59 protein-coding genes, 15 tRNA genes, 1 rRNA gene and 1 pseudogene (2 of these 76 running past the window's edge) are annotated in these 46130 nt (G+C 43.0%); 37 read left to right on the top strand and 39 right to left on the bottom strand.

The features are described from left to right. The 15 genes from BrL25_RS05870 to BrL25_RS05800 all read left to right on the top strand — a co-directional run. Positions 1 to 1277: ribosomal RNA gene (locus tag BrL25_RS05870) — 23S ribosomal RNA — on the top strand; it begins 1652 nt to the left of the window's first position. A gap of 57 nt (positions 1278 to 1334) precedes the next feature. Continuing rightward, positions 1335 to 1409 (top strand) — tRNA-Asn (locus tag BrL25_RS05865). Between the two features lies 1 nt (position 1410). Further along, a tRNA-Thr gene (locus tag BrL25_RS05860) sits at positions 1411 to 1486 on the top strand. Between the two features lie 11 nt (positions 1487 to 1497). After that, positions 1498 to 1574, top strand: a tRNA-Glu gene (locus BrL25_RS05855). 7 nt (positions 1575 to 1581) lie between these two features. After that, positions 1582 to 1657, top strand: a tRNA-Val gene (locus BrL25_RS05850). A 17-nt stretch (positions 1658 to 1674) separates the two neighbouring features. Next, positions 1675 to 1751: transfer RNA gene (locus BrL25_RS05845), tRNA-Met, on the top strand. Between the two features lie 7 nt (positions 1752 to 1758). Then, positions 1759 to 1835: transfer RNA gene (locus BrL25_RS05840), tRNA-Asp, on the top strand. A gap of 39 nt (positions 1836 to 1874) precedes the next feature. Next, positions 1875 to 1950: transfer RNA gene (locus tag BrL25_RS05835), tRNA-Thr, on the top strand. Between the two features lie 8 nt (positions 1951 to 1958). Beyond that, positions 1959 to 2043, top strand: a tRNA-Tyr gene (locus BrL25_RS05830). A gap of 5 nt (positions 2044 to 2048) precedes the next feature. Further along, positions 2049 to 2124, top strand: a tRNA-Lys gene (locus tag BrL25_RS05825). 8 nt (positions 2125 to 2132) lie between these two features. Continuing rightward, positions 2133 to 2208 (top strand) — tRNA-Gly (locus BrL25_RS05820). A 4-nt stretch (positions 2209 to 2212) separates the two neighbouring features. After that, positions 2213 to 2289, top strand: a tRNA-Arg gene (locus BrL25_RS05815). Positions 2290 to 2301: 12 nt separating this feature from the next. Next, a tRNA-Pro gene (locus BrL25_RS05810) sits at positions 2302 to 2375 on the top strand. Positions 2376 to 2387: 12 nt separating this feature from the next. Continuing rightward, a tRNA-Leu gene (locus BrL25_RS05805) sits at positions 2388 to 2474 on the top strand. A gap of 9 nt (positions 2475 to 2483) precedes the next feature. Then, positions 2484 to 2557: transfer RNA gene (locus BrL25_RS05800), tRNA-Gly, on the top strand. A 278-nt stretch (positions 2558 to 2835) separates the two neighbouring features. On the opposite strand, the gene BrL25_RS05795 is transcribed toward BrL25_RS05800, so the two are convergent. Beyond that, a complete protein-coding gene (locus tag BrL25_RS05795) occupies positions 2836 to 3978 on the bottom strand; it encodes a sensor histidine kinase (RefSeq protein ID WP_018671550.1) in 1143 nt (380 codons plus the stop codon). Between the two features lie 320 nt (positions 3979 to 4298). Between BrL25_RS05795 and BrL25_RS05790 the strand changes: the two genes are divergently transcribed. From BrL25_RS05790 to BrL25_RS05745, 10 genes and pseudogenes are all read left to right on the top strand, one after another. Next, complete coding sequence (locus BrL25_RS05790; RefSeq protein WP_018671551.1) at positions 4299 to 4955, top strand: TerC family protein; 657 nt, start codon at positions 4299 to 4301, stop codon at positions 4953 to 4955. Between the two features lie 401 nt (positions 4956 to 5356). Continuing rightward, positions 5357 to 5899: a YkoP family protein gene (locus BrL25_RS05785; RefSeq protein ID WP_018671552.1), complete on the top strand. Its 543-nt coding sequence runs from the start codon at positions 5357 to 5359 to the stop codon at positions 5897 to 5899. A gap of 477 nt (positions 5900 to 6376) precedes the next feature. Further along, on the top strand, positions 6377 to 6580 hold the full coding sequence (locus BrL25_RS05780) for an alpha/beta-type small acid-soluble spore protein (protein WP_018671553.1): 204 nt from the start codon (positions 6377 to 6379) through the stop codon (positions 6578 to 6580). A 192-nt stretch (positions 6581 to 6772) separates the two neighbouring features. After that, positions 6773 to 7912, top strand: coding sequence for a 3D domain-containing protein (locus BrL25_RS05775; RefSeq protein WP_018671554.1), 1140 nt, complete (start codon positions 6773 to 6775; stop codon positions 7910 to 7912). A gap of 59 nt (positions 7913 to 7971) precedes the next feature. Then, a complete protein-coding gene (locus BrL25_RS05770) occupies positions 7972 to 8643 on the top strand; it encodes a DUF2953 domain-containing protein (protein ID WP_018671555.1) in 672 nt (223 codons plus the stop codon). Further along, positions 8616 to 8732: pseudogene (locus BrL25_RS05765) on the top strand (sporulation protein YtfJ); the annotation flags it as partial. The gene BrL25_RS05770 and the pseudogene BrL25_RS05765, both read left to right, overlap by 28 nt. A 104-nt stretch (positions 8733 to 8836) precedes the next feature. Continuing rightward, the gene (locus BrL25_RS05760) at positions 8837 to 9562 is read left to right on the top strand and encodes a hypothetical protein (RefSeq protein ID WP_018671557.1); all 726 of its coding nucleotides are present in this window, start codon (positions 8837 to 8839) and stop codon (positions 9560 to 9562) included. 152 nt (positions 9563 to 9714) lie between these two features. Continuing rightward, positions 9715 to 10146 carry a phage holin family protein gene (locus BrL25_RS05755; RefSeq protein WP_018671558.1) on the top strand — a complete coding sequence of 144 codons (432 nt, stop codon included), beginning with the start codon at positions 9715 to 9717 and terminating at the stop codon, positions 10144 to 10146. 1 nt (position 10147) lies between these two features. After that, the gene (locus BrL25_RS05750; RefSeq protein ID WP_018671559.1) at positions 10148 to 10912 is read left to right on the top strand and encodes a peptidoglycan recognition protein family protein; all 765 of its coding nucleotides are present in this window, start codon (positions 10148 to 10150) and stop codon (positions 10910 to 10912) included. 22 nt (positions 10913 to 10934) lie between these two features. Next, a complete protein-coding gene (locus BrL25_RS05745) occupies positions 10935 to 11144 on the top strand; it encodes a hypothetical protein (protein ID WP_018671560.1) in 210 nt (69 codons plus the stop codon). A 39-nt stretch (positions 11145 to 11183) separates the two neighbouring features. On the opposite strand, the gene BrL25_RS05740 is transcribed toward BrL25_RS05745, so the two are convergent. From BrL25_RS05740 to BrL25_RS05700, 8 genes are all read right to left on the bottom strand, one after another. Continuing rightward, positions 11184 to 11768, bottom strand: a complete 585-nt coding sequence (locus tag BrL25_RS05740; protein ID WP_198405890.1) for a hypothetical protein — start codon at positions 11766 to 11768, stop codon at positions 11184 to 11186. A gap of 219 nt (positions 11769 to 11987) precedes the next feature. Continuing rightward, positions 11988 to 13478 carry a nicotinate phosphoribosyltransferase gene (locus tag BrL25_RS05735; protein WP_018671562.1) on the bottom strand — a complete coding sequence of 497 codons (1491 nt, stop codon included), beginning with the start codon at positions 13476 to 13478 and terminating at the stop codon, positions 11988 to 11990. 1 nt (position 13479) lies between these two features. Further along, positions 13480 to 13887 (bottom strand): hypothetical protein, encoded by a 408-nt coding sequence (locus BrL25_RS05730; RefSeq protein ID WP_018671563.1) that lies wholly within the window; start codon positions 13885 to 13887, stop codon positions 13480 to 13482. Beyond that, the gene (locus BrL25_RS05725) at positions 13887 to 14717 is read right to left on the bottom strand and encodes a hypothetical protein (RefSeq protein ID WP_018671564.1); all 831 of its coding nucleotides are present in this window, start codon (positions 14715 to 14717) and stop codon (positions 13887 to 13889) included. Before BrL25_RS05725 ends, BrL25_RS05730 begins: the two co-directional genes overlap by 1 nt. Before the next feature lie 23 nt (positions 14718 to 14740). Next, on the bottom strand, positions 14741 to 14968 hold the full coding sequence (locus tag BrL25_RS05720) for a hypothetical protein (protein ID WP_018671565.1): 228 nt from the start codon (positions 14966 to 14968) through the stop codon (positions 14741 to 14743). Further along, entirely contained in the window at positions 14956 to 15252 is a 297-nt protein-coding gene (locus BrL25_RS05715; protein ID WP_018671566.1) for a hypothetical protein, read from the bottom strand. The genes BrL25_RS05720 and BrL25_RS05715 overlap by 13 nt, the downstream gene beginning before the upstream one ends. Next, positions 15252 to 15677, bottom strand: a complete 426-nt coding sequence (locus BrL25_RS05710) for a hypothetical protein (protein ID WP_018671567.1) — start codon at positions 15675 to 15677, stop codon at positions 15252 to 15254. The genes BrL25_RS05715 and BrL25_RS05710 overlap by 1 nt, the downstream gene beginning before the upstream one ends. A gap of 414 nt (positions 15678 to 16091) precedes the next feature. After that, a complete protein-coding gene (locus BrL25_RS05700) occupies positions 16092 to 16562 on the bottom strand; it encodes a hypothetical protein (RefSeq protein WP_018671569.1) in 471 nt (156 codons plus the stop codon). A gap of 286 nt (positions 16563 to 16848) precedes the next feature. Between BrL25_RS05700 and BrL25_RS05695 the strand changes: the two genes are divergently transcribed. Beyond that, positions 16849 to 17046, top strand: coding sequence for a DUF5348 domain-containing protein (locus BrL25_RS05695; protein ID WP_018671570.1), 198 nt, complete (start codon positions 16849 to 16851; stop codon positions 17044 to 17046). Positions 17047 to 17061: 15 nt separating this feature from the next. Here BrL25_RS05695 and BrL25_RS05690 read toward each other — a convergent pair whose 3' ends face one another. The 25 genes from BrL25_RS05690 to BrL25_RS05570 all read right to left on the bottom strand — a co-directional run bounded on the left by BrL25_RS05690 (position 17062) and on the right by BrL25_RS05570 (position 34135). Continuing rightward, on the bottom strand, positions 17062 to 17328 hold the full coding sequence (locus tag BrL25_RS05690; protein WP_018671571.1) for a hypothetical protein: 267 nt from the start codon (positions 17326 to 17328) through the stop codon (positions 17062 to 17064). A gap of 426 nt (positions 17329 to 17754) precedes the next feature. Continuing rightward, the gene (locus BrL25_RS05675) at positions 17755 to 17934 is read right to left on the bottom strand and encodes a hypothetical protein (RefSeq protein WP_018671574.1); all 180 of its coding nucleotides are present in this window, start codon (positions 17932 to 17934) and stop codon (positions 17755 to 17757) included. After that, positions 17931 to 19790 (bottom strand): DEAD/DEAH box helicase, encoded by a 1860-nt coding sequence (locus tag BrL25_RS05670; RefSeq protein ID WP_018671575.1) that lies wholly within the window; start codon positions 19788 to 19790, stop codon positions 17931 to 17933. The genes BrL25_RS05675 and BrL25_RS05670 overlap by 4 nt, the downstream gene beginning before the upstream one ends. Before the next feature lie 72 nt (positions 19791 to 19862). Then, positions 19863 to 20351, bottom strand: a complete 489-nt coding sequence (locus BrL25_RS05665; RefSeq protein WP_018671576.1) for a hypothetical protein — start codon at positions 20349 to 20351, stop codon at positions 19863 to 19865. A 6-nt stretch (positions 20352 to 20357) separates the two neighbouring features. After that, positions 20358 to 20600, bottom strand: a complete 243-nt coding sequence (locus BrL25_RS05660; protein WP_018671577.1) for a hypothetical protein — start codon at positions 20598 to 20600, stop codon at positions 20358 to 20360. Positions 20601 to 20811: 211 nt separating this feature from the next. Next, the gene (locus BrL25_RS05655) at positions 20812 to 21084 is read right to left on the bottom strand and encodes a hypothetical protein (RefSeq protein ID WP_018671578.1); all 273 of its coding nucleotides are present in this window, start codon (positions 21082 to 21084) and stop codon (positions 20812 to 20814) included. Between the two features lie 265 nt (positions 21085 to 21349). After that, complete coding sequence (locus BrL25_RS24695; protein WP_018671579.1) at positions 21350 to 21541, bottom strand: hypothetical protein; 192 nt, start codon at positions 21539 to 21541, stop codon at positions 21350 to 21352. A gap of 75 nt (positions 21542 to 21616) precedes the next feature. Further along, the gene (locus tag BrL25_RS05650; RefSeq protein ID WP_018671580.1) at positions 21617 to 22156 is read right to left on the bottom strand and encodes a hypothetical protein; all 540 of its coding nucleotides are present in this window, start codon (positions 22154 to 22156) and stop codon (positions 21617 to 21619) included. Between the two features lie 106 nt (positions 22157 to 22262). Continuing rightward, positions 22263 to 22442 (bottom strand): hypothetical protein, encoded by a 180-nt coding sequence (locus BrL25_RS05645; protein ID WP_018671581.1) that lies wholly within the window; start codon positions 22440 to 22442, stop codon positions 22263 to 22265. 95 nt (positions 22443 to 22537) lie between these two features. After that, a complete protein-coding gene (locus BrL25_RS05640) occupies positions 22538 to 23506 on the bottom strand; it encodes a hypothetical protein (RefSeq protein WP_018671582.1) in 969 nt (322 codons plus the stop codon). Between the two features lie 94 nt (positions 23507 to 23600). Further along, positions 23601 to 24143, bottom strand: coding sequence for a hypothetical protein (locus BrL25_RS05635; RefSeq protein ID WP_018671583.1), 543 nt, complete (start codon positions 24141 to 24143; stop codon positions 23601 to 23603). Positions 24144 to 24296: 153 nt separating this feature from the next. After that, entirely contained in the window at positions 24297 to 25415 is a 1119-nt protein-coding gene (locus BrL25_RS05630) for a hypothetical protein (RefSeq protein ID WP_155803003.1), read from the bottom strand. 98 nt (positions 25416 to 25513) lie between these two features. Then, positions 25514 to 25972, bottom strand: coding sequence for a hypothetical protein (locus BrL25_RS05625; RefSeq protein ID WP_018671585.1), 459 nt, complete (start codon positions 25970 to 25972; stop codon positions 25514 to 25516). A 2-nt stretch (positions 25973 to 25974) separates the two neighbouring features. Beyond that, positions 25975 to 26691: a hypothetical protein gene (locus BrL25_RS05620; RefSeq protein WP_018671586.1), complete on the bottom strand. Its 717-nt coding sequence runs from the start codon at positions 26689 to 26691 to the stop codon at positions 25975 to 25977. Between the two features lie 15 nt (positions 26692 to 26706). Next, positions 26707 to 27186, bottom strand: a complete 480-nt coding sequence (locus BrL25_RS05615; protein WP_018671587.1) for a hypothetical protein — start codon at positions 27184 to 27186, stop codon at positions 26707 to 26709. A gap of 100 nt (positions 27187 to 27286) precedes the next feature. Further along, positions 27287 to 28159, bottom strand: coding sequence for a hypothetical protein (locus tag BrL25_RS05610; protein ID WP_018671588.1), 873 nt, complete (start codon positions 28157 to 28159; stop codon positions 27287 to 27289). A 101-nt stretch (positions 28160 to 28260) separates the two neighbouring features. Beyond that, entirely contained in the window at positions 28261 to 28626 is a 366-nt protein-coding gene (locus BrL25_RS05605; protein ID WP_018671589.1) for a hypothetical protein, read from the bottom strand. Continuing rightward, complete coding sequence (locus tag BrL25_RS05600) at positions 28623 to 28820, bottom strand: hypothetical protein (RefSeq protein WP_018671590.1); 198 nt, start codon at positions 28818 to 28820, stop codon at positions 28623 to 28625. Before BrL25_RS05600 ends, BrL25_RS05605 begins: the two co-directional genes overlap by 4 nt. Before the next feature lie 39 nt (positions 28821 to 28859). Continuing rightward, positions 28860 to 29552 carry a hypothetical protein gene (locus BrL25_RS05595; protein WP_018671591.1) on the bottom strand — a complete coding sequence of 231 codons (693 nt, stop codon included), beginning with the start codon at positions 29550 to 29552 and terminating at the stop codon, positions 28860 to 28862. An 85-nt stretch (positions 29553 to 29637) separates the two neighbouring features. After that, positions 29638 to 30171 (bottom strand): hypothetical protein, encoded by a 534-nt coding sequence (locus tag BrL25_RS05590; protein WP_155803006.1) that lies wholly within the window; start codon positions 30169 to 30171, stop codon positions 29638 to 29640. Between the two features lie 43 nt (positions 30172 to 30214). Further along, a complete protein-coding gene (locus tag BrL25_RS05585) occupies positions 30215 to 30448 on the bottom strand; it encodes a hypothetical protein (protein WP_018671593.1) in 234 nt (77 codons plus the stop codon). Then, positions 30439 to 30576, bottom strand: coding sequence for a hypothetical protein (locus BrL25_RS24690; protein WP_018671594.1), 138 nt, complete (start codon positions 30574 to 30576; stop codon positions 30439 to 30441). The genes BrL25_RS05585 and BrL25_RS24690 overlap by 10 nt, the downstream gene beginning before the upstream one ends. A gap of 1184 nt (positions 30577 to 31760) precedes the next feature. Beyond that, the gene (locus tag BrL25_RS05580) at positions 31761 to 32159 is read right to left on the bottom strand and encodes a hypothetical protein (RefSeq protein ID WP_018671596.1); all 399 of its coding nucleotides are present in this window, start codon (positions 32157 to 32159) and stop codon (positions 31761 to 31763) included. Between the two features lie 931 nt (positions 32160 to 33090). Continuing rightward, positions 33091 to 33330, bottom strand: a complete 240-nt coding sequence (locus BrL25_RS05575) for a hypothetical protein (protein WP_018671598.1) — start codon at positions 33328 to 33330, stop codon at positions 33091 to 33093. A 7-nt stretch (positions 33331 to 33337) separates the two neighbouring features. Continuing rightward, positions 33338 to 34135, bottom strand: coding sequence for an S-layer homology domain-containing protein (locus tag BrL25_RS05570; RefSeq protein ID WP_018671599.1), 798 nt, complete (start codon positions 34133 to 34135; stop codon positions 33338 to 33340). A gap of 284 nt (positions 34136 to 34419) precedes the next feature. Here BrL25_RS05570 and BrL25_RS05565 point away from each other — a divergent pair, with 284 nt between their 5' ends. The 8 genes from BrL25_RS05565 to BrL25_RS05535 all read left to right on the top strand — a co-directional run bounded on the left by BrL25_RS05565 (position 34420) and on the right by BrL25_RS05535 (position 40112). Continuing rightward, on the top strand, positions 34420 to 35706 hold the full coding sequence (locus BrL25_RS05565; RefSeq protein WP_018671600.1) for a helix-turn-helix domain-containing protein: 1287 nt from the start codon (positions 34420 to 34422) through the stop codon (positions 35704 to 35706). Beyond that, complete coding sequence (locus tag BrL25_RS24685; RefSeq protein ID WP_018671601.1) at positions 35707 to 35850, top strand: hypothetical protein; 144 nt, start codon at positions 35707 to 35709, stop codon at positions 35848 to 35850. Positions 35851 to 36135: 285 nt separating this feature from the next. After that, on the top strand, positions 36136 to 36339 hold the full coding sequence (locus BrL25_RS05560; RefSeq protein ID WP_328150451.1) for an aspartyl-phosphate phosphatase Spo0E family protein: 204 nt from the start codon (positions 36136 to 36138) through the stop codon (positions 36337 to 36339). Between the two features lie 92 nt (positions 36340 to 36431). Next, positions 36432 to 36992: a zinc metalloprotease gene (locus tag BrL25_RS05555; protein ID WP_018671602.1), complete on the top strand. Its 561-nt coding sequence runs from the start codon at positions 36432 to 36434 to the stop codon at positions 36990 to 36992. 3 nt (positions 36993 to 36995) lie between these two features. Continuing rightward, positions 36996 to 37583 (top strand): hypothetical protein, encoded by a 588-nt coding sequence (locus tag BrL25_RS05550; protein ID WP_018671603.1) that lies wholly within the window; start codon positions 36996 to 36998, stop codon positions 37581 to 37583. Between the two features lie 24 nt (positions 37584 to 37607). After that, positions 37608 to 37808: a hypothetical protein gene (locus BrL25_RS05545; RefSeq protein WP_018671604.1), complete on the top strand. Its 201-nt coding sequence runs from the start codon at positions 37608 to 37610 to the stop codon at positions 37806 to 37808. Then, positions 37765 to 39198 carry a hypothetical protein gene (locus BrL25_RS05540; RefSeq protein WP_018671605.1) on the top strand — a complete coding sequence of 478 codons (1434 nt, stop codon included), beginning with the start codon at positions 37765 to 37767 and terminating at the stop codon, positions 39196 to 39198. The genes BrL25_RS05545 and BrL25_RS05540 overlap by 44 nt, the downstream gene beginning before the upstream one ends. Before the next feature lie 269 nt (positions 39199 to 39467). Further along, positions 39468 to 40112, top strand: coding sequence for a hypothetical protein (locus tag BrL25_RS05535; protein WP_018671606.1), 645 nt, complete (start codon positions 39468 to 39470; stop codon positions 40110 to 40112). Positions 40113 to 40500: 388 nt separating this feature from the next. On the opposite strand, the gene BrL25_RS05530 is transcribed toward BrL25_RS05535, so the two are convergent. The 5 genes from BrL25_RS05530 to BrL25_RS24675 all read right to left on the bottom strand — a co-directional run bounded on the left by BrL25_RS05530 (position 40501) and on the right by BrL25_RS24675 (position 42871). Continuing rightward, complete coding sequence (locus BrL25_RS05530; RefSeq protein WP_018671608.1) at positions 40501 to 41118, bottom strand: hypothetical protein; 618 nt, start codon at positions 41116 to 41118, stop codon at positions 40501 to 40503. Positions 41119 to 41319: 201 nt separating this feature from the next. Further along, a tRNA-Gln gene (locus BrL25_RS05525) sits at positions 41320 to 41393 on the bottom strand. A 95-nt stretch (positions 41394 to 41488) separates the two neighbouring features. Beyond that, positions 41489 to 41650: a hypothetical protein gene (locus BrL25_RS24680; RefSeq protein WP_018671609.1), complete on the bottom strand. Its 162-nt coding sequence runs from the start codon at positions 41648 to 41650 to the stop codon at positions 41489 to 41491. Positions 41651 to 41846: 196 nt separating this feature from the next. Beyond that, positions 41847 to 42707 carry a prohibitin family protein gene (locus BrL25_RS05520; RefSeq protein ID WP_018671611.1) on the bottom strand — a complete coding sequence of 287 codons (861 nt, stop codon included), beginning with the start codon at positions 42705 to 42707 and terminating at the stop codon, positions 41847 to 41849. 5 nt (positions 42708 to 42712) lie between these two features. Then, positions 42713 to 42871, bottom strand: a complete 159-nt coding sequence (locus tag BrL25_RS24675; protein ID WP_155803009.1) for a hypothetical protein — start codon at positions 42869 to 42871, stop codon at positions 42713 to 42715. 514 nt (positions 42872 to 43385) lie between these two features. Here BrL25_RS24675 and BrL25_RS05510 point away from each other — a divergent pair. The 3 genes from BrL25_RS05510 to BrL25_RS05500 form a co-directional block, all read left to right on the top strand. After that, positions 43386 to 43985, top strand: a complete 600-nt coding sequence (locus BrL25_RS05510) for a hypothetical protein (RefSeq protein WP_018671613.1) — start codon at positions 43386 to 43388, stop codon at positions 43983 to 43985. Next, entirely contained in the window at positions 43978 to 44523 is a 546-nt protein-coding gene (locus BrL25_RS05505; protein ID WP_018671614.1) for a thymidine kinase, read from the top strand. Before BrL25_RS05510 ends, BrL25_RS05505 begins: the two co-directional genes overlap by 8 nt. Positions 44524 to 44613: 90 nt before the next feature. Further along, positions 44614 to 46130, top strand: the 5' portion of a protein-coding gene (locus BrL25_RS05500; RefSeq protein WP_018671615.1) for a hypothetical protein. The gene runs 187 nt beyond the window's last position; 1517 of the gene's 1704 nt are visible here — the first part of the coding sequence; it begins with the start codon at positions 44614 to 44616; its stop codon lies beyond the right edge, outside the window.

The following is a 46130-nucleotide window of genomic DNA, read 5'->3' as shown; positions in this document are numbered from 1 at the left end:
AAACCGACACAGGTAGGCGAGGAGAGAATCCTAAGGTGCGCGGGATAACTCTTGCTAAGGAACTCGGCAAAATGGCCCCGTAACTTCGGGAGAAGGGGCGCCTCGGTAGGGTTTATAGCCCGAGGAGGCCGCAGTGAAAAGGCCCAAGCGACTGTTTAGCAAAAACACAGGTCTCTGCGAAGCCGCAAGGCGAAGTATAGGGGCTGACGCCTGCCCGGTGCTGGAAGGTTAAGGGGATGGGTTAGCGCAAGCGAAGCTTTGAACCGAAGCCCCAGTAAACGGCGGCCGTAACTATAACGGTCCTAAGGTAGCGAAATTCCTTGTCGGGTAAGTTCCGACCCGCACGAAAGGCGTAACGACTTGGGCGCTGTCTCGGCAAGAGACCCGGTGAAATCATAATACCTGTGAAGATGCAGGTTACCCGCGACAAGACGGAAAGACCCCATGGAGCTTTACTGTAGCCTGGTATTGAAACTTTGTGCATCATGTACAGAATAGGTGGGAAGCTGTGAAGCGAGGGCGCCAGCCTTCGTGGAGCTGTCGTTGGGATACCACCCTTGATGTACGGAGTTTCTAACTTGCCGCCCTTATCGGGTGGAAGGACCATGCCAGGTGGGCAGTTTGACTGGGGCGGTCGCCTCCTAAAGAGTAACGGAGGCGCCCAAAGGTTCCCTCAGAATGGTCGGAAATCATTCGTAGAGTGTAAAGGCACAAGGGAGCTTGACTGCGAGACCTACAAGTCGAGCAGGGACGAAAGTCGGGCTTAGTGATCCGGTGGTTCCGCATGGAAGGGCCATCGCTCAACGGATAAAAGCTACCCTGGGGATAACAGGCTTATCTCCCCCAAGAGTCCACATCGACGGGGAGGTTTGGCACCTCGATGTCGGCTCATCGCATCCTGGGGCTGAAGTAGGTCCCAAGGGTTGGGCTGTTCGCCCATTAAAGCGGTACGCGAGCTGGGTTCAGAACGTCGTGAGACAGTTCGGTCCCTATCTGTCGCGGGCGTAGGAAGTTTGAGGAGAGCTGTCCTTAGTACGAGAGGACCGGGATGGACGCACCTCTGGTGCACCAGTTGTCACGCCAGTGGCACAGCTGGGTAGCTATGTGCGGACGGGATAAGCGCTGAAAGCATCTAAGCGTGAAGCCCCCTTCAAGATGAGACTTCCCATAGCGCAAGCTAGTAAGACCCCTCATAGACGATGAGGTTGATAGGTTCGGTGTGGAAGTGCAGTAATGCATGGAGCTGACGAATACTAATCGGTCGAGGACTTATCCACATTGCCTTTATGCTGACTTCATTATCTAGTTTTGAAAGAACAATTCATTCATACTGTTCCTCAGTAGCTCAATGGTGGAGCAACCGGCTGTTAACCGGTAGGCTGGCGGTTCGAGTCCGTCCTGAGGAGCCATGCTCCTGTAGCTCAGTCGGTAGAGCGCTTCCATGGTAAGGAAGAGGTCGCAGGTTCGATTCCTGTCGGGAGCACCATAGCCATAATTGGCCCGTTGGTGAAGCGGTTTAACACAGCAGCCTTTCACGCTGTCATACAGGGGTTCGAATCCCCTACGGGTCACCATTTATCTGGAGGATTAGCTCAGCTGGGAGAGCATCTGCCTTACAAGCAGAGGGTCGGCGGTTCGATCCCGTCATCCTCCACCATTTTACTTTTATATTGTCGCGGGGTGGAGCAGCTCGGTAGCTCGTCGGGCTCATAACCCGAAGGTCGCAGGTTCAAATCCTGTCCCCGCAACCAAATTCTTGGAGCTGTGGTGAAGTTGGAGTTCACGCCGGTCTGTCACACCGGAGGTCGCGGGTTCGAGTCCCGTCAGCTCCGCCATCTTTTTAAAAGATGACGGTTTTAAATAACATAATTTGCGCCGGTGTAGCTCAATTGGTAGAGCACCTGACTTGTAATCAGGGGGTTGTGGGTTCAAGTCCTATCGCCGGCACCATTATACATGGGGAGATAGTGAAGTGGCTAAACACGGCAGACTGTAAATCTGCTCCCTCCGGGTTCGGCGGTTCGAATCCGTCTCTCCCCACCATGTATGAGCCATTAGCTCAGTTGGTAGAGCATCTGACTTTTAATCAGAGGGTCGAAGGTTCGAGTCCTTCATGGCTCACCATTTTTTATGCGGACGTAGCTCAATTGGTAGAGCGTCGCCTTGCCAAGGCGAAGGTCGCGGGTTCGAGACCCGTCGTCCGCTCCATTATGTGCCCTTAGCTCAGCTGGATAGAGCGTTTGACTACGAATCAAAAGGTCGGGAGTTCGAATCTCTCAGGGCACGCCATATTACATATATCGGGAAGTAGCTCAGCTTGGTAGAGTACTTGGTTTGGGACCAAGGTGTCGCAGGTTCGAATCCTGTCTTCCCGACATTTTCGTTTTGCCGGGGTGGCGGAATAGGCAGACGCAACAGACTTAAAATCTGTCGGGAGTAATCCCGTACCGGTTCAAGTCCGGTCCTCGGCACCAATATAATTTGCGGGTGTAGTTCAATGGTAGAACTCCAGCCTTCCAAGCTGGTCGCGTGGGTTCGATTCCCATCACCCGCTCCATTGAATTAATCAAACTGGTTATCAGAAAAGAGTGTCCTTAAAGGGACACTCTTTTCTGATATATTGGATATTATTAAATTTTGATAGGTGATTATAGATGATACCAAGAATTTACGAGTTATTTATCCTCACGAGCACATAATCTCAGCTGTAAAAGACAGGAGCTGAGATTATGTGCTTTTATCGAAATACTATGCATAATATAAAGTATATTATTAATGTTACGTATCTATTGAGCTGACGAATTCTGTCTGGATGCAATGGGTAAGACTTTGTTATTATTGTAAATCATATGGTAAGCGGATAAAAAAACGTGTAGCTGTACTATTAGATTCACAGTAAATACTACCATTATGTTTTTCAATAATGTTTTTACAGATAGATAATCCGATCCCAGTATTGTCGTCTTTGGTGGAAAAGAAAGGCTGAAAAAGTTTCTCTACAAGATCTTGAGGGATTTCTTCTCCATTATTCTCTACCATGATAGTAAGGCTGTCTGTATGTTTATATGTAGATACCTGTACGTGCTTGTATACGTTTGAACTAACCGCATCAATAGCATTGTTTAATAAATGAATGAGTACCTGAGATAGCCCTTCTTTGTAGCAATTTAAATCACAGGGCTCCATACGCATAATTAGTGTAACATTTTCAGCATGTAAACGAGGTGTCAGCAGTATTTCTACTTCATGAAGTAAATCAGTTAAGGAGACCTTTTTATATATTTCATCTAAAATAGGCTTCTTGCAAAAGCTCAGAAAACCTGTAATTTGCCGATGAAAACTATCAAATTCATGTAAAACAACCTGTACATAATTTTCCAAAACATGATTTCCATTTGTGCTTTCTAAAATTAATTTAAGAAAGCCTTCTATGGCACAAAGTGGGTTTCTTAACTCGTGAGCCATATTAGCTGCAATCTTATCAAGCATTTCTAATTTATCATTGTGTAAATAAGAAATGGTTTCTTCTTTTTCACTTAATTCATTTTGTACCAAATCCTCATAATTATGCACGGCTTGATATAAGGCTTCGTCAATCAATATCTTTAATCTTTTTTCCATGGAGGAGAGTTCTTCTGAAGAAATCAAATGGAGTGGTATATTTGATTGGATTTCACCCATATATACATGATAGAGTATTTGAAATGTTTTTAAGGCTAATGATAAAGGGAGCTTTTCAGACCAAAACCAGTTGCCTATATCATGAGAGGATTCTCGGATGTCTTCTTCGTATACGTCACGTATAAGTAGGAGAGAGATTAGGTAGCATGGTTTTTCAGCCAAATGTCTAGGTAAAGTTACCCGATAGGGATGAAAGAGATCCTCTAACTCATCTAACCATTTATCCGTAATTGTAGGTACTAGCGTTACTAAAAATTTAGAAATTTGCTCATATGTGAGCAATGTAACATTGACCATTACACCTTCACCCTCCTTCATCCTAATCAAGAATACAACTATTTACAAGCAAAAAATACCCAATTCGTCATAAAATCGTAAGCCAAATTCCGACAAAAGCAAGAGACTTGCGTAAAATTAAGTCAGATGGTATAACGTTGGCATGTAAGTGAAATGGAAGGAGAGACTAGAATAAAGAATGGGCAAATAACGTAATGATACTAATAATGGTAAAAAAGAAAAGTGCGAGTCAGATTCGACATTGATCTGCGTGCCTAATTGTAGATAACCTCGAATGGAATTGACATGCTACTGCTGCTCACACTAGATGGGGAGAAACCATGGAAACAAATACTCTAGTCGCTTTATTTCATATTTTTATTATCGATGTGGTTTTAAGTGGAGACAATGCTGTTGTTATTGGGATGGCCTGTCGTGGACTTTCGCCAATTGATCGTAAGAAAGCAATCCTATATGGTACATTAGGTGCTATAATTTTGCGTGTGTTACTTACGATTGTGGCTACTTGGATGTTAGCTATTCCTCTGGTTAAAGCAGTGGGAGGAATTATGCTACTCTACATCTCTCTTAAATTGTTAGGAGGGGATGAGGACACAAGCGAGGTGCAAATCAGCAAGAGCAGTGGGCAGGCAATTAAAACGATTATCTTAGCCGATTTTATTATGAGTTTAGATAATGTACTAGCTGTAGGTGGTGCTGCCGGTGGAGATATTATCTTAGTAGTGATCGGCCTTGCTCTGAGTATTCCCTTATTGATGTTCGGTAGTAATCTGATTGCTAATCTGCTGGATCGCTATCCTATTCTCTTATATGTAGGGACAGGTATTCTGGCTTATACAGCTATTCATATGTTTTTGCAGGATCCTTTTGTCCTTGAGAAGATAGCTCCTTATCTTGCTATTCCTAATCAGGTCATCGCTGGGATCGTTGTTATAGTCGTGTTGTTGCTTGGAAAATGGCGTAGTAATCGTATATAAAAGGACAGGCTGGGATTGTTTCCTGGCCTATTTTTTTATGTACATAAATGTAGTTCATGCTAGTGTATGTAATTTTTTTGTTATGTAGATGAGGAAACATGAACATAGTAAGATTTCCTAATCAAATGATCTGGAAGGTACGATGAGATTGGTCTTTTGTAAATAGCACAAAAAAGATTTGAAATGACTGGGATTGTTAGGATGAGAAAAACAGGCTTTAATCATTTACTTTAGTCATTTCTTCCAGTAAAAGGAACATATAGATGGTAGTATCACAGTTGGACAAGTTGATTTTTTGTGGCACGTAATATAAAACGCTTTCGATACTTTTGGCGGTAGCTGGTGATACTAACATAGATTGTGCAGAAATAGTCGAGAAAATGAAAAGGGAGGCGAGTCGATTGAATGTAGCTATGCTCACCCTATGGGGGATTTGGGATAGGATTTATCATTGCTGTAGAAGATTAAATTATATTCAGCAAGAACAGAATATCTTTCGCTATACGATCCTTCCATACAATGGGGAAATGTTGAAAACGAATAATGGTTATATTATTCAAAAAGGGGACCTAGTTATCCGCCTACATATCCATAATTATTTGTTAGCTAAACGTAGCGTAGGAATACACAGTGATGTACAGATTGGACTAACATTAGTTCGTGAAGTAAAGAGATCTTTGCCTCAATTAGCTAGTGTAGTGAAGTCCCATCCAAAAAAGCGAGAGATTAAAGGAATTGTGGGTACAACGTTGTTAGTTAAAGGCAGTGGACAACTAGGATTTTCAATGTCACCTGTTCCAAATGTTTGGTACTTTCGATTTAAACGCTGGTACCTCACTTTGTTAAAAATAGTTATGCATCCAAGTGGCAGAAAGGCACCTGCTTCAATGGAGGCACTTACACGTGTATTTATGTCAAAGGAAGAATTACTCGATCGATTTTAACCATGGAAGTCTCCTAACATTTGTATCATTATATTTTACTTTCCAAATCCCTATAAGGTAAAGGCTAATTGTCTTTATAAAAATTACCAAAAACAGTTGGAGGAAACTGCTAGGTTGAAAAGGATAGTTTTGTACCATTCTACCTTTAGAAATTGCAAATGGAATAACAAAAGCTTGTGATTTATAAAGGTTATAACAGGAATTTTTTATTAATACTAAACTTTTATGGAAGAGAAAGTACCAAGTGGATGAGGAATTTACCAGGTTTCTCGCTAAAAATTGGCAGGAATACAGCTGACGTAATTCACACATAGTAAACTTACAAAGTTGGCAAAACGACATAAGTGACATCTGGAAAGAAAGATTATATTCCTACAAGTATGGTTAGTAGCATTGAAAATATAAGGTTAGTCTTTGCATTTTGAATGCTGCTAACGAAATGTTGGTAGCCAAAAATTTAGATTGGAGTGACTAGATATGCCAAACAACAATGGATCTAGCAACAACCTTCTGGTACCTCAAGCAAACCAAGCTCTTGACCAATTGAAATACGAAATCGCTTCTGAATTTGGTGTTCAACTTGGCCCAGACACAACTTCTCGTCAAAACGGTTCTGTTGGTGGAGAGATCACTAAACGTCTTGTAAGCTTTGCTGAACAACAATTGGCTGGACGTCAATAATTAAATAGCTGGATGAAGAAGGCGCCTTTATGGGCGTCTTTTTTATAGAAAAAATAATGATGGAATAAAATTTCATAAATGGTATCAAGTATAATGGAAACATTTATGCATTGAAAAAGCTTCCGTATTTAATACAATGGAAAATGAGGCTTATCAACATGGAACGATATACTTACTATTGGAGGTTGATGCATGTTACGGAAAATGCTAATTGCGTGTATGGCATGTTTGTTCGGTCTGCAAACAGGAGTCATACAGGCAGAGGAAAAGAATGAATCCAGACAAGAAACGACTTCTACAACTGAAGAGGAAACGACTAAAGATAGATCTGAAGCATCAGAAGCAAAGAATGACTCTACTGAAAATGGGTCTGAAGATTCAGAACAAAATAAAGAGAAGAATAATGAAGAACAAAAACAAAACGATGTTGAAAAAAATCAAAATAGCCCAATAAATGATATTGCAGGTCATGCGGCTGAAAAAGAGATTATATCTCTATTCGATAACAAGATCATATCTGCTACAGATGGGCTTTTTCGTCCAGATGAAGAGATTACCATGGCTGAATTTATCGTCCTGCTATTGAAGAGTAAACAAATTGAACCTGCTACAGATGGAAAAAGTAGCTTCAGTGATGTACCCTTGCAAAACTGGGTGGCTCCCTATGCAGAAACAGCATTTCGTCTAGGTATCATTCAAGGAACTATAGAGAATGGCAAACGAACACTTAATCCGAAGGGCTTGGTAGAAAGGCAGGAGTTGATTGCCATTCTAAATAGAGCAAGTGGTAAAAGTGGAGAAGTAAATAATGTGAAATGGTCAACAACCTATCATACATTAAAAAACTATCCCGACAGTCAAGATGTTCCTACGTGGAGCCAAAGGGAATATGCGTATGCCTTGCAAAATGAAGAAACTCAGAAAGCTTTAAATGGAAAGCTGGAGCCTGAAAAAAAGGTAACTCGGGCAGAGGCGGCTAGTCAGGTTTACTACTCATTATTTTTGCCTGATAAACAAGAGGCCTCATCTAAAAATACGACTCCTGTGGAGTTTCCATATACACGCGTTATACAGGTAAAAACAACGGCCTATGACTTCACGAATGGACCCACGAAGGGATACCTTGGTTGGGACTTACGAGAGGGGATTGTAGCTGTTGATCCTTCTGTAATACCGCTTGGAACCCATTTATATATCGAGGGCTACGGGTATGCTGTAGCCGCTGACATAGGCTCGAAAGTAAAAAAGAATCATATTGATTTGTTCATGATCTCCCCAAAACAGGCGAGGGATCACGGTATTAAGCAAGCAAAGGTGTATATCTTGAATTAACTGGTCATATTTGCCTCCCAAATCGCTCATACTACAAAAAGCGAAGGGGGGCTTTTTTAGTGCACTGGTTTTTAGGATCTTTAACTGTACTTTTTCTTTTATTGATTTTGCTTCTGATCACCCCAATAAAAATTTATCTTCATTATCATCGAAAACAGGAAAATGATGTCTTGACCATACATATTCGAGTTTGGAAATGGATTAAAATCAATTATGAGCTACCTATGATTAATCTCACCTTAAATAAAAACAATCAACCTGAAGTAGTGGCTAAAGTGAAACAAAAGGGAGATGCTCTATCCAATACGGAAAGTAAGAAAAGTATCGATACAGAGGATGTCGATCGATGGATGCATCGTGTTCAGGAATTGATTGAACGTGTTCAGGATTTTTACCCAATACTATGCCACGCTCTTCGCCATGTGTATTGTGAAAAATTGCAATGGCAAACCACAATAGGCATAGGAGATGCAGCAGCAACAGGGACTCTGATCGGTGCCGTGTTAGGAATTAAAAATATGTTGGCGTCGATGCTCTCCTATTACATTTCTTTGCAGGAAATGCCTCGTATTAGCGTAGAGCCCATGTGGAATGCTACTATCATCCGAACCGAACTTTCCTGTGTTCTTTTCTTTCGGATAGGACACGTTATTGTTGCGTTAGTTCGTATCGTAATTAAAATGAAGAAAGGGAGTGCGAGGAAATGGCAGATCACCCCATTCAGGGCTTAATGAAGACCACCATGGAGAATTTAAAGCATATGGTGGACGTCAATACTATTATTGGTGATCCGGTTGAAACACCGGATGGGTGTGTAGTTGCTGAAAGATACCATGCCAACAAAGCGGTGCTAAACCCCGAAACCCTTGGTACGTATAGAGAAGTTAGGTATACGTGAATAACTGGGAGGTAGGGAGGACGGATATGAGGATGCCAAACATGGACGGTAAGTATGGCGAGAACTTTAGAATAACCAAGTTTAAGGAGATACAACAGTTCCTATCGGAGATTGGTTACCAGTTACATGAAACGGAGTACGTCAATAACAGAACGCCTATGAATGTTGAGTGCAACAATGGACACAAGTACCTCGCCAGATGGGATAGCCTTCGTCAAGGTAAGCTGTGCAGAGTATGTTATTTGAGTAAAGTGCAAACACCAGCCGTGCTTAGAAAGCAAGAGAAGCAGAAACGCAAAAAGAAGACGATAGAACAAAGGTATAAAGAGTTTAAGTCCGCCGTAGAAGAAGAGGGGTATATGCTCCATCCAGGAGAATATGTGAACAATCAAACTATGTTTTATGTGACATGCCCTGAAGACCATACTTACCAAGTTAACTGGAATAGGTGGCAATCTGGTAAGAGGTGCCGTGTGTGCTTCGAGAAGCGTGTTAGAAAGTCCACTGAAGAAATTGCTTTAGAGTTAGCGGCTGAAGGATGCGAACTGATCGGAGAATATAACGGTTCTCTAAAGCCGTTCAAATACAAGTGTGCATGTGGAACATTAGCCTATGGGAGAATCAAGGATTTTAGAAACGGTGTGCGCTGTCGCTTCTGTGCGGGGGAGAAGGTCAGGGAGACTAACCGACTCAAGAGACTTGAGAAGTTGAAACAGTTCGATCTTGAGCATCCTGAGGAGGAATACGTATGAGTACTGCTCCTAAGATGGTTTACAACGAATAATGTAAATTATTGAAAAAGAGATCAGGTAAATCCTGGTCTCTTTTTCTTTGCTTTGTGAGAGCTGTATCCCTATTCCGTCTACTCTATCTAAGAGAGGGTTTTAGAGAGGGGGTATAGGGGGTGCATAAGTGGGACGTTGCTCTTACAGCAATTTTCGGGTGGGCACTATCCTCTTTGGTCTACTTGGTCGGTGGTATCGACCGTCTGTTTATCGCTGTAACTATTTTTATAGGACTGGACTACATAACAGGAGTAATTTCAGCGTGGTACAAAAAAGAGCTTTCGAGCCGAGTTGGGTGGTGGGGTCTTATCCGAAAATCCCTTACCCTTGTCTTCATCATCGTTGCCCACCAACTTGATGTAGTAGCAGGAAACACAAATGGCTTCATGCGAAACACGATGCTCATGTTCGTTATCGGTACAGAGGGAATCAGTATCTTTGAGAATCTTGGCAAGATGGGTCTTCCTGTTCCTCAGTTCATTACGTCTGCACTGATTAAACTACGTGGGGAAGAAGAAGACATAAGCAAAAACAAAAGTAAGGAGGGTTAACATGTTACCTATTACGAAAGATTACCTACCGATTAACCCTTTCAGTAGGGTAGGCAAGAAGCTAAAATCCAAGAAGGGTATTGTGATGCACTATACGGCTTCACCAGGAGCACCTGCAAAGAATATCAGCAATCACTTTAAGGGGCTTGCTAATCAGAACCCAAACGATAATATAAAAGATCGTTACGCAAGTGCTCAATACTCTGTTGACCGAACCTCGATCTACAATAGCATCCCTGATGATGAGCTTGCTTACCATTGTGGTAGTGAGACTTACACCGAGGAAGCTCTGGCAAGGCTCGGGAGCTACCCTAACAACAGCACGGTGGGAATTGAGATGTGTATTGAGAAGGACGGTAGCATCCACGAAGACACGTTCAATAATGCTGTAGACCTTGTGGTGTATTTGATTAAAGAGCGTGGGTTCCCTAATGTGATATTCACTCATAAGGGTGTTGTAGGGTGGAAGGACTGCCCGTTGCCTTGGGTTAGGAAGCCTAGCGAGTTTGAAAGATTCAAAGAGGCGGTTAACAATAAGTTGAACCCGCCAAAACCTGTGGAGGAGGAAGACCAAGTGAACAAAGTACTGGAATATGATAACTGGGCGTGGGGTGAACTTGATCAGTATGTTGGTGATGCCTACAACGATAAGATCATCATAGACTGGGAGTGGGTTGAGAAGGTTCGTAAGAAGAAGCTAACTTACGGGGAGTTGATCTTGCTGAAAGTGATTATAGATGAGCGTAGACGGAAGAAAGCCTCCTAGGACATGAGGGGAGTTAAACACAATGGACATTATGAAGCGTTTGAGGAACGTTCCTACACTGGTTGCTATTGTCGCCCTCGTCTTGGACATCTTGATCTTTACAGGTGTGGTAGATATACCAGTGAGAGCTGAGATCGAAACTTACATTCAGCGAGGGTTAGAGATTCTTGTCACACTGGGTGTTCTTAATAACCCCGTGACTGAGAGTAAAGGCTATCTTGACGACAAATAATAAAGAGGAGAGGGATAGATACCCCTCTCCTCTTAGTTTTTAAGCCAATTCTTCTTTAACTAGGATACGTACATTGAACTTCCCTTGCTCGTCTTTCAAGAAGCTACTGATCTTGTTGAAACGAGCCAACAGCTCATCTCCACTGAATGTTCCATTGTAGTTGATCTTGATGCCCTCTGATGATTGCTCAGGGGCAATGCTCTCAAACACCGAGATGTTTACGGAGAATTCACCACCCTCATCTTCCAAGAACCCAACGATTTTCTTGAACTTAGCTTCGAGGTCAGTTACATTAAACTCCCCTGCATAGCTTATTCCTAATCCCTCGTTGTTTAGTGTTACCACGTTACTTTTGTTCTGACGTTGGACGCTATTGGCACCTATTGACTGTTGTTTACTTTTTGCATTACCTGGAACAGCCGTTTTCAGACCATGTTCTTTAACTACCTTGTAGTACTGATGGGTTTTCATTCCCCAGGTGCGCTCAATCGTAGCGTTGTTGAACTTGTCTCTCCACCCTTGCAGTACTTGAGCACGTTTTTCTTGTGGCTCAATCTTCATAAATTCCTCATATGGCATGATGTTCTCGTACATATTAGACACCTCAACTTTTCCTGGTTTCACGAATTTCCTATCTTGAAGGGGAATCGTTTTGACTTAGCCTTATGAGAGATTAGGAATTACTTCCAATCGGTTTATTTTCGTTAACGTCATCCTCAACAATTTTACTGATCGGTTCCCCGACTGACACTGATTTCGACCCTTCCAAGGAGTTTATACGAAATAGTATACACTTGCCCAAAAGAAAAAGGAAGTGGAGTACCCACTTCCTCTCGGAATAATCTATACAATCTGGCTTTGGAGTCTCGCGCGAATCTCTCCTAAGCTCTCGTCACGAAGCAACTTACCGTCAAGGAACACTACTTCGAGCTGATCGAGGTGCGCGATCTCGTTATAATCCTCACGGAACATTCCGTCAACATACTTGAAACCACCGTTACCGTCAGACATTACAGCGACCAAACCTCTTTGGGATTTCTTAATGCCACTGTCTGTCTTAGGGTCTTTGTAGATTAGCTGTTCCTGACCGTTAATAACTACTTGAGTGGCTTTCATAGCATACATGAATGTGTCACGGGTGTTGTATTGGTAGGTGAAAGAACCGATTCCAAACACTACGTTTGTAGAAGCAAACCCCTTTGCCATTAGAAGCTTACTGATTTCCTCAGCGCGGTCGAGAGTAATGGAGTCTCCGTAGATAGCTCCAATATGAGGGTCGAGCTGTTTGTACCCCCTAGGTGTTAACGAGCCATTGAAGGTATCCCATAGTACTTCGATCAATCCCTTGCGAACGATCTCATCCTCCGCATCAGGGTCACCACATAGGATAAGAACAGGGTCTCCTGAGTCAGGGCGAATAACCACTCTACCGTCACGACCCATGATCTCTTTTTTAAGGGAAGGGATAACCTCTCCCACAACATGCCAGAAGTCCCACGTATCACAAACGATAGACGCGAATCCTTCGGGATATACCTCTGTAATCAATCGTTTAATTACAGTCTTTTCATCCTGCCCATTGGCACACATTACAGCGTGTTCGGTAGCAGGAATAGAGGTTCCCACTAATTCCTTCTCGATGTCTGCGTTATAGTACTTCTCAAGATAGCCGATAGCGGGGCAGGTGTCCGTACCACTAAAGGATAGAAGATGACCTGCACCGCTTGAAGCCGCCGCTGAACGACCTGCCATACCACGCATAGAGAAATCATGACCTTGGAATTGTACAGCGTTCAGGTCGCCCCCTGTCAATTTTGCATACTTAGTCAGAATCTCAAGGTATTGGAAGGCAATCGTAGCACTCGTTGACGGCATCCAAACTTCGCAGGACATAACTGTTTCGATGAAGTTTGTAAGCCAGTAGAACTCTGGTAAAGTGTTCTCTACTGTAACTACTGGAACTCGTATCTCAGCGCGACTACCTTCTTTCAAGGCTTTGATCTTCAGCGGCAGGTATCCTAGGTCATGGAGAGCGGCTATACGTGAACAGTCAGGATTTGTGTGACCTAATGTATGACGAATAAAGCGAACATACTCAGCGATCACAGCTTCCTTCGGGCGGGCGAAGAAGTTGTCATTGAAGTAGTTAATCAAGAAGTCCTTAATGAATCCCTGTACCCCGAACACCACAACTTTATTGATACCTGGATTGCGGCTACCACGAGGAGTCCATGTGGAGAACACATACTCTGTTCCTTCAGGGTACTGCTCGGGGTGAGACAGTTTATAGAAGTCACACATGAGTTCAGGCGGGAAGTTATTGGTCGTAGACATATTAGGTAAGCCCCTTTTCGATTTGGGATACTGCTTCAAGCAGTGCGTAATAAGACGAGTGCAAACCTGCTCTGTCGTCAAGCAGGATGTTGTAGTATACCTTGCGACCACCAAACGGGGTGAAGTCCATGTTCTCATTGATCTTGTCGTAAGGAATAAGATTCTCGTGAAGGTACTCACGGATGTCATCGTACTGACCTTCATGACAGCAGGTAAACACGATGAAGTGGGCACCTGCACGTTTGCACCGTTGAAGGAGCGAGATCACGTCATTGTACTTATCCCCTCGCTTATGGAAGTCGAATACGGTGTCATCGAAGTCGTAGGCTATAATTATCTTGCCATGCTCACGCCATTCCTTCAGAAGACGCTGAACTACGTTGTACTGGTCTAGGAAGAAGTCAGCCACTAGATCATCTCCGTTACTTGGATACTGCTCTCCCAAACCTCAGGGATTTCGATTAGCAGTGTGTTGGTGGTGTACACCTTGTCGATCAGATCGGATGTGAACACACTGCCCTTGAAAATGGAGTCCTCAGCGTGGGTAACTAGGAGGTATACCTTATCCGCGCCGACATCACGGAGAGCGTTAGAACTACGGATGAAGGTGTTACCGTAGGAGCAAAGGTCATCAACAATAATAGCCTTGAATCCTTTACCTTCGACAGAGCCAACCAATTGGAGTTTGTCAATCTGCCCTGTCTTGAAGTCACGCTCTTTAAACCCTACCAGTTGCTTAAACTTGGTGAAGTGCTTGCCATACCGCTTCTGAGCACCCTGATCGGGGAAGAATAGGTAATCCTTTTCAATGTCGAAGTTCAGGTCTGCCATGACTTCGTGTAGCAACCTGGTTGTAGGGTAGAGTGCTACACTACGATCAAGGAGAGCCATAGTCACGTCCGAGTGCGGCTCGATCACCGTGACATACTCAAAATTCATGCCGTTAATCATATTGGCTACATACTTTAAGGTAAACACAGAGTTCCCTTCTACCCTATCCATCCTGCTGTAAGGCATGTACGCGATAGTTAGGTTGGTTGTGAAATAATAGCTATCCAAGAATGATTTAACGAACAGGAGCTTCAGAAGATCGCTATCGTTCTCATACTTGAGAGTTACTTCAACTTCTACCTCTCTTGATTTGAATTTAAGAAGTTCGATAATTTGTTCCCCGTCAACCAAAGTCTCCCCGTTAGGGAAGACTTTGAAGTTGAGGGGGGTACCGTTCAATTTAATCATAAAATGGCTCCCCCTTTATTTGCTTACTTACCAAGACCTTTAGAAGTACCATACTGTAGCTTGTCATCAAACGCCTTCAACTGCTCAGCGATTTCATCATGAACCAAACCCCACCCAAAGGAGAATACTTCCTCCGTGGTTTCGCCCTTCGCAGGTACCATACGAACACCCGCTGTCGGCTTGTAGTTTTGATAATTAGGTAGAGATTTAGTGAATGTTGCTTCAACGTACACTTCGGTTACTTTAGGCATGGGTGAATCCTCCTCGGATAGTAGATGATGTATTTACAGAGCGATAACTTCTGCTTATGAGTGATGTAACCAACTAGTTGGTGGTGGTTACAGATACTTTGTACGAGTCTGTCAAACCCGTCCATTTGTCCTGAAAGCTCTTTGGAAGCTCGGTAGAGTATGCGTATCCTCCTAATCAATTCATCTTCCTGTACAGCCATTAGTTCATCCATTGGGTCATCAGGTTGATCGAAATAAGCATCCATCATGGCTTGCTCGTAGTAGTAATCAGCGATCTCACCCATCAGAACTTATCCCTAACACATTTGTCGAGGAAGGTTTCGCTCATAACGTTGTAGAACGGTGTACCGTTTCCTTTGATAACCTCAACGAAGTAGGTGAAGCTGTTATTCACCCCACACAACTGAGGTGATATGCTGACAACCTTCATGGTACGGCTAGACATAGGGTGATCGAACTGGTCTCCTACATGGTACTTAGGACGAGGTACCTTAGCTAGATCATTTAGATCGACCAGTTGATGCAACTCACTTAACGGATGCATCGAAGGTCGATCATGGTCGCTAATTTTTAGCACAACGTAGTCCTGACCTTCAATCTTCATAAACGATACAATCTCGTACTGGACAAACGTAGTAGAGCTACGGTAAACGTCTTCAGCTTGGTACTCAGTACCTTTGTAATAAACACTCATGGTTGTTTTAGCCATGGTTAGTTTCATCTCCTTGCTCAATAGGTAGTGGATATGTGCAGTCTTGACAAAGCGCTGTGAACTCGCCAGTTGTATTACAATGACACCGTTCGCAGAATGTGACTGGTAGTAGGTTCCCAAAGTGGTGTAATTCTCCGTGAGTGTCCCAAATATTAGGATAGGGCTTGGTCTGTATCTCGATAACCTCACCCGTCAGCTTGTTAAGGCAGGGACGGTTAATTGAGAACCAGGAGTAGTAGTCCTTGGTTGAAAGGACACTATGGGAATCGAATCGGTACAGGATGTCGGTGCCCTTGAAGCGTAACAACAAGGGCATTAGCTCATCCTCGGTGATCTCCATAACCTCTCCCCACCTTCCTGCAAATCTTAGGGAGTGGGCGGGGAGGACAAACACAAGGTCACCGACATTAATCATCCTTTGACCGCCGATACAATCAGACGAGGAGCATCATACTTCTCAATCCAAGCATGAGCCTTCAGTGCTTCAAGGTCGATTTCACCACGCTCGATATACTCAGAAAGCACCCCTTCATTGACAACCTTACGAACCTCTATAATGGATTCCACCACTTTGTATGGGAGGTTGGCTTCAAGAAACTCTTTGACCTTCTCCATATCGAAGTTGGATTTATCAGGCGTAGAGTAGGAAGCTCGGAATCCACCCCAGTCAGCCTTACGCTTTCCTAGCTCTTGCAGACCCTTTAGGATTAGACCCTTGTTTACCTTGAGCCACTTCTCGTCCTGCTTCTTGCGCTCGTTACGGAAATGATACTCTTGTAGGGTTTCTTCACCTACCGAAGATTGCTGAGCGAATACATCCTTTTCTGCTTCAACCTCAGAGGAGGTTTCTTTACCTAAAACATGATTTGCTAGTGAGTTCATTTGCTCTCATCTCCCTTCACTTTCTCTATACGAAGTCGGATAAGAGCAGTTAAGACCTGCATAAAAAAAGCCGCTCTTTAAAATCGTGAGCGGCTTTTTGGGCGGGCTATGTTGATGACCTTCTCCCAAAGATATTCTTACCAAACTTCTTGCTATTGACTAATGACACAAATGTGGGTAATTTATCGTATTACTGTCAAAAATTTTGATCAAAAGTTCAATAATGTTTAACTGTTATCTTAAATGTTAAGACTGTTATCAAAATGATTAATGGGAGTTGATATTTTTGATCGGCACTCTAACAAAGAATTTTCAGGGTAGATATGCCTTACCTAACGGACAATACTTTACAACAGGTGATGAAATTGAGGTTAAGCTAGATATAACTTGGATAAAAACAAGCGTACATCATGACTTAAAAGATTATTACCTAGTTGATTATCCAAATGTTCCAATGAAAGGATTATTGGCAAGGAAGCCATAATTCGTGTTCTGATCATTAGGTACCTTTTTTAGGTCGAGTAGAAATCTCCTTTTCTCCATCGGGAAGTCCCCCAATCACTTCGTTATCTTTTAGATATTCAAGGTCATAAATAAAGTCATGCCCACAGGTTGTGTATTTGAAGTTAGGCATTTCAGTAGAGTAGGGGATGTAGTCGTAGTAAGATATTTCATCACACTTCCTGCACCACATCCATCTTCTTTTATGCCCCTCAGGAATAGGGGGGACATCAGGAAGTTTTACTTTACCAATAGGTTTAGACATTTCACTACCTCCATAGTTGTATTTCTCTGTTTGTAGCCCTTTTTACAGATGGTTTATTAACGGGGGTATCCTTTCCATCGAAGAGGTACCACCACCCACATTCACTTACTTCAGCTATCCTGCCGTAGCCGTGACGTTGACAAAAGCCCCACTCACCAACTCGCGGTTTACGATATTCGTTTAAGTCAATAACCTTCATCAGCATAACCTTCTTTCATAATGAAACCGCCCTATAAAGGACGGTTATTCAGCCAGTTATTGAAGTGCTTCACGTCTTTTATGTCAACACAGTCGTCTATGATTGTGATTTTATCAGGATGAACTTCATTATATTGAAGGTATACCGCGTAAGACTCCATGTATATTACAGCGGCTTGATCTGATTGTCTAAGGAAGTTTTCTGTATTTGTGACTTTGTTCAAAATTCTAACCCCCAATTACAATTGTATCTGAAGCTCTAATCCAACGGGCGACATAACCAACCACGGAATATCTCATGGTACCCAAAATGGACTCAGCTTCCCCTTTAACGAGTAAGCCTTGACCAATCTTATTTCGGTACCGTGCTCCTTTACTGGTCGCACCCGTTATGAGCACGGTTTTCATGTAATCATCCTTTCATCAATACCTGCAAGTGACGCTATGATCTGCTTCGCCACGCCAAGATCGAGGTTGTTGATTCCCTCATCAAGCATGGTTTGAGCCATGGCTTCTTTGCGCTGTAATGTCTCCTGAACATGCTCGTCAATCGTTCCCTCACACACAAGATAGTAGACCGTCACGGCGTTCTGCTGACCAATACGGTGGGCGCGGGAGAAGGCTTGCTCTACATAAGCAGGTGACCATTCACAGTCAAGGAAGATAACGTGAGTAGCCTTGGTAAGAGTTAGCCCCTCACGACAAGCAGGTGTACACCCGATGAAAATTTTGCAGTCATTGTCATTCTGGAATCGGTATACTTCCTTCTGCCGATCAGATGTCATGGTCTCATCGAGTAGCTTCCTTTTCTGCTCCTCAGGCATGTCGTACCATTCCTGTCTGTACTTTTTCTTCAGGATACGTACAGCGGAGTTCTCTGTTTTACCGTTGGCATCCACGTCACCATGTATAACCGCAGGTTGGTATTTAGAATACCGTTTTTCAATAAGTTCAACCATTGTGCGAAAACGGGAGAATATGATAACTTTTTCCTCGCCACTATCAACCAATTCCTCGATCATCTCATCAAGGGCAAGAAGCTTAGAGCTTGTGTTCTTACCTGGGGAAACCCCGATTAACTCAATAGAGTCTGTTACTTGCTGAAGTCGTAGTAGCTTGGTTAGTGCTGATGGAATCCTATCTAATGACGTATCCTTCAATTCCTCCGTGATCTCTTCCTTGACAGCCTGATACAACTTGGACTGAGTAGGGGTCATGCTAAGGTTGATCTTCTTAAATGCTACCTCAGGAAGCTCCTTGAGCTTGTCCTTCTTACGTCTTCGGAGCATGTTGATCTGAATAAGGTTCTTCAGCTCCATAATATTCTGATAACCCACAATTTCCTTACCATTGAAGCCACCCATGATAGCGTAGCGGGCTTGGAACTGCCACCAGTTGTAATCCGTTCGTTTACCGAATCTAAGGTAGTTGAAGGACTCAATAGGGCTGTTGGGGAGTGGTGTGGCGGTCAGAACATAGCGACTGCGAAAGTTAATTCTATGAATCAGGGAACCAATCTTACTATTAGGGTTCTTAATCTTGTGAGCTTCGTCCATGACGCAGAATTGAAGTTCCCTATAGTTGTCTAATAGCTCAAGATTATGGATATCACATCTAAAAGTCTCGTAGGACATAATGATGACATCCCAATCTTCATCATTGGTTAGTTGGTTGTACAGCTTGGCACGTTGATTAACCGTTCCCGCCATGACAACTGACTTGAGATTAGTGTGCATGTGTATCTCGTCACGCCAGTTAAATAGCAGACTAGCCTTCGCTAGGACAATTCCGCGCTTTAAATGACCAAGCTTCTTCTTAGCTTCGATGGCATTAGCTACCTGCCAAGACTTCCCGAGTCCCGCATCATCGGCTAAGATCAGGAAATCCTTGCTAACCATGAGGTTGAACCCTTTGACTTGAAATTCACCCCAAGGGCGTGTCTTGAACCCCCTATGGTCAATAATCTCTCCATGCTCGTTATAAGTGACTCCGTACCCAGGAACAGTAGGCTCAGAAGGGATGTCGTCTTCACTTATACCGCCGTTGCTTCTTTTTTCCTCGTCAGTCCAGTTGATTAGGAAGCCACCCATCTTACTTTCAAAATCCTCACGAAATGCGAGAGGGATAGCCCAAACCTTTTGAGCAGGACTGTAGATAGCCCCTTTAACTTGACTCATTGCATCAACTAGGGTTTTGACGGAGCGAAAAGAAGCCTTAATCCACCATTTACCATCATTGCCTTTAATCTTTTCAGCTCTTATCATGTCAACACCTCCTAGTTGCTCTATACGAATTAAGTATGGGTATGTTAAATTCTCTTTTTAAAAAAGAAAACCTCAAGTCCCTAGAGACTTGAGGTAATGTTTAACGTCAACACCCTGCTTTTTAGCACGGTAGTAGACTTTGTTGTATATGGACTGAGGAAGGGGAGGGAAGGAGCCATCATCTGCCCTTAGCTTCCTCAGATCTTTTTCGATGTCAATTGTACGGGATTTGTATTGAACCTTAAAACCCATGCCCTCAACTACCTCCTTAGGTGAGCCTAGTTCAAGGAGGTAGTTATATACCGTCCTGTATACTTGCCTGACCTCAGACAAGTCAACGATCTCTCCATAGTGGTATCTTAAAAACATCCTGATCTTCTCATATGATCTTAAAGTTTTTGAATCATCCAGTACCTCCACACCTTGTTCGGCAAGTGAGGGGGCAAGGTGCCCAAGATTGGACTTCAAATATAGGTAGAGGGGGTAGTTTCGGGGCTTGAGCGCACTAAAAATAACAATCCCATTTCGTTTATATTTGGAAATAATGTCTAATGAATGCATTAGCAACTATACCTGATGCATTGCCAAAATATCATCTTCAGTAAGGTCAAGGTCAAGCTCAGAAAAACCTCTACATACCTTCTGGAAAGCAGTAAGTGTTTTTGTATTGTACATAATCTCCGTAGGGTCGAATCCAAGCATAGCTAAAGAGTCTACCAACTCAGATTGGTCAACCTCCATCCCTTGCAGTGCTTCAATCATTGTTCCAATAACTGCAAGATAGAGTACTGCTCTGTTTAAATTCTCCATATGTTCTGCTCCTTCCGTTTTCTCCGCTCCTCATACCATCCTATAAGGTATATTACTAGGATAACCAGGGTGAGGTGGAAAATAACGCGAAGCACCTGTATAAATGAATAATTTGTGATTGTAGACATCCCATATATAAGGAAGCATAACATGCTTACAGGAAATAACTTGGAATAAAACTCTTTCACAACCAACCTCATTTATGTATGTTTTATTTTCTTTCTGCCTTAACTTCTTCTATTATTTCAGTAACCATCTTATCATCTATAAGCGTGCTTGCTTTCTCAAGTGCCACTAAGACCCCTTGAGGGTTATCAAAATAAACCTTAAAAAGTATTGGAGCTACATCACTTAATAAAATTCTCTCGGCTTCAACCATACTTATTAAGGCAACAACTATCTCGTGCCCCTCAACTTCCTCTCTCATAAACCTGTCCCTAAGGTGGGTAGCTATCGCTTCGATTTGTGCATTTGAATACGTCATCTTGATAACCTCCGAGATAAATGATCTTGTTATGCTCTCCCCTTGAGTGTAGTCTAATCCCGCGTTGTCTGAGGAGTCACCAACAATAATAAGACAAGTGAGGGAAATTAGCAATAGCACCTCGAACACTTCACTTTCTAATATTTCCCTCAAAAGTCTAAACTACTCATGAACAATGTTCTTACACTTTCGACACTTAATTCGGACAGAGCCATTAACATAATCATTCGTCGCTTCGTAGAGCAGGTGGTTACAGTAAGGACACCTATGCTGTTTCCAAACAACCCTTGATAATTTTTTCGACCTCATTAGTCGCTTGAGTGCATTTAATATCTGCACCCACGATCACCTCCTTCCGTAGAGTCTCTTTAGCTTCTAGTATAAATTGATCTACTTCAAGTAACAACTCTGTATGTGATAACATGTTAGAGGGTTTTCTGTTTCGTAAACAATTCATAAAGGATGTTCTCCTCCTCGTTCGCATAAAGAAAAGACCTCTCGTGTAATGGAGTAGGTCTCCTGTAGTAAACTACTATTTTTCTGAGTACTTATTTGCGAGAAGTTCAGACAACTGTTCTGCCCTTACCTTCGATAAATCTACATTCTCCCATTCCTTAGAGAGTGATGAGATCATCCTAGTCATTCGGAGAACACCGTACCTACCCATCATGTTCTGCAACATTTGACGAGTCTCAGACGAGACTTCAGTACCCGTGACCTCTTGGAAATAGTCAACGATTTCTACTTCCTCTTGAGAGGGTATATGACCAAAACCGAACTTTAGCCACCCGCGTAACATCCCGATGACATACGGGAAGTTTCTCTTTTCTACATTTTTCTTAGAAACTACATGAAAGGCTTCGAGAATCCACTCATAAGCAGGAAGACCTCTGTTCTGAATCAATCTGTAGTACTCGCTAACTCCCTCTCTTACTTCTGAAGTGATAAAGTTGTACTGCATCAAGTCTTTGAAGATATTGCACAGAACATCTAAAGTCTCTTTATCTCCATTAGGTTTTCCGTACTTTTCTTCATAGTACTCTCTCAATGAAGTGGCAACATTTTCAATCATCTTAAATCTCCTCTCGTAGTATCAGGGCGAGGGTGTGGACTACCACTGATGCACTAGGGCACCCCTTTCTACCACCGTCCGTAGACAGTGGCAGGGTAGTGGTGTCCTAGTTAATTTCATGGAAAGCGTATTGGAACTCAGACTGATCTTCCATGGGAAGCTCAATGTATCGGTAACGCTGTTCACTGGTGTTCAGTTCAAAAGTCCCGTCAGCGTCTATGAATATATCCCCGTACTCAACTCCAAAATGCTCCATGATTGCATCCACTACGCCTACTTTATTCATACGAATCCTCCTTGTGTTAGTTAATACTTAGATGAAATTAGTCCTTTAAGACCAGTGTCCCAATACCACCTTTGGTGTTTGTCACACCTTCATATTCAACAGACATCACTCTGTTCCTTTATGAACCGTTCTAAGTCTAGTGCTTGGAGGGCACGGTTATACATGTCCAAGCCCACCTCGCTGATGAAATAATCTCGGTTGTAATCCTCAAACCACCTAACATCATTCTCATCAACGTACCCGAACTCAATCGCCTTGTAGCAGACATAGGTAGGGGTCATGTCCGTGCCGCACTCTTTAGGGACCATGAACTCCTCATCCTCGTGCTCACCCTTATTGAACCTTATGACAGCCATACCTAAGTCTTGAGCGAGATCGTGGTTAATCGTCCGTTTGTATCCGTAACGGTATATATAGTTCAGCATAATCTCATCGCAAACTAACTCACCCAATTCACTTAACTCATCCTCTACCCAGGCTACTCGGAGTTCATCAATCTCGTCCTCAGCAACCTGTTCCGATTCATGCTCGGACTCCAAATCTTTCAGGTCACCGTTATCGGGGTCATACTTGAATATTACATAATGGTTTCGGAATGACCAATTAGCTTCCTCGTCACTATGCTCCTTGAGGTAAGCAATAGCCTCCTCAGCATCTTCCACATCCGTGCAGGTGGAGCCTTCAACTGCTTCGCTACCATCCCATCCGAAGGTAATAGAAGGGTATCTTGGGTCGTAAACTACAAATAGCGATTCGATCTTGTAAACAAGAGCAGATTTTTCTTCAAGGTGCTCACGGTATGCTTCTTCTGATCTCCATTCGCTACCATTAGGGGCGGTGTGGGTACCCGTCACAATCTCGTAATCGGTCATCCATTCATACTCACTGATGTCGGAGGACTTCATAGTGATACTGCTGACAGGAATCCACGCCTGAATATTATTGTACTGCACCTGCTTAATCTCAGTCACAATGTAGCTCAGGCTCTCACGAAGTGGTTTTTCATCCTCAGGAATGAAACGGATGAGAGCATTATAAGCATTGTCGATCTTGGAGTAAGACATTAGGTTACCTCTTTTCTGTGCTCGGCGGCACTAATAGTGAGGGGTAAGCCCTCCATGACACCCACCACCCGAAGGTGATGGGTGGGAGCAGGGTTTAACGGAAACCTTCACCAAGTTCTACACCATATACATCGTTGACCCACTCACGAATAGTATCGCCGTATCCAATAAACCCGTTCCACGTAAGCAGTAGGTTGAATATTTCATCCTTGGGCATCTTCATAATCTTTTTGTCCATAGAGGTGTCGTCACTCTCAAGATCGAGGTTCTGGCGTATAGCTTCCATAACCTCATCAGGGTACTCCACAGGCTTACCCACAGGCTTATCCACAGATTTATCCCTCATCTTTGCGTCAAGGGCAGGAAGGAGGATGTCGGTTACTATACTCTCAATGACCACAGCATCACCACTCATGATGTCATGCTCCTGAAGTTTATAGGCACAATTGGTAGGTTGTGTAGTCTCCATAGATACCCAATAGTTAGGAGCCGAGATAATGTATACCTCACGGGCAGGGTTATAAGCTATGGATACCTGATACCTGCCCCCCGACCAACCTGAGTCAACCTCTACAGCTACGGAGATGATCTCCTGTACATTCTTAATTTCCTTTAGTTCCAAGTCAGTTTTCTGCATGATAAATCCTCCTTGATTTGAGTGCTCGTGGCACTTGTTAGAATTGGGTGGAGTGGGGAAGCGGCTTCCCATGGGAGGGGTGTCCCTTCTAAGGGATACCATAGACCACTCCATTGAACAACCCACCTTCAGGTGAGCTATTCTAGTAGGGGTCTATTCCCAAATCTTTATGGTATCGTGAGGACGTTCAATAAGAAAGTACTGAACGCCCATGTTTCTCAAGTACTTGAGAAAGTCATTTTCATCGAATATTTCCTGAGCTTGTTTATGACAATTATCAGGGTCAACATAATCGTCCCCATCAGATTCACTCAATGAACTTTCCTTAGCTTTTTCGATTGCTTGTGATCGAAAGTCCGCAAGGTGCTTTTCCACGATGTCAGGAGTTATATCGGCATTGATGTAAGCGATATTACCATCATCGTCATTCCAAAGGTCATACCAATGACTCCCTGTTGGCTGTAGCAAAGGCTCCCAATGAACTTCCCTAACCCATGCGCTAAACTCGGCATAGAATAGATTTTGCGAATCGAGCGAGAACACCACCTCGGTGAAATTCTTGCTTTGTAGGTCGGCTAGAATTTCATAAGGTTTGTCGTTCATACCTTGGTGCAGTCCCAACTGGTAGCTATGCTCGTTGTACTTCCTGAACCCTGCGGCGATCAGCTCATCTTTGGAGAGGAGGGCGGACTGCACTGCCTTATTGGGATTGTTGATGCATTGATTCAGGTAGTCGTCCTTGTAGTTTTTATCCTTGAAGCACGAGGTGCATACTTTTCCGTTCTCTATCTGATAGTAAATGTCAGGGGATGATGAGTTGAACTCAATTACCTCCTCACACTCAGAACACTTTTCGTACTGATCTGAGAACCCATACTCACCGTATATGTCCTCGAACCATAGCCCATCAAACCCTGCCGTACTCAAGGCTACCTCAAGCTCTTTAGGAACCGAAAAACCTCCATACGCTAGGCTACCGTAAGTGAGCAACTGATCTAGTTGAACCAACCCTGCTTCACGGTACATTGGCATAACCTGTGGGGTGAGGGAGCTGACCAAGTGAAACAGTAATCTATTAATAGCTGACCAACCTTCCACAATAGCGAAATCCTCACCATTACGTAGGCAAGGGATAATTCCGTCATAAAGGTTGTTCTCAGTCATCCATTCACGGATAGTGTTTTTCGTAGGTATAATCAAGCTAATCTCTCCTTTACCTTCTCTATACGTGGTATAGGGATGGTTGTTTAGTAGCACTCGATAGGTGCTCAAGAAAAAGACCCATCCAATGGTATCGGATGGGTCTCTCTATCAGCATCTATTCTGTTAAGGGTTACCTATGTAGCTACCTAGGGATATTTTTCCGTCTTTCATCCGAACACCCATTCTCCGAAGATACCTAATTGGAGTATCACGTCAGAATCACCTGCGTCAAGCTGACCTGCGTCTAGCTTCCCATCGTAAACGAAATTCACCGTGTTACGCTCTGCTCGGTTGGCAACAAATAGCTCAAGACCTTTCTTTAGTCCTTCAAGAGTGAGAGTACCATTGTATTCGCCGCCCTCGTTGTCCTCGAAGTAGATAGTTCCACCATCTAGTAAGGCATGGAAAGCCCACTCTGAGGTGCACCAGTCATGGGCATGTGCTTCCTTCTTGTCAGGGATGGTCGGGTGGTTGACCTCAACTTTACCTACCCAGTATGTACTACCACCTTCCCAAGCACCAATCAGGATGCACTCTAAGTCGTTCAATGTGTAGCTGATCGGCACTGGTACAGTACCCTCAGCCTTGTTATACCTCTCTTCTAACTCTTTACGGTTGATCGTCATGGTTACTCACCTTTACCTTTCTGTATTTTGTAGGTCTTAGCTTCCTTAACAGCATCAGGGTCGAGGATGATCTCCTTTTCAGGGAACCATCTTACCTCACCGTTCCTTAACCTACGGTGATGACCCTTCCGAGTCCATCTGTGGGTGTGACGTTCATAATCTCTCTTTTCCCGTTCCTCAGTAGGGGATGGGGGAGGGGTGACTACTCTGTAGGTGGTCTGCCTAATGTATACCGTGCGGTTCTTACTTTTCTTACCTTTAACCTTGCCTTTTTTGATCTTGGGTACCTTGCTCTCTTGCTTCTTAACCTTAACAGTGTTGTCAGTCATACGTTGCATGACTGCCTTGAATAGGTTGCTGAAGTAACGAGCTATATCGGTTAGCTTATCACGATCACCAGGGTTGCGAGGGGTGGTTAGGAGAGTGATCTCCGTACCTGAGGTCTTCCACTCAAGGATAAGGTCTTCTACAGGCTTATTCATCTTAAAGTGACCGTTACCTGATTGGTCATCCTCAAGGTGAAAGATTATCTCCATATCATCCTTACCACCGTAATCTAGGTTCAAGATACCCCTCAGTAGGGGGTACCTGAAGTTGCTAAGGACTCCAAATAGTGCGAATACACTGCTAGTAGCGTAGTTCATCATGTCGTACTTCTTACATAATGCGTCAGCAAACTGACCTTCAATCACGACTTTATCATAGGCTGCCTTGTCCATTTAGGTCAATCCTCCCTACACCGCTTCATTGTGCCACCGTAGACCACGCTTCTTGTAAAGTGGAACCCAGTGGCTTTCGTAGAAGTTGTACCCTGCACCATTGATGCCGAAGAAGATACCTAAATCATCGTCATCGTACACCCAAAAGCCACACTCTCGCATGGCTTCGAGACCGCCATGATTTCGTACCCAGTCAGTATCGAGAGAGTCACCGAACGTCCACATAGTTCCCCACATAGGGAAGTCGCGGGCTTCATGGAACTCGTTACGCCCACATGACATGCAGATTAAGGTGTCGTCATCTTCATCATCGGAGCTTTCTGTGGTGTATTCAGTACAACCGCAATAGTCACATGTAAGATCAGTAGCAAGTACCTCAATGTGGCTGTCATCCAGACCGTAAGGGAAAGTGCGGAGGATGAATGATTGCGGGATAGAGTTGAAGTCCCTTACCCAGTGTTTAGTTGCTTCCAATACATTTTCAAATTTTGACATCTAAAGTCACCTCATGCTATTTAGTGGTGGCGTTGCTCTAGGCAATCAGGCACCCTATCCTATACCCCACGGCAGGGTGGGGTATGGTAACGGTGTCCGACTATTCGGTGTATTCTTTTGCCCACTGGCTGATCTTATTCTGAGTGAACCTATCCACCCTGTTGTAGTAGTCATCCCGTGCTTGGGTGCCGAACTTCTTCTCGAACTCTACCGCCCAATCGTGAATCTCACTCAGGAGGCGGCGGGAGTCGTAACCGTCAGGCATCTTGTCTTGGTTTAGGGCTATCCAAGCACCGACCTGAATGGATATGTCCATGATTACCTCGTCCAGTCTTCGGTAGGACAAATCCTTATAGCTACCATACGGCTTCTCTTTGTTGGAAGCCCTTAGGTCAAGGCTGTATAGATTGTGTTTAATCCTATCCTCCTGAACCCTCGGTGTACCATTCGGAGTGAATCCAATCATTTGCTGACCGTTCTCACCGTGATACTGGATGTCAACAATCACATCCTTGCGGTCACGCATAATCATGCCGCATACCGTAATGTGGTCACCTGCGGGTAGCTTCATGACTAGGGTGTGACCGTCCTCAACCTCACCGAAGTCAAGAACAGTGTGGTTATACCAGTTGAAAATAGGGGTACCACTCGATTCAAGCTGATTCAGCATGGAAGGGGAGTATACCGAGGTGGGGAGGGGCTTGGCTTCAATCATAGGTACAAGCACCGAGTACTCACTATGTAACACTTGGATTAAACCTTCGTCCTTCTTAACTAAAACCTCCTGACGGTTATAGTCAGATACCTCATACACCTGACCTTTCTTGTAATGACCTATCGTTTTTGTGGTGATAATCTTCTCACCGCGTTTAGCGTTGCGGCTCTCTACGTGGTACGGAACACCTTCATGGGTGTAGAAGTCCTTGGTCAGGATGATTGCAGGTTCATAATTAGCCAGTTTCTTAGTGTTCATGAGAACAGCTCCTCATCGTGGTAGTAGTACTCGTGCTCTTGGCACTCATAGGTACTCCATTGGAACACCTCACCTTTGGGGGGGGGGTGCCCTAGCAGTGTCTATGCGGCTTCAGCTTCCCGCTTATCCTTCAGGTACTCCTCGGTGTAGTACTCATCAGGTACCTCACCGTTAGCCTGAACAAAGTCACTGTTGGTGTCATGAGTAAGGAACCAAGGGACGAACTCAAGGAAGTTCTTGCCGCTCCCTGCGACATCCTTGAACTCTATCGCATCCCCAGGGTAGTATACGATGGTAGGGTTCATGTCGCTGACCGATTGATAGTAACGGTCAGTAACATTGCCCTCATCGTCAAGCTCAGCTTCCCCGTGAAGTATGGCTTGCTCAAGCTCAAGGGTGAAGCTGTTCAGGCAGGTTACAGCATCCCAGTTTAGGTCGTTTCCGTTCAATCCGTATTTATAGCTCATGTTTTGCACACCTCGTTTTTAAATTTTTTGATGGTTTCACCGCTTTCCAACTGGATGAATACTTCCTTCTTCCAGTTGTACTTAGTACCGTCAGGGGAGGGGGCGACCCTACCGTACATCCCTGCATGGTCTCCAATCTCAATACGTACCCTCTCATCCTTGTTGAATCTCACTCTCATTCCTAAACTTCTCATTTTTCTATCTCCTCTTAGCTCAGCTCATCTAGGCTCGTCTTATTGCAGTGCATCAAACATATGGTGGTACTCTTTGGGGATGTTCTCGGCTATCCCGTTCTCTACAGGGTTGCTACCGTAGAATCCCCAATAGCTATCCTTATCAGTGAGAAATCGGTTCAGCTCATCCTCACTCAAGTCATCTCGCTCGGCACCGATCAGCTCAAGGTACTTACCCAGTTTTTCGGTGTCTATCTTTGCGAAGGTGAACCCGTACACATCACCTGTTAGGTACTGGTCGTATACCTTAACCTCGTTCCTTAGCATCTCCTTAGCCTTGCCACCTTTGAACAGTTCCTCCTCGGTGTAACCTGTCTCGTTTCGGAACGCCTCTTTTGTGGCATATATCCAACCAATCTGACCACTATCCCAAAGGCAAGAGAACCCAGTTGTGTTCATCGTTATTCCGCTGTGGTCGTACAAGAACAGGGGGAGGATGACTATATGAGGGTCGATAATCTCCATCAACTCGTAGTCCTTCAGCTCGTCCAAGTCTCTGTCACTTTCGTCATAATCAACAGCAAGCGACATCAGGAAGTCACGTGGTGAATCATGGGTATGTTTATCACCCAAGGAGTAGCGGCTGTGCCAACAGACCATCTTGCCAAGATTGTCCCAGTTGCGGGGGCTATCAGGTATTGTGTCCTGTTCAATCACCAACAGAGCCGTATCAGTCATAGCTTTCTTTTTCATAAACATTCACCTCATCGTATAAGTAGCACTCATAGGTGCTCCATCGGATACCCCAACCATGGTGGAGGTACCCTAGTAGCATCTATTACACCAATGTCATTTGCTCGGGCTTATCCGACTTCGATAGGTCGATAGGTGCTTGGGCAGGTGTCTTAGGTACAGGCTTATATACGTTCAGGTTCATTTTGATGGTCTTAAACAGCGGCAGGTTACTACCTGTCTTGGCGATAAGAATGTTCTTGCCGCTACCCGACTCACCAAGGTCAGAGGTCAGGTCAACCGCAATAGTCAGCTTAGAACCTGCTACCTTGGCAGTACCACCTGCAAAGCCGATCTCAGCCTTGGCTCCTTTGAAGTCAATCGCAGGTTCTTCTGCACTCTTAGGCAGAGCCTTGTATACATTCAGGTTGATCTTCACACCGCCCGCACCGATTGGCATATTGGAACCTGTTTTTGCGATAAGGATGTTCTTGCCGCTACCAGATACGCCCAGGTCTTGCGATAGGTCTACCTCGATGATTGCCTTGTTGTTAGCTACCGATTTTACGATTACGTTTTCCATGTGTACATTCTCCTTTTTGCCCTCAGTGGGGCTAGTTATTTTGGTGCCTTTAGGCACTCCTTTAGGTACCCCACGGGTGGGTGAGGTACCTTAGTAGTGTCTAATCCATCAATCTTCTCAGCTCAACTTGTAGTGAGTTCAATCGTCTTCCTTGCTCTCTAAGTTCCCTCAGCTCTAACTCAACTGCATCTATCTCATCTATGCTAACCTTGCCGTTCATCAATCTATCGGAAAGGTTAGCGATCTTGAAACGATTGCTCTCTATCGCTTTCTCAAGCAACCCTTGGGTACTTGATAAGATGGAGGTGGATCTATCAAGAGTCATTACACCCATTTCAGTTCCTCTCCCTCCTGTACCGCCTTGACTAGGTAGCGTTCGTCATTCTGAATCCAGTGACTCCGATCGTTTTCATCAGGGGTTTCCACATCGACTACATCATCAAACCAATCTTTAAATTTCACACCAATCACCTCGGTGAATTAGTAGTGCTCGTAGGCACTCCATGGGGATACCTAACCAGAAGGTTAGATACCCTAGCAGTGTCTAAGATGAGTCACTTGGGCGATAGTTGACCATAGATATATAGATTCCTGAATGCTAGTCTTCGGGATAGCCTACTAATTGCCACGATCTGCTGAGTCCTTGTGAGCATATTAGGCACCCTTCCTTTCCTGTTCAGCTATAAGTTGTCTGAGATATTCGATGAGTCCGCCGACTTTGCCAAAGTAAGCCACTATCAATTTAGTCACGCTGATTCCTCCTTGAATTTGACACATCTATGCCAACCAGAAACCCAGGATATAAGCACACTCCGTTTAGGTACTAGCAGTACTCATGGGTATGCTTTTTCCTGCACCACCGTACCCCAAATCGGGGTGGGGCGGGGGGTAGGGCTAGGCATGGTCAGGCACTCAACTCAGCTATACGATACAGATATATAAGAGTTAAGAGCTTGAACATACCTAGCCGTGGGTATGGGTAGCCTTCTTGGGCACTCAGGTATACCAATAGGGTAGAGAGTGGGCACCTCAAGCTATCTCCACCACAGCTAGATGGGTAAAGTATGGTTGACCGTATCATGTGACTACTCACACTGCACTCGGGATTAAAGGGCATGTCTATATAAGCCTGAGCGGTATCCCGTGGGGATGGCTAGGCACACTCATACCAAAAGTGGGGCGGGCGGGGGCAGAGTATCCTGTTGGATGCTTACACTCCTATATAAGAGACACCCATCATATAAGAGCATGACACTAGAGAAGGAAGCTATAAGAGAGACTGCCGAGGTATCGGTCACCATCATGGATAGACTTCACCCGTGACTCGTACTTGCCTATGCAGTCTCATACCCGCTACATATTAGCCTTCTAGGTACACTCCTAGACGTACCCTTGTGGGTACAGAAGTACTAGGCTTCGCTTTCTCTGCTCAAGCTCTCGGTTGGTGCGTGGTGTGTGAAGTGGTAATAACTTAGACCCAAATTGCGGCTGTTGAACTGACTTCTTTATATAGGAATAGCGGCTCATTGGATTATTGGCTAATTCCACAACATCACATAATACGGATTATGTGCAATAGGCTCCTAGGTCTGCCACTCATGGGCTAGTCAGGACTACCCAAGCATAGGCATGGGTAGGTCTTGATATTAGTTAGTGCCTTGCATCGCTTTGAACTGCTTGAATGCTTGGAACTCAGCCCAAAGTTTAGCATCTTCCTCGCTCATGGTAGGTACACTGGTAGCAGGTGTAGCAAGTTCTTGTACTGGTGAAACATACTCGTCAATAGGGATATAGGCGTTCAGGTTCAAGACTACATTCTGAAAGCCTTCCTTTTTCAAGCGAATACCGCCTAAAGTAGATGCTACGCGGGCAGACTTCTCGCTTTGTGTGAGAACTTCCTTATCAATCACGTTCAAATCAACCTCAATAATGAGCTTGTTTTTGTCGTTCACGCTTATTTTCATGTTCTCAGGTGCCTTCTTTGATTGCGCTCGTTTAGCCGCTTCCTTCTCGAATTTAGGCATAGTGATAGCTTTGTTTATCATGGATAATCAGTCTCCTTTGGTGTGGTTTGACTACCTTTGGTAGTCCTGATTAGCCCATGAATGAACAGACCTCTAGCATAGCAAGGCATCTGTAACCACCGAACCAGTCGGCTCTCGCACCTTGTACTATGCACGTCATAACGCAGACGTATTGCGTGATATCCTCGCCATGTTGGGCATGAACTGTAAAGCGTAGGCTGTTGCCATAGTTCAATCCGTCATGTCACACACATAAGTGTGGCAAGAGAAGTTGCGTATCCCATGCACATGTAGTGCATGTTTCGGGTATCGAGTTGTCAAAGGACGTGAGACACATTTCGTGCCTTGCCACATGTCTTGCATTCGAGTTGTTACTCGTTCGAGTCGTTCGTGGCGACCGATTCGACACCCATATCTAAGAACGCAATAGAGTCGGATTGCAATACCTCTTGAACAGGTTTTTTTATAAAAAATAAAATCAAACAGAAGTCAAAATCGTACTCCCCCCAGTGTCTTGGTTTTTTCAATGATTCCGAATCGGCGCACGGAGTGTCATGATACATATGGGAAATTTTTAGTGAACCTTGATGCGCGATAGGTCTTTTCTAAAGGGGGTGTCTCGTGAGGTCTCGGATGGTGCGAAAGGGGAAAGGAAATTGTCTTGGAGAAATGTTTTGGGGCGAGGGTGGCGGGGTCTTTGGCAAGGGGGATTGGTAAGGTGTTGGGAGAGGGGAAGGGCAAATTGAAAGAGAGTCGTTCCTCTTATATAAGGAAAGCGACTCTCTTGGGGGAGCAGGGAATTTTTTGTGGAACCTTGGTGCGGTACGGTTCCGTGATTGTTACGATGTTACCTTACTTTATATGTATTATACGTTTTTCCGCTACGCGGATTACTGTTATGTTCGGCAGGGCGCACTTCCCTAGCATAGGTACGAGCGTGATCAGACCGTTGCTATCTGTTTTGAGGTTCACCTTTGTCAAATACCTTGCTTACTACTCCTAGTGCGAACCCTAAGGCGGCGGCTACAAGCCAACCCTGCTTACCGTTTTCTTCATCTATTAGATACTCCAAAGCTCCTAAGTAAGCAAGAGCCACACCGATCAGAATGCAAGATATGAAGCTAGTTGCAGGATACGAGTGGGTGAATGCCGCTATTAAAATGAATATAATGATTCCAATTGCGATTGTCATGTTACACCTACTTACTCGAATATTTAGATAGCTCGCCATTATCCTTTAGGTGGTTGTACAGGCGATGTAATATGGTCACGGCTTCAGCCCTGGTGACCTGATCGGCGGCTTCAAATTCTCCATTATATGTTGTCATGATACCGTGCTGTTGAAGGGATGCCACTTTCGGGGCAACAACTTCCGTGTAATCGTCAAAGATTTTCATAGTACCATTGTCTAAGTAGTCAATTACGAAAGGGAATACAGTGTTGGTCATATCGACTCCATACATGTATCTGTTGTCATCGTAGTTATCGGAGACTACGATCTTGAAGTCTTGCATCTTGGAGACTCTCTTATACGCTTCGTCTAAAGAAATTGGACTGTAAACTTCAGGCAGAAGGTTCACGACCCCCATTCTTGTAAGTTCTTTATCAGGATCGAACACCTTACCTTCCTTTGTATAGTAAGAGAAGTTCCCAGTATCCATCATTGGTGCCATGTCGTAGATCGCAGTGTACGCCCAGTAATTCTTCGGGACATCAATGAATTTGTCCACAACTAGCTCCTGTGATCTGTACTTGTCAAATAGCTTGTGAGTCATCGAGATAAACTCGGCTTTGGTGACTTTCTCATCAGGCTTGAATGTCCCGTCCGAGTATCCCGTGACTACTCCTTTCTCGGTCATGAAGCTGATGGAACTGATCGCCCACGAGTGTTGGGTCTCACTCACATCTTTGAAATTGGAGGTCTGTGCGCTTGCGGCAGTGGAGCCGATAAGCAGTGATGAAGCTAGTGTTATCGCTAGTACAATCCTCTTCTTCATAGTTACTACCTGCCTTTCTTATGATGTTTCCCCATATTAGCATAGAACGATTTGATTCGTATATACGAGACAATACACGATAATCCACCTATAGGAACCTATAGCATCGTCCACTGCTAGGAGCGTACTACAGACTTCCATCGTCCCCCTTAAAACACAAATTCCCTTCTCATCAGAATCTAAGATATTTATTACATAATTTAACTACTATTTACAAATATATACATTTAAGGTAATATGTTAAGAAATATCACGTTTTATTAATTTTCTGGAAGGGGATTTGTATGGACGAAATTTTAACTTCCACAACATTGGGGGAACTGATAAAGAAGAAAAGAGAGGATTTAGGTATTAGTTTGTCTGAGGTTTCCAGAAAAACTGGCATTAGCAAGGGAGGGATTTCCAAGATTGAAAATGGTGAAACAAAAGGACCAGAGCTGGCTACTTTAAAGCCAATTGCCGATGTTTTAGAAATCCCTTATGAGGAAATAATTGAATATTGCATCAGGGCAGAATATCGTTATGATGTCTACGATGATCTCTTGGAAGAAGCCATAGAAATTGCTAACCCTTCTTTGATTGATAAAGTGGCAATCAAATTCCTAGAAAATATTAAGCATGAAACAGATTCAGCGCTGGAGCATTTGGAACGATTTGCAGATTCCAGCACAAACAACGATACAAAGGTAACGCTCTATAACACAATTGTGAAGTACTCTAGACAGCATGGGCTACCACATTACATAGCTAAAGGGTTATATCAAAAATACTTAATTGAGAGACAAAATTTAAAACGTTTGGAAGAATCCTTTAGAGATGGTGAAGAAATCACTCACTATGTTGATTTTTTATCTGATAATGAAAAGATAACATATTACTTTAAAATGGCTTTACATGCTCATAATACTAAAAAATATAATGAGTGTATCGAGTATTGTGAAGCAGGTCTTAGACTAGATGTTTCAAGCAACGAGTTGAAGGCTAGAGCTTATTTATCTATGATAAATTCCTATGGTTTCCTGAAAAATTACGATATGGCAGAGTACCATCTGGACTTTTTAGAAAAATACGGATTTGAGTTCGTTTCCGATTCATGTAAAATTACTAGAGCTATTATACAAGGGAAAAGGAAACATTTCAGTATAGCTATTCCAGCACTAAGAAAATGCTATGAAGTGGTACAAAGTGACTTGAAGATACATGTAATCAATGAATTATTAGATTTGTATCTTCAGGAGAGTGATTCTACTTCGATTGAAGAAATTTTTAACCTTGAGCCAGAATTTCTACCTCAAAATCCAACAACTCCTTATAAAAAAATAGCTATCGGTAAATACTTCCAGTATAAAGGGAATTATTTGACCAAAAATTGCATATTTAATGAAGGAGCAAGATCATATTTACTAAGCTTAAAGACATTTGGAGCTGTTTATGCAATTCAAGAACTTGCAGAATGCATGACCGAATTTTTAGCTTTGTTTACAGCAAATTCTAAATCAATGGATTTGGAATATGTTGTAAGACTAAAAGAGGTGTATACTGATATTGCAAACAAAAAGGAGGGGTTATAATTGAGAAAAGCATATGGAATGTTGATGTTGTCGTTAGCCTTAGTGATGACTCTAGGCATTACAGCAAATACTGAAACTGCAAGTGCTAAAGAATTAAATTCTCCGCAAAAAGCTCAATCTTATTTTGTTGATCCTGGTCATTAATTCAATTGTTTTATCCTCAAATAAAAAAGAGAGCGCTAAATAAATAGCGTTCTTTTTTTTTGTGAAAATTTTATTGCTCATCATAAATATAGTTAGAACGTTTCCTCGAAAAAAAAATAGGGGGATTCCCCTAAACGGATGGTAAAATAATCAATAACAGGAAAAAGGAGGGATTTAGTTAATTGGTATCAGTTAAACAACGGGGTGTCCCAACGGTCGCTAAACTAATTGGAACACCCCGCTTTGATCAACTAAAAACGTTGTTCAGAAAAATTATATCATCGAATTAAAGGAGGAAAAAGCATTATTTCACTGTCTGAAAATGATTTATTAAAGTCTTTTGAAGACCTCCAGCAAAAATTAGTAGAACTATATCGTACAGAAGGTTCATTTTTAAGTCCAACAGTGTTGCAAATAAGTCAACAACTAGACGAATATATTGTCGCAATTCAGAAGATGGCAAAAAATCTAAATGAATGTCGAGACTAGAATAGACTGTACGGAAGCCCTTGCGATATATGAATAGCCGTTTTTAGCTATTCGAAGTCCGACAGACCTTTAAATTAGGAGGAAATGCACGAATGAGAAAAAAACTAAAGATTGCAATTGTTACTACTTTATCATGTGTATCTCTTTTTTCTGCTGTAGCATATGCTGATTACGGCAAGAAATATCTGTTTACGGGAGGGTTACGGGCTTCAGATGTTAAGAAAATCAAGTATGTAATAGCTGGCGGAAGTTCTTCCTATCAAAGAAATGTAATGAAAGCTGGAGTTGAGGCTTGGAACGGAATTTCATCAAAGGTTAAGCTAACTGAGGGTAACTCTGGTGCAAAAGTGAGTGTGATACTCACAAATGCTGATAATGATGATTTATATGGGATTATGATGCCATTTAGCAATGGAGCTAGAGATTATGATCTAGATGAAATTTGGGACAACATAGATGTTATTGGATATGACAATACTCTATCGAGAATTGGGCTTAGCGAACAAAGGGGCGTATTTACTCACGAGATGGGACATGCATTGAGTTTAGCACATAATAACTCAGACTCAGATTTGATTATGCACCCATATGCATTAAGTACAGATATTCAGACAGATGATGAGAAAAATCTGAAGTTGAAGTGGGGGAAATAGTTAATGAGCATGAAAAAACTGGCAGGAACAATTGTTTGTTCGGTTGCATTGGTTGCTGGTGGCTTTTACTTTTTGACGCCATCTAAAATTATGAAGGTCGAGGCTAAAGTAGTAGGTTACAAAAATGTCGAAGCGTTAGAAAGGGGAGCAGATTATATTGTAGTAGGACATCTTGAAAGGGACTTCTCAGAATATGAGCCAACCTTTAAATATACTTCAGAGGGAAGAGTTGGAGAATTCTATACAAAAACTGATATCATCATTGATAAAACCCTCAAAGGAGACGCTGATACAAAGGTTATTCCTGTCCTTCAAGCCGCCGCCTATGTAGAAAGCTCTTTTAAATATCAAGCCGATTTAGAAACAATAGAGGGTTTTACACCTATGGAAAAAGGAAAAGAGTACCTTCTGTTCTTAAAAAAGGCTCATGACGGTGAAAACTATAGTTTGTTAGGTGTATACCAAGGCAAATTTGATATTGATGAGTCTGATAAGGTACAAGGGTTAGCATCAGAGAATAGCCACTATCAAAATTTGAGAGATGAAGTAGTGGAAAAATATAAAGATATTTTCGAAAAGTCAGTTCCATAAAGTTGAGACTTAGGGGGAAGTAATATGCAAGCTTGGGCTGATTCCGACCCTATTGATTGTACACAGCTTCAAAGGGACAAGAAAAAGGTTCAGAGAGCAATTGACTTTGAAAAGTCACTGGAAGGTAAGCGTCTTACAGGAGAAAGTCCCCAAAACAAAAATCAAACAGGAGTGCTTTTGTATGACAGCGCTAAAGAAACTTGCAACCAGTCCAATACGGGCTGAGATCGAACACCATCTCAAATCATATAACTACACGCTTAGTAAGCTCAGTGAATTGACCAATATCAATACTGGTCATCTAAGTGGGTATTTGAAGGGACATAAGTATAGGAAACTAACACTTGACCAATTGAATGCAATTGGACAAGTGTTTGAAAAACCTGATGGGTGGTTATACGATTTATACGTTGAGGAATACTTCTATAGAGTAAAAATTACTCTCAGACGAGCGAAATCATTTCTGGTGCAATGTGCAGAATTAGGGAGATATGATTGTATTCAGTTGGTAATTCCTCTACTCTTGGAACACCCTGATAAAATTAAAATTTTTTTTGGTGTAGCAGAACAGTTGTTTTACAAAGGGAGACAGAAGGAGTCCATCTTTTTTTACCAATTAGTGGTCGATAACGAAAAAAATATGTTCAAAGAACCAATCATCATGAGTCACTACCGGCTATTTCAACTCTCAGAGAGCACAAACACCGAGGCACTATGGAAGGCTGTTCTTATTTTTGAGCCTGTTCGGAGGGAACTGTCTATATATTGCCAATTGGATGCGCTTTTACGACTAGGAAATCATTGTTGTACATTGCGTAGATGGAAAGAGGTAGAGAAATTTGCGGACGAACTTTTAGAACTTACTAATTTGGTTTACAAAGATGAGCTGTCTAAGAAAAAGAGGGGAAATGGTGACGGAATAGAACTGCTTAATCTTGAGAGTCATTTGGTCGCTTACTATGGTCAGGGCTATCTTTTAAAAGCAGTATCTTTAGAGAAACAAGGGCTGTATGAAGAAGCCAAGGAATTTGTTTCTGGTTATGCTGATCTGAGCTGGTTTGAACTACTTGACGAGTCTGGACAGGCAGAGGTAGCTAAATATAAGAAATTAGCGTTGCTTAACATGTGTAGGCTAGATCTCCTCATGGGAGATACAAGTATACTTCCTGACTTTGTGGAATTCCTTGAATATAACCCAACAGAATTATTGTTTGGTTTTATAACAATCGTGGAATCAGCCAACAAGTATGGATTTTCAATAGACATCATACTAGACAAGTTCTCGAAGGAGATTAACTATTTTGATAATTACCATGATTCAGCCAATGTAGATCGACATCTACAATTTAGGTATCAGTTAGCTGTTTACCATTTAAAAAATAAGCGCCCTAACAGTGGTATCAAAGAAATATTAAGATGCATGACTTTATCTACTGTATTGAATGGCAGTAAAGATTTCATACGATGCGTAGCACTATTTGAAGCGCATAGATACCAAGCATCAGCTCATCAGGAAATAGAATACAAAAAAAAATTGGAGGAGGTGATGCGTGATGAAAGATTAATTGGACGCTCCCAACCCCTCAGTAAGGAACGTCCAACAGTAAAACATTGAAGTATTGTAACTATCTTAGCACAAAATGATTGCGATTTACAAAAATTCACAAAACTTTTAAAAGAATTAGACACTAGTTGGTCGATATGAATAGGCTGTACGGGAAACTTTACAAAGCCCAATAGGGGGAATAATTATAAAGCCGTGTTCCAGCTATTCTTTGAAGACGACTAAAATTCCCCATTATAAACGCTGATCTTCACAAGATGATGAAGTAAATATTTGTAATTTTTTAATCAATTTGGTATATTATAGAAGGAGTGTTATGTATGAAAAAGGAAATATTAACTGGAGTATTATCCGTAACCTTGTTATCAACGGGTATCATTCCAGCAGTAGCTTCAAATAACATTGACTCTAATCTGTCGATCGAACAAAAAAACCAATATGTTCAAGCGGAGATGGACAAAGAAGGACTCTCCTTGTTAGCAGGTTTAAAAGTTGACATGGGGCAATATGTCACCTTGGGTAAAGATAATTTACTACATCTCGATCCTGAAGCTAAGGAACTGATTGGTGAGAAAGCGTATAGTATTTTCGAGCGTGGCGTTAAGACAATCAATGACGCTTTAAACAGCGGAGAATATCAAATACAAAATAACAAATTAGTAAAAACAGACCTAGTACATCCTCAATTTGATCACGAAGAATTTTGGTGGGGAATATCACTGCAATACAATAATAGAGAAACAAAAGAACTTGCCGCTTTGTGTGAAGAATATTCTACTGATTGGTCATTAGCGTCAGCACTTACTGGCTTGGTTCCAGGTGGACAAAGTATAGGTATTGCTTCAGCAATTATGTCATGGGGAAACGCAAAATTTGCAAGAAAACTTACTAGCAAAAATAAGGGGAAAGGTGTAAACGTCGATATAGCTTGGGTACCAGTAGTTATCTCGATCTATGGTAGGTAGTAATTACTTATAGAGATAGCTGGAAGGAGAGAGTTATACTATGGTGTCTTTTTTGACAGCTGTCGTCCTGTTTAGTCTATTAGGTTACCTATATTTCAATTCTGAAGTAAACCCAATGATACTGATCTTATTAGGGATATCAGCTTCCGTAAATGTGTATCGTGGGTTCAAAGAATTAAAGAAAAAATCGTAGTATTTAAAATACGATTTACAGATCGTGTCCCGATAATAACTTTTAAATAGACAAACGTCAGAGTCTCTTGTATTCTGACGTTTGTCTTATTATTTAGATTTAAGTTACACTTTTATTTACAAACTAAATTACTTGTTTTGAGTCTCCTGTCTACTTGCAATCTACATCCGTAGATAATAGTGGCTGACCGCTCGATTACTTACCAGTTGTTGCTGTCTGAACAGTCACTTTGGACTGACCTGCGGCTACAACAGCATTAGTAGCGATAGATTCAACACGGCTGTTAGCAGATTTCAGTTCCTCACGCAATGTTTCGATCATATCTTCCTGAGAACTTACTGTTTCTTCAAGTGTAGCGATGCGGTTTTCAAGAACACGCTTGTCGGCTTTGTTCTCGGCATCCTGCAAACGAATCTCGTTGTCGAAATCTTTCTTCGCATCTGTCTTACCTTTATTGAAGCCTTGTGTTTCCGCTTTAGCCAACAGGTCAGGAATAGCGTCTACCTTAGCTTTAAGTGTTTCCATACTTTGCTCTGCATGGTCGATTGCGTTTTCACGTTCAACTACTTTAGCTTCACGATCAGCTACTTCTTTTACTCGATCTTGTAACTCTGTTTCGAGGCTATCTTCACGAGCACGTTTCTCTTTATTGAACTGGTACAGGTCTTCTTCTTTCTGGCGAGCCAGTTCTTTTTTCCATGTCGCCGCTTGCTCTGCTTTTTCAACTTCAAACTCCTGGCGAGCTTCTTCAATTACAAGTGCGTATGCGTCTAGTAAAGCCTTTTTAGTTTCTTGAGTAGTTTTCTTAGCCATTTTCTCATTTCCCCCTGTTTTCTCTTGTTAGGTTGCTGAAGTGTGGGAGTCAAACCCACTTTGCAACGGGTATGAGCCGCGCTAGAAACCGTCCTAGCCACCAGCAACAGAGACCGTAGGTGGATTTGAACCACCGATACTTTCACCCATTCTATTCGTGAGCAGGAATCGAACCTGCGTGGAAGTGCCCCATAACGGTCATGGCAACGGATACAGGAATCGAACCTGTGCGAACGGCTTCAAAGACCGTTGTTCTACCACTAAACTAATCCCCTACACCCCATATTGGCACACCCTTGTGCGCTGTGAGACTCGCTCACTCGCGTGGTGTGATCTGTTAAAACCTAGATTAGGGATGATTTCGTAGAATCTAACGCTTTTTCAAAAATATTTTCCACTTACTGATCTCCCGAGCACCTTCGTTAGGAAGGGTGATTCCACAATAGGTTGGGTCTTTAATGCAACCGTAGTGGGATTCTTCATTAACCGCTATCCTATGCCATTCTTGGATTAGCTCCGTAGTGCTAAGCATCTTCGCTATCTTCCTCCTGTTCCTTCTTGGCTTCGATATCATTCTCAGACGCTCCGCAGTCAGGGCAGAATGAGTGCTGACAGCAAGGACAACTCACTAGGAAAGACATGCAATCAGGGCAATCGTACATATTAGAATCATCTCCTTTCTTCATTAGAATAGGAAAAAGAGAGGATTTCTCCTCCCTCTCTCTTCTTTATTTGCCAGCCGTAGGTAATGCAGGGAGTTGTGTGATCGTATTACCACCCATTACCTGAGGGTACTTACCATCCCAACGCTTAGCCATTTCGTAGTCGATTAAATGTTGAGTGATAGACTGTTGGAGCTTAGCGTTCGCCTGAGCTGTACCTTGAGCTTCCGCAATCTTGGCTTCGGCGTTACCTTGAGCTTCCACCAACTGCTTTTCAGCAGTTACTTCAGCTTGAGCCTTTTCGATCTTCAACTGCTCAAGCTTGAGCTGTGAGTCAACTAAGGACTGAATAGCCTTGAGAGATTCACCGTCAGGCTCAATTTTACTGAAGTTAAAGGTTTCGATCACGATTCCAACAGAGTCAAGGTCTTTCTTAAATGCTTCCATAACCTTTACGTTAATCTCGCCACGTTTATCACCATATACTTCAAGCACACCGTAATTTGAAGTTATTGTCTGGATGGTAGCAGAGAGGCGGTCTTTCATGTAGGTCGCTTCAATGTCATCATCAGAGCGACCACGGAACTTGGCAAATAAATGTGGTATACGTTTCTCATCCATATGGTAAGAATACATTAACTCGGCTGTTACGACTTTGCCATCCTTCGTTGCTATACGGAATGCACTTTCTCCCTTGTAATGTACGGTTTCAGTGCTAATTGGGTATTCTGTCACTTTTTGAGTAGGATAAACTGTGTGCCAACCAGGTTTCAAGGTTTCTTCCTCTAATCCACCTGAGCGGTCGTATACCACACCAACATACCCAGGGGATATTATGGTTAATGTCAACGCCAGATAGATCAGTACACCAATTATGAGAGTACCTACTAAACTACCACCAAGGACGAACCAGTTACGATTACTCATACAATCTACCCCTCTTCTTTATCTTTTAAATTGTCAATGAACGGTTTTGCTAATCTCCTTACGAACTTCGCTACTCGGACGAAGATCACAGCCGCAAAGAACCAGAAGGCTAGAGCGGCTAAAATCACGCTAAACAAAAGTGCAATCAATGTACCCAATGGCAATCACGTCCCTCTCTGCGATAAGGTTCCCCTCATCGACATGTTGATCTCGGAGGTAATCCGATGTGCAGTCTGTGTGAGTGATCTCACCTCCATGCAGAACGTCAATGTTGTCGCCTTCAACAATGTCTTCCTCGCAGTAGGGGCAGGTCTTACCGATAGGCAGTGGCTCGTCTTTGTGATCGGGAGCCTTAAATCTGTCCATCATTTTATTCCCCCTCACTTCCTCTATACGAGGTCATTCCTTGAGAGTTAAGGCTTTAATTTAATGCAGGTTCTTTCTGTATAAAATGGAATGAACGATTTTTGGAGGCACAGCAAAGGGCTGATAAAGTATTGTGCTCAAATCTATATCATTACTGCTGAAGAGTTCGAGATCAAGGAACGAGCAAAGGAAGTTGCCAAACCATAGATAACTTACCAAATAGACCCGCCCCTCTCATGTAGAGGGGTTTTTCGTGATGCGTTTTGGTGCGTTCAGCCTAACCTAAGAGATAAAGCGAAAGAGGTGAGGTCAATGGCAGAGGAGAGAAATAGTGAACTCTCACTTACCTCGAAGCAAAGCAAGATCGTTAAGTACAAACTTGAGGAAGATGTAGTGAACCTTCGCTTGAGCGGTATGTCCTATCAGCAGATCGCTGACGAGATGAACGCGAGTGGGAAAGTTCCTGATGGTGATCTTCTCGATAAGTACGTGGTCATGCGATTCTTCGAGAAACTTCCTGATATTAACAAACAGATCGTGAAGGAAGACAAACGAAGACTTGTTCAAGTCGTAAACAACCACTTGGATATTATCCATGAGGTAACTTCTCTATTCAATAAAACTAAGGTGCTTCTCGAAGCTATGGAAGAAGATGCTTACGAAAAGGGTAAGTTTGTTAACCCGTACCAGTACAAGGCATTAGTTTCCGAGATGCGAGAGTTCTTGAAGCAAATGACCGAAATTCAGAAAGAGATCAACGACTACAATAACATCCGAAAGTTCATGGAAATTGTCCTATCCACACTTCAAGATGAATGTCCTGAGAAGATTCCTGTGATCGCGGAGAAATTGAAAATGGCTAAGGGAACAACATGGTTTGCAGACATGATGAGGGGGAAGCCGAATGAGTAAGCACGGAGAGCTGACGGTGTTTTGGGGAACTATGTTCGCGGGTAAATCAACAAATCTGATCACCAACTTAAAAGAAGCGGGTGCAGGTGCGATCTGTTTCAAGCCTTACTCAGATAATAGGGACGAGCCTAATGTTATTAGAACGCATGACGGTCTTATGTACCCAGTAACGAGGGTAAAAAAGGCAAGCGAAATACTTCTACACGTTAATCCAGGTCTGACTACTGTGGGAATTGAGGAAGCATCTTTGTTCTACGAAGACCCGACTCTTATACCAACTATTCAAACACTAAGGGAGATCGGAGTTAACGTAGTAGTAACTGGATTGGATATGGACAGGCATGGAGTCCCATTCTCCCAAATGCCCTCTATCGCGGCAATTGCTGATAACTGTTTCAAATTGAGAACTCGGTGCTCGTGTGGGGAGTTTGCTTCACTTAACTACTACAGAGGTGACGGTAGCACATTTGTAGCTCGGGACGACATGTACGAGCCTATGTGCAGAACATGTTTCTCAAAGCAGAAGCCATCCCTTTAACAGGATGGCTTCTCTATAGGAGGGGTATTAATCGTTCTCTACTTTCTCTATACGAAAGAACCTACTGAGAGTTAAGGACGGTGAACATAAATGGGTGATTTTTTAGGGAACTTGATGGACGACTTCATAAATCTTGCGGAAGGTAATATTCAGAAAACAGGTATTTGGCGGGAGGAGCCTGTTGATCTAATAACCTTTTTCTCATCTAAGGACTTCTGTAACGAGAAGCCATACCCTGGTAAGCAGACTGAGCTTTTAGAGAAGTGCAATTCTATCTTATGGTACAAGATGACAGGTGACGAAAAGCTGTGCGCTGAAGACCTCAGACAGATCACAGAGCTTGTTGTGATGTTTGGTAAGGGGTCGGGCAAGGACTTCCTGGCATCGGGTATCTTGGCTTACGTAGGCTACCTTCTGTGCTGTATGAACGACCCTCAGGATTACTTCGGCTTTGGTCAGGATGAGAATATCGACCTTGTAAACGTGGCAATTAATGCCTATCAAGCAAACAACGTATACTTCAAGAAGCTGAAGGCGCGTCTGAACAATTGTCCATGGTTCAAGAGGGTTTCTTCTGAACCTAAAGCTTATAATGAGTTCCAACTCACTAAGAACCAAATCCGATTCTACAAAAACATTACAGCTCACAGTGCCCACTCAGAAGCAGATTCATTTGAGGGATACAATCCTCTCGTTATTATCTTTGACGAGATCGCGGGTTTCGAGTACGACAAGGCTGAGGACGCTTATGCGACTTTCCGTTCCTCCGCTCTCTCTCGTTATGAGAGTAAGGCTTTTATGATTTTCATTTCGTTCCCGCGTTCCCAAGACGACTTTATGTTCAAAAAGTACGAAGAGTATCTGCAAGGAGACCCTGAGGTTTATGGTATGATCGGGAAGACGTGGGAGGTAAACACATCCAAGAGTCAAGCTTCCTTCAAGAAGGACTATGACCGAGACCCTGAAGGCTCTATGATGAAGTATGAGTGTATACCTCCGAAATACAAAGAAGGTCTATTCCAGTTTCCTGAACGAATTGACGAGGTTATCAAGGTTGGGAAGCAGTCGCAATGTCCTAACCTTGTTGTACAGACTAAAATTTCCACACGCACCCTCCAAAACGGTGTAGAGCGCCACTTCCTTGGTCTTGAGTTACATAATCTTGCACTAGACCCTAGCTTCACCTACTACCTTGGTGGTGACGGGGGTGTAGAAACAGACTCCTACTGTATCTCTCTATTCCACGCGGAGCCTACGATTATTCAGATAAATGAGGGTGGAGGGATAATTGAGAAGTGGGTTAATAAGCCTGTAGAAGACCTTATCCTTGAGTGGAAGCCTTCCAAGAAGGAGAGGCTACCTGTTGATCTCCTGAACGTAGCAGAGGTACTTGAGATGATCTGTCAGCAAGTGCATGTTAAGAAGGCAATTTTCGATAAGTTTAACTCCGCAGATGTCGTTCAGCGGCTCATGCAGTACGGGGTTGAAGCCGAGGACAAGAACTGGTCTAATCCGTTCCAATTGCAAATCTACACCAACCTCAAGGGTTTGATCTATACGGGGATGATTGAGCTTCTTGACCATGTAATCCCTGAGGATACTCACAT

Source organism: Brevibacillus laterosporus DSM 25 (genome assembly GCF_002706795.1).
Classification (GTDB): Bacteria; Bacillota; Bacilli; order Brevibacillales; family Brevibacillaceae; genus Brevibacillus_B; species Brevibacillus_B laterosporus.
This window is presented reverse-complemented; position numbering and strand designations above follow the sequence as displayed.

Bases quoted from the DNA above. Each gene is read 5' to 3' on its own strand.
- BrL25_RS05795 (WP_018671550.1), bottom strand. From the start codon at position 3,978: ATGGTCAATGTTACATTGCTCACATATGAGCAAATTTCTAAATTTTTA.
- BrL25_RS05790 (WP_018671551.1), top strand. From the start codon at position 4,299: ATGGAAACAAATACTCTAGTCGCTTTATTTCATATTTTTATTATCGAT.
- BrL25_RS05780 (WP_018671553.1), top strand. From the start codon at position 6,377: ATGCCAAACAACAATGGATCTAGCAACAACCTTCTGGTACCTCAAGCA.
- BrL25_RS05775 (WP_018671554.1), top strand. From the start codon at position 6,773: ATGTTACGGAAAATGCTAATTGCGTGTATGGCATGTTTGTTCGGTCTG.
- BrL25_RS05760 (WP_018671557.1), top strand. From the start codon at position 8,837: ATGAGGATGCCAAACATGGACGGTAAGTATGGCGAGAACTTTAGAATA.
- BrL25_RS05750 (WP_018671559.1), top strand. From the start codon at position 10,148: ATGTTACCTATTACGAAAGATTACCTACCGATTAACCCTTTCAGTAGG.
- BrL25_RS05745 (WP_018671560.1), top strand. From the start codon at position 10,935: ATGGACATTATGAAGCGTTTGAGGAACGTTCCTACACTGGTTGCTATT.
- BrL25_RS05735 (WP_018671562.1), bottom strand. From the start codon at position 13,478: ATGTCTACGACCAATAACTTCCCGCCTGAACTCATGTGTGACTTCTAT.
- BrL25_RS05725 (WP_018671564.1), bottom strand. From the start codon at position 14,717: ATGATTAAATTGAACGGTACCCCCCTCAACTTCAAAGTCTTCCCTAAC.
- BrL25_RS05720 (WP_018671565.1), bottom strand. From the start codon at position 14,968: ATGCCTAAAGTAACCGAAGTGTACGTTGAAGCAACATTCACTAAATCT.
- BrL25_RS05715 (WP_018671566.1), bottom strand. From the start codon at position 15,252: ATGGGTGAGATCGCTGATTACTACTACGAGCAAGCCATGATGGATGCT.
- BrL25_RS05710 (WP_018671567.1), bottom strand. From the start codon at position 15,677: ATGGCTAAAACAACCATGAGTGTTTATTACAAAGGTACTGAGTACCAA.
- BrL25_RS05700 (WP_018671569.1), bottom strand. From the start codon at position 16,562: ATGAACTCACTAGCAAATCATGTTTTAGGTAAAGAAACCTCCTCTGAG.
- BrL25_RS05690 (WP_018671571.1), bottom strand. From the start codon at position 17,328: ATGTCTAAACCTATTGGTAAAGTAAAACTTCCTGATGTCCCCCCTATT.
- BrL25_RS05675 (WP_018671574.1), bottom strand. From the start codon at position 17,934: ATGAAAACCGTGCTCATAACGGGTGCGACCAGTAAAGGAGCACGGTAC.
- BrL25_RS05670 (WP_018671575.1), bottom strand. From the start codon at position 19,790: ATGATAAGAGCTGAAAAGATTAAAGGCAATGATGGTAAATGGTGGATT.
- BrL25_RS05665 (WP_018671576.1), bottom strand. From the start codon at position 20,351: ATGCATTCATTAGACATTATTTCCAAATATAAACGAAATGGGATTGTT.
- BrL25_RS05660 (WP_018671577.1), bottom strand. From the start codon at position 20,600: ATGGAGAATTTAAACAGAGCAGTACTCTATCTTGCAGTTATTGGAACA.
- BrL25_RS05655 (WP_018671578.1), bottom strand. From the start codon at position 21,084: ATGACGTATTCAAATGCACAAATCGAAGCGATAGCTACCCACCTTAGG.
- BrL25_RS24695 (WP_018671579.1), bottom strand. From the start codon at position 21,541: ATGAATTGTTTACGAAACAGAAAACCCTCTAACATGTTATCACATACA.
- BrL25_RS05650 (WP_018671580.1), bottom strand. From the start codon at position 22,156: ATGATTGAAAATGTTGCCACTTCATTGAGAGAGTACTATGAAGAAAAG.
- BrL25_RS05645 (WP_018671581.1), bottom strand. From the start codon at position 22,442: ATGAATAAAGTAGGCGTAGTGGATGCAATCATGGAGCATTTTGGAGTT.
- BrL25_RS05640 (WP_018671582.1), bottom strand. From the start codon at position 23,506: ATGTCTTACTCCAAGATCGACAATGCTTATAATGCTCTCATCCGTTTC.
- BrL25_RS05635 (WP_018671583.1), bottom strand. From the start codon at position 24,143: ATGCAGAAAACTGACTTGGAACTAAAGGAAATTAAGAATGTACAGGAG.
- BrL25_RS05625 (WP_018671585.1), bottom strand. From the start codon at position 25,972: ATGACGATCAACCGTAAAGAGTTAGAAGAGAGGTATAACAAGGCTGAG.
- BrL25_RS05620 (WP_018671586.1), bottom strand. From the start codon at position 26,691: ATGGACAAGGCAGCCTATGATAAAGTCGTGATTGAAGGTCAGTTTGCT.
- BrL25_RS05615 (WP_018671587.1), bottom strand. From the start codon at position 27,186: ATGTCAAAATTTGAAAATGTATTGGAAGCAACTAAACACTGGGTAAGG.
- BrL25_RS05610 (WP_018671588.1), bottom strand. From the start codon at position 28,159: ATGAACACTAAGAAACTGGCTAATTATGAACCTGCAATCATCCTGACC.
- BrL25_RS05605 (WP_018671589.1), bottom strand. From the start codon at position 28,626: ATGAGCTATAAATACGGATTGAACGGAAACGACCTAAACTGGGATGCT.
- BrL25_RS05600 (WP_018671590.1), bottom strand. From the start codon at position 28,820: ATGAGAAGTTTAGGAATGAGAGTGAGATTCAACAAGGATGAGAGGGTA.
- BrL25_RS05595 (WP_018671591.1), bottom strand. From the start codon at position 29,552: ATGAAAAAGAAAGCTATGACTGATACGGCTCTGTTGGTGATTGAACAG.
- BrL25_RS05585 (WP_018671593.1), bottom strand. From the start codon at position 30,448: ATGGGTGTAATGACTCTTGATAGATCCACCTCCATCTTATCAAGTACC.
- BrL25_RS05580 (WP_018671596.1), bottom strand. From the start codon at position 32,159: ATGATAAACAAAGCTATCACTATGCCTAAATTCGAGAAGGAAGCGGCT.
- BrL25_RS05575 (WP_018671598.1), bottom strand. From the start codon at position 33,330: ATGACAATCGCAATTGGAATCATTATATTCATTTTAATAGCGGCATTC.
- BrL25_RS05570 (WP_018671599.1), bottom strand. From the start codon at position 34,135: ATGAAGAAGAGGATTGTACTAGCGATAACACTAGCTTCATCACTGCTT.
- BrL25_RS05565 (WP_018671600.1), top strand. From the start codon at position 34,420: ATGGACGAAATTTTAACTTCCACAACATTGGGGGAACTGATAAAGAAG.
- BrL25_RS05555 (WP_018671602.1), top strand. From the start codon at position 36,432: ATGAGAAAAAAACTAAAGATTGCAATTGTTACTACTTTATCATGTGTA.
- BrL25_RS05550 (WP_018671603.1), top strand. From the start codon at position 36,996: ATGAGCATGAAAAAACTGGCAGGAACAATTGTTTGTTCGGTTGCATTG.
- BrL25_RS05545 (WP_018671604.1), top strand. From the start codon at position 37,608: ATGCAAGCTTGGGCTGATTCCGACCCTATTGATTGTACACAGCTTCAA.
- BrL25_RS05540 (WP_018671605.1), top strand. From the start codon at position 37,765: ATGACAGCGCTAAAGAAACTTGCAACCAGTCCAATACGGGCTGAGATC.
- BrL25_RS05535 (WP_018671606.1), top strand. From the start codon at position 39,468: ATGAAAAAGGAAATATTAACTGGAGTATTATCCGTAACCTTGTTATCA.
- BrL25_RS05530 (WP_018671608.1), bottom strand. From the start codon at position 41,118: ATGGCTAAGAAAACTACTCAAGAAACTAAAAAGGCTTTACTAGACGCA.
- BrL25_RS24680 (WP_018671609.1), bottom strand. From the start codon at position 41,650: ATGCTTAGCACTACGGAGCTAATCCAAGAATGGCATAGGATAGCGGTT.
- BrL25_RS05520 (WP_018671611.1), bottom strand. From the start codon at position 42,707: ATGAGTAATCGTAACTGGTTCGTCCTTGGTGGTAGTTTAGTAGGTACT.
- BrL25_RS05510 (WP_018671613.1), top strand. From the start codon at position 43,386: ATGGCAGAGGAGAGAAATAGTGAACTCTCACTTACCTCGAAGCAAAGC.
- BrL25_RS05505 (WP_018671614.1), top strand. From the start codon at position 43,978: ATGAGTAAGCACGGAGAGCTGACGGTGTTTTGGGGAACTATGTTCGCG.